52 protein-coding genes (2 of these 52 only partly in view) are annotated in these 54,782 nt (G+C 72.5%); 20 read left to right on the forward strand and 32 right to left on the reverse strand.

Annotation, left to right across the window (positions count from 1 at the left end; all coding sequences use genetic code 11):
- On the reverse strand, positions 1–1,350 hold the 5' portion of the coding sequence (locus tag ACE101_RS02725; RefSeq protein ID WP_379126002.1) for a sensor histidine kinase. It extends 612 nt beyond the left edge of the window; 1,350 of the gene's 1,962 nt are visible here — the first part of the coding sequence; the start codon lies at positions 1,348–1,350; the stop codon falls past the left edge of the window.
- 553 nt (positions 1,351–1,903) lie between these two features.
- Between ACE101_RS02725 and ACE101_RS02730 the strand changes: the two genes are divergently transcribed.
- From ACE101_RS02730 to ACE101_RS02745, 4 genes are all read left to right on the forward strand, one after another.
- Positions 1,904–2,965, forward strand: a complete 1,062-nt coding sequence (locus ACE101_RS02730; protein WP_379126003.1) for an ABC transporter permease — start codon at positions 1,904–1,906, stop codon at positions 2,963–2,965.
- Positions 2,965–3,909 carry an ABC transporter permease gene (locus ACE101_RS02735; RefSeq protein WP_379126004.1) on the forward strand — a complete coding sequence of 315 codons (945 nt, stop codon included), beginning with the start codon at positions 2,965–2,967 and terminating at the stop codon, positions 3,907–3,909. The genes ACE101_RS02730 and ACE101_RS02735 overlap by 1 nt, the downstream gene beginning before the upstream one ends.
- A 6-nt stretch (positions 3,910–3,915) precedes the next feature.
- The gene (locus ACE101_RS02740) at positions 3,916–5,226 is read left to right on the forward strand and encodes an amidohydrolase family protein (RefSeq protein WP_379126005.1); all 1,311 of its coding nucleotides are present in this window, start codon (positions 3,916–3,918) and stop codon (positions 5,224–5,226) included.
- Positions 5,227–5,780: 554 nt separating this feature from the next.
- A complete protein-coding gene (locus ACE101_RS02745) occupies positions 5,781–6,758 on the forward strand; it encodes an acyltransferase family protein (protein ID WP_379126006.1) in 978 nt (325 codons plus the stop codon).
- A 308-nt stretch (positions 6,759–7,066) separates the two neighbouring features.
- Here the strand turns inward: ACE101_RS02745 and ACE101_RS02750 are convergent, their stop codons facing one another.
- The 5 genes from ACE101_RS02750 to ACE101_RS02770 form a co-directional block, all read right to left on the reverse strand.
- Positions 7,067–8,017, reverse strand: a complete 951-nt coding sequence (locus tag ACE101_RS02750) for a hypothetical protein (protein ID WP_379126007.1) — start codon at positions 8,015–8,017, stop codon at positions 7,067–7,069.
- Entirely contained in the window at positions 7,987–8,424 is a 438-nt protein-coding gene (locus ACE101_RS02755; RefSeq protein ID WP_379126008.1) for a PRC-barrel domain-containing protein, read from the reverse strand. Before ACE101_RS02755 ends, ACE101_RS02750 begins: the two co-directional genes overlap by 31 nt.
- A gap of 138 nt (positions 8,425–8,562) precedes the next feature.
- Positions 8,563–9,036, reverse strand: a complete 474-nt coding sequence (locus ACE101_RS02760) for a DUF2721 domain-containing protein (protein WP_379126009.1) — start codon at positions 9,034–9,036, stop codon at positions 8,563–8,565.
- A 51-nt stretch (positions 9,037–9,087) separates the two neighbouring features.
- Complete coding sequence (locus ACE101_RS02765; RefSeq protein WP_379126010.1) at positions 9,088–10,209, reverse strand: MFS transporter; 1,122 nt, start codon at positions 10,207–10,209, stop codon at positions 9,088–9,090.
- A 51-nt stretch (positions 10,210–10,260) separates the two neighbouring features.
- Positions 10,261–10,386: a hypothetical protein gene (locus ACE101_RS02770; RefSeq protein WP_379126011.1), complete on the reverse strand. Its 126-nt coding sequence runs from the start codon at positions 10,384–10,386 to the stop codon at positions 10,261–10,263.
- 139 nt (positions 10,387–10,525) lie between these two features.
- Between ACE101_RS02770 and ACE101_RS02775 the strand changes: the two genes are divergently transcribed.
- Both ACE101_RS02775 and ACE101_RS02780 read left to right on the forward strand, forming a co-directional pair.
- Positions 10,526–11,539 (forward strand): aldo/keto reductase, encoded by a 1,014-nt coding sequence (locus tag ACE101_RS02775; RefSeq protein WP_379126012.1) that lies wholly within the window; start codon positions 10,526–10,528, stop codon positions 11,537–11,539.
- A 168-nt stretch (positions 11,540–11,707) separates the two neighbouring features.
- Entirely contained in the window at positions 11,708–12,055 is a 348-nt protein-coding gene (locus ACE101_RS02780) for an SWIB/MDM2 domain-containing protein (RefSeq protein ID WP_379126013.1), read from the forward strand.
- Between the two features lie 387 nt (positions 12,056–12,442).
- Here the strand turns inward: ACE101_RS02780 and ACE101_RS02785 are convergent, their stop codons facing one another.
- The 4 genes from ACE101_RS02785 to ACE101_RS02800 all read right to left on the reverse strand — a co-directional run bounded on the left by ACE101_RS02785 (position 12,443) and on the right by ACE101_RS02800 (position 18,338).
- Entirely contained in the window at positions 12,443–14,014 is a 1,572-nt protein-coding gene (locus ACE101_RS02785) for a porin (RefSeq protein ID WP_379126014.1), read from the reverse strand.
- A gap of 813 nt (positions 14,015–14,827) precedes the next feature.
- The gene (locus ACE101_RS02790; protein ID WP_379126015.1) at positions 14,828–15,625 is read right to left on the reverse strand and encodes an SDR family NAD(P)-dependent oxidoreductase; all 798 of its coding nucleotides are present in this window, start codon (positions 15,623–15,625) and stop codon (positions 14,828–14,830) included.
- Between the two features lie 181 nt (positions 15,626–15,806).
- Complete coding sequence (locus ACE101_RS02795) at positions 15,807–17,174, reverse strand: MFS transporter (protein ID WP_379126016.1); 1,368 nt, start codon at positions 17,172–17,174, stop codon at positions 15,807–15,809.
- 30 nt (positions 17,175–17,204) lie between these two features.
- Positions 17,205–18,338, reverse strand: coding sequence for a D-alanine--D-alanine ligase family protein (locus ACE101_RS02800; protein WP_379126017.1), 1,134 nt, complete (start codon positions 18,336–18,338; stop codon positions 17,205–17,207).
- 357 nt (positions 18,339–18,695) lie between these two features.
- Here ACE101_RS02800 and ACE101_RS02805 point away from each other — a divergent pair, with 357 nt between their 5' ends.
- Together ACE101_RS02805 and ACE101_RS02810 are read left to right on the forward strand one after the other, a co-directional pair.
- Positions 18,696–19,307, forward strand: a complete 612-nt coding sequence (locus ACE101_RS02805) for an adenylate/guanylate cyclase domain-containing protein (RefSeq protein WP_379126018.1) — start codon at positions 18,696–18,698, stop codon at positions 19,305–19,307.
- A gap of 67 nt (positions 19,308–19,374) precedes the next feature.
- Entirely contained in the window at positions 19,375–20,421 is a 1,047-nt protein-coding gene (locus ACE101_RS02810) for an HD-GYP domain-containing protein (RefSeq protein WP_379126019.1), read from the forward strand.
- A gap of 680 nt (positions 20,422–21,101) precedes the next feature.
- Here the strand turns inward: ACE101_RS02810 and ACE101_RS02815 are convergent.
- A complete protein-coding gene (locus tag ACE101_RS02815; RefSeq protein WP_379126020.1) occupies positions 21,102–21,383 on the reverse strand; it encodes a hypothetical protein in 282 nt (93 codons plus the stop codon).
- Between the two features lie 309 nt (positions 21,384–21,692).
- Between ACE101_RS02815 and ACE101_RS02820 the strand changes: the two genes are divergently transcribed.
- On the forward strand, positions 21,693–23,132 hold the full coding sequence (locus ACE101_RS02820; protein WP_379126021.1) for a phospholipase D-like domain-containing protein: 1,440 nt from the start codon (positions 21,693–21,695) through the stop codon (positions 23,130–23,132).
- 125 nt (positions 23,133–23,257) lie between these two features.
- Complete coding sequence (locus tag ACE101_RS02825; RefSeq protein WP_379126022.1) at positions 23,258–23,983, forward strand: class I SAM-dependent methyltransferase; 726 nt, start codon at positions 23,258–23,260, stop codon at positions 23,981–23,983.
- Here the strand turns inward: ACE101_RS02825 and ACE101_RS02830 are convergent.
- Together ACE101_RS02830 and ACE101_RS02835 are read right to left on the reverse strand one after the other, a co-directional pair.
- Entirely contained in the window at positions 23,955–24,953 is a 999-nt protein-coding gene (locus ACE101_RS02830; protein WP_379126023.1) for a lysylphosphatidylglycerol synthase domain-containing protein, read from the reverse strand. The two genes, ACE101_RS02825 and ACE101_RS02830, sit on opposite strands and share 29 nt — an antisense overlap.
- Positions 24,953–25,729 (reverse strand): endonuclease/exonuclease/phosphatase family protein, encoded by a 777-nt coding sequence (locus ACE101_RS02835; protein ID WP_379126024.1) that lies wholly within the window; start codon positions 25,727–25,729, stop codon positions 24,953–24,955. Before ACE101_RS02835 ends, ACE101_RS02830 begins: the two co-directional genes overlap by 1 nt.
- A 112-nt stretch (positions 25,730–25,841) precedes the next feature.
- Between ACE101_RS02835 and ACE101_RS02840 the strand changes: the two genes are divergently transcribed.
- The 4 genes from ACE101_RS02840 (at position 25,842) to ACE101_RS02855 (ending at position 27,850) form a co-directional block, all read left to right on the forward strand.
- Positions 25,842–26,603, forward strand: coding sequence for an SDR family NAD(P)-dependent oxidoreductase (locus ACE101_RS02840; protein ID WP_379126025.1), 762 nt, complete (start codon positions 25,842–25,844; stop codon positions 26,601–26,603).
- A 12-nt stretch (positions 26,604–26,615) separates the two neighbouring features.
- Entirely contained in the window at positions 26,616–27,134 is a 519-nt protein-coding gene (locus tag ACE101_RS02845) for a metallophosphoesterase family protein (RefSeq protein ID WP_379126027.1), read from the forward strand.
- Between the two features lie 158 nt (positions 27,135–27,292).
- On the forward strand, positions 27,293–27,619 hold the full coding sequence (locus ACE101_RS02850) for a hypothetical protein (RefSeq protein WP_379126028.1): 327 nt from the start codon (positions 27,293–27,295) through the stop codon (positions 27,617–27,619).
- Between the two features lie 84 nt (positions 27,620–27,703).
- Positions 27,704–27,850 carry a hypothetical protein gene (locus ACE101_RS02855; protein ID WP_379126029.1) on the forward strand — a complete coding sequence of 49 codons (147 nt, stop codon included), beginning with the start codon at positions 27,704–27,706 and terminating at the stop codon, positions 27,848–27,850.
- A gap of 38 nt (positions 27,851–27,888) precedes the next feature.
- On the opposite strand, the gene ACE101_RS02860 is transcribed toward ACE101_RS02855, so the two are convergent.
- Positions 27,889–28,167, reverse strand: coding sequence for a hypothetical protein (locus ACE101_RS02860; RefSeq protein WP_379126030.1), 279 nt, complete (start codon positions 28,165–28,167; stop codon positions 27,889–27,891).
- A 133-nt stretch (positions 28,168–28,300) separates the two neighbouring features.
- On the opposite strand from ACE101_RS02860, the gene flaF reads away from it, so the two are divergent.
- Entirely contained in the window at positions 28,301–28,666 is a 366-nt protein-coding gene (gene flaF / locus ACE101_RS02865; RefSeq protein WP_379126031.1) for a flagellar biosynthesis regulator FlaF, read from the forward strand.
- 15 nt (positions 28,667–28,681) lie between these two features.
- Here flaF and ACE101_RS02870 read toward each other — a convergent pair whose 3' ends face one another.
- Positions 28,682–29,332 (reverse strand): biliverdin-producing heme oxygenase, encoded by a 651-nt coding sequence (locus ACE101_RS02870; protein WP_379126032.1) that lies wholly within the window; start codon positions 29,330–29,332, stop codon positions 28,682–28,684.
- 128 nt (positions 29,333–29,460) lie between these two features.
- Between ACE101_RS02870 and ACE101_RS02875 the strand changes: the two genes are divergently transcribed.
- On the forward strand, positions 29,461–29,811 hold the full coding sequence (locus ACE101_RS02875; RefSeq protein WP_379126033.1) for a hypothetical protein: 351 nt from the start codon (positions 29,461–29,463) through the stop codon (positions 29,809–29,811).
- A 94-nt stretch (positions 29,812–29,905) separates the two neighbouring features.
- On the opposite strand, the gene ACE101_RS02880 is transcribed toward ACE101_RS02875, so the two are convergent.
- The gene (locus ACE101_RS02880; RefSeq protein ID WP_379126034.1) at positions 29,906–31,681 is read right to left on the reverse strand and encodes a patatin; all 1,776 of its coding nucleotides are present in this window, start codon (positions 31,679–31,681) and stop codon (positions 29,906–29,908) included.
- 231 nt (positions 31,682–31,912) lie between these two features.
- On the opposite strand from ACE101_RS02880, the gene ACE101_RS02885 reads away from it, so the two are divergent.
- Complete coding sequence (locus tag ACE101_RS02885) at positions 31,913–32,932, forward strand: PAS domain-containing protein (protein WP_379126035.1); 1,020 nt, start codon at positions 31,913–31,915, stop codon at positions 32,930–32,932.
- Positions 32,933–32,955: 23 nt separating this feature from the next.
- Here ACE101_RS02885 and ACE101_RS02890 read toward each other — a convergent pair whose 3' ends face one another.
- The 6 genes from ACE101_RS02890 to ACE101_RS02915 form a co-directional block, all read right to left on the reverse strand.
- Complete coding sequence (locus tag ACE101_RS02890) at positions 32,956–34,800, reverse strand: ABC transporter ATP-binding protein (RefSeq protein WP_379126036.1); 1,845 nt, start codon at positions 34,798–34,800, stop codon at positions 32,956–32,958.
- Positions 34,801–34,823: 23 nt separating this feature from the next.
- Positions 34,824–35,153, reverse strand: a complete 330-nt coding sequence (locus ACE101_RS02895) for a helix-turn-helix domain-containing protein (protein ID WP_379126037.1) — start codon at positions 35,151–35,153, stop codon at positions 34,824–34,826.
- Entirely contained in the window at positions 35,150–35,479 is a 330-nt protein-coding gene (locus tag ACE101_RS02900; protein ID WP_379126038.1) for a type II toxin-antitoxin system RelE/ParE family toxin, read from the reverse strand. Before ACE101_RS02900 ends, ACE101_RS02895 begins: the two co-directional genes overlap by 4 nt.
- Before the next feature lie 71 nt (positions 35,480–35,550).
- Positions 35,551–36,474: an ABC transporter permease gene (locus ACE101_RS02905; protein ID WP_379126039.1), complete on the reverse strand. Its 924-nt coding sequence runs from the start codon at positions 36,472–36,474 to the stop codon at positions 35,551–35,553.
- The gene (locus tag ACE101_RS02910) at positions 36,440–37,399 is read right to left on the reverse strand and encodes an ABC transporter permease (RefSeq protein WP_379126040.1); all 960 of its coding nucleotides are present in this window, start codon (positions 37,397–37,399) and stop codon (positions 36,440–36,442) included. The genes ACE101_RS02905 and ACE101_RS02910 overlap by 35 nt, the downstream gene beginning before the upstream one ends.
- A 26-nt stretch (positions 37,400–37,425) precedes the next feature.
- A complete protein-coding gene (locus ACE101_RS02915; RefSeq protein ID WP_379138443.1) occupies positions 37,426–39,216 on the reverse strand; it encodes a peptide ABC transporter substrate-binding protein in 1,791 nt (596 codons plus the stop codon).
- Positions 39,217–39,432: 216 nt separating this feature from the next.
- On the opposite strand from ACE101_RS02915, the gene ACE101_RS02920 reads away from it, so the two are divergent.
- Positions 39,433–40,848 (forward strand): amidohydrolase, encoded by a 1,416-nt coding sequence (locus tag ACE101_RS02920; protein WP_379126041.1) that lies wholly within the window; start codon positions 39,433–39,435, stop codon positions 40,846–40,848.
- A 17-nt stretch (positions 40,849–40,865) separates the two neighbouring features.
- Here ACE101_RS02920 and ACE101_RS02925 read toward each other — a convergent pair whose 3' ends face one another.
- From ACE101_RS02925 to proC, 5 genes are all read right to left on the reverse strand, one after another.
- Positions 40,866–41,627: a trypsin-like peptidase domain-containing protein gene (locus ACE101_RS02925; RefSeq protein WP_379138446.1), complete on the reverse strand. Its 762-nt coding sequence runs from the start codon at positions 41,625–41,627 to the stop codon at positions 40,866–40,868.
- Between the two features lie 154 nt (positions 41,628–41,781).
- A complete protein-coding gene (locus ACE101_RS02930) occupies positions 41,782–43,248 on the reverse strand; it encodes an MDR family MFS transporter (protein WP_379126042.1) in 1,467 nt (488 codons plus the stop codon).
- 209 nt (positions 43,249–43,457) lie between these two features.
- A complete protein-coding gene (locus ACE101_RS02935) occupies positions 43,458–44,912 on the reverse strand; it encodes an MmgE/PrpD family protein (protein ID WP_379126044.1) in 1,455 nt (484 codons plus the stop codon).
- Positions 44,913–44,974: 62 nt separating this feature from the next.
- Positions 44,975–45,703: a TetR/AcrR family transcriptional regulator gene (locus ACE101_RS02940; RefSeq protein ID WP_379126045.1), complete on the reverse strand. Its 729-nt coding sequence runs from the start codon at positions 45,701–45,703 to the stop codon at positions 44,975–44,977.
- Positions 45,704–45,798: 95 nt separating this feature from the next.
- Entirely contained in the window at positions 45,799–46,617 is an 819-nt protein-coding gene (proC, locus tag ACE101_RS02945; protein WP_379126046.1) for a pyrroline-5-carboxylate reductase, read from the reverse strand.
- A gap of 113 nt (positions 46,618–46,730) precedes the next feature.
- Here proC and ACE101_RS02950 point away from each other — a divergent pair, with 113 nt between their 5' ends.
- On the forward strand, positions 46,731–47,102 hold the full coding sequence (locus ACE101_RS02950; protein ID WP_379126047.1) for a hypothetical protein: 372 nt from the start codon (positions 46,731–46,733) through the stop codon (positions 47,100–47,102).
- Positions 47,103–47,215: 113 nt separating this feature from the next.
- Here ACE101_RS02950 and ACE101_RS02955 read toward each other — a convergent pair whose 3' ends face one another.
- The 4 genes from ACE101_RS02955 to oxlT form a co-directional block, all read right to left on the reverse strand.
- Positions 47,216–48,412, reverse strand: coding sequence for an RNA polymerase sigma factor (locus tag ACE101_RS02955; protein ID WP_379138448.1), 1,197 nt, complete (start codon positions 48,410–48,412; stop codon positions 47,216–47,218).
- 50 nt (positions 48,413–48,462) lie between these two features.
- On the reverse strand, positions 48,463–48,834 hold the full coding sequence (locus tag ACE101_RS02960) for a YciI family protein (RefSeq protein WP_379126048.1): 372 nt from the start codon (positions 48,832–48,834) through the stop codon (positions 48,463–48,465).
- 178 nt (positions 48,835–49,012) lie between these two features.
- Positions 49,013–49,948: an alpha/beta fold hydrolase gene (locus ACE101_RS02965; protein WP_379126049.1), complete on the reverse strand. Its 936-nt coding sequence runs from the start codon at positions 49,946–49,948 to the stop codon at positions 49,013–49,015.
- Between the two features lie 197 nt (positions 49,949–50,145).
- Positions 50,146–51,429: an oxalate/formate MFS antiporter gene (gene oxlT, locus ACE101_RS02970; protein ID WP_379126050.1), complete on the reverse strand. Its 1,284-nt coding sequence runs from the start codon at positions 51,427–51,429 to the stop codon at positions 50,146–50,148.
- A 505-nt stretch (positions 51,430–51,934) separates the two neighbouring features.
- On the opposite strand from oxlT, the gene ACE101_RS02975 reads away from it, so the two are divergent.
- Entirely contained in the window at positions 51,935–53,395 is a 1,461-nt protein-coding gene (locus ACE101_RS02975) for a methyl-accepting chemotaxis protein (RefSeq protein WP_379126051.1), read from the forward strand.
- Positions 53,396–53,414: 19 nt separating this feature from the next.
- On the opposite strand, the gene ACE101_RS02980 is transcribed toward ACE101_RS02975, so the two are convergent.
- Positions 53,415–54,782, reverse strand: partial view of an MBL fold metallo-hydrolase gene (locus tag ACE101_RS02980; RefSeq protein ID WP_379126052.1) — the 3' portion only. The gene runs 435 nt beyond the window's last position; only the last 1,368 of its 1,803 coding nucleotides appear in the window; the start codon falls outside the window, past its right edge — the gene reads right to left on this strand; it ends in the stop codon at positions 53,415–53,417.

Raw genomic sequence — 54,782 nt, forward strand, 5'->3', positions numbered from 1 at the left:
GAGGAGCTGCGAGCGCTTCAGCTGCCCGCCGGCGAGGTCGCTGCTGATCGCGGCGCAGCGCTGGCTCAGGGACGAGGCCACCGTGAGGCTGATGCCGACCGGGTTGTTGACCTCGTGCGCCACCCCGGCGACGAGGCCGCCCAGCGCCGCGAGCTTCTCGGCCTCGATCAGGCTGGCCTGGGTCTCGCGCAGCTCGCAGAGCGCCGCCTCGGCCTGCTCCTTGGCCCGGCGCAGCTCCTCCTCGGCGCGCAGGCGCGCCACCGCGTTCTCGCGGAACACCGCGACGGCCGCCGCCATGTCGCCGATCTCGTCGCGGGCCTCCGCGCCGGGCACGGTCCGCGCGTAGTCGCCCGCCGCGATCGCCTGCATGGCGCCGCTCAGGCCCCGCAGGGGATCGCTGATGCTCCGCGCCACCAGCGTGCCGACCGCCGCCACCAGGGCCACGAAGGCGAGCGCGACGCCGCCGAGCTTGAGCGCGGCGCTCTCGAGGGTGCGGTCGAAGCGGGCCTGCGCGGCCTGCTCGACCCAGCGCACATCCGCGCCCATCGCCTCGATGGCGGCCGACATCGCGTCGGCATTGCCGTCGATCTCCTCCTTCAGGAGCCGGGCCTGGGTGGCGAACTCGACCGAGAGGGCGTCGACGCCCCGCTCCACCGCGACCGCCCGCACCTCCAGGGCGTCGAGGGCTTGGCGCTGGACGTCGTCCTCGGTGAGGCCGCGCATCACCGGCACCGTGCGGCGGATCGCGCCGGCATGGCGGCGCACCTCCCCCGCCGAGGCCGAGGAGGCGGCGAGCGAGACGGCGTTCGCCGCCAGCACCATGGCGTGGAAGGATTCCCGCGAGCGCGACAGGGGCGGCGCGATCGGCATCGGCCGGGTGGAATCGTCGCCCTCGATGAGGGCGTAGAGGCTCGACATCTCCCGGGCGGGGGCGGCGATGCCGGTCTCGTAGATCTGCGCGATGCTGGCGCGGGTGTCGCGCAGGGCGGCGAAGCCGGCGATGAAGCGCTCCGTCACCTCCCGGAGCCGCTCGGAGGGCGCGGCGATCAGCGGATCGAGCCGGGCCTGGACCCGCAGGCGCCCGATCAGCGTGTCGCGCAGGTCGCCGATGCGCCCGAGCACGTCCGCATCCGCCTGGCTGATGTAGCGGTGGATCAGGCTCTGGAGGCGCTCGGTGTCGCGGTCGAGCTGGTCGAGGAAGCGCTCGGACTGGCGCACCTGGCGCAGATCCGCCCAGGCCCGCGCGAGCACGGCGGCGCCGTCCCAGATCAGCAGGATCAGGACGAGGGCGAGCGCGGAATTGAGCCCGGCGATCGCCAGGATGCGCCAGCGGATGGGCCATGCCCGCACGAATCGCTGCCAGCCGCGCCGCCTCATCCCCTCGGTCTCGGGTCACGCCGTCCCGGCGAGAGTTGTCCCGGGACCAGCCGATCTTGTCAAAGGCGGCGGGCCGGACGTCCGTCATGCGCGGGCACGGGACCCGCGGCTGGGACGCCGAGCCGAGCGGGGCTCGACCGGCTTGACCATTTTCGGGGGCGGCCTCCGACCGGTCGTGTCGAAAAGCTCGGAGCCGATGCCTGCTGCCTCGTCCCGTGCCTCGCCGTGAGGAAGATCGTTCTGTTCCTGATGCCCGACATTGCGTTCTGAGCCGGCCTGGGCGAGCCAGCACGGAAGACTGTTCTCCGAGCGGGCTGGCGGCGGGCACCGCTTCCGCTGCATCCCGAGTCTCTCGACACAATCCCCCATGGCGGTCTCTGATGCGGTGCCGCCGATGGGGTTCAGCCCTCGGGGAAGACAGCCAGGAAGTCCGAATGTGGGAATCCCCGGCACGCATCGTGCTCCGGGGCGCGGAGTCCGGCTATGCTTGGCCGCCCGCCACCGTCCCGTGAGGAGTTCCCGCCCCGTGATCCGCCTGCAGCCGCGCAGCGAGACGCCGCGTCTCCTGGCCCTCGCGGTCCCGGTCGCCGCCGCGATCGCGGCCCTCGCCCTCGCGGCGATCCCGATCACCGCCGCGGGCGCGCCGCTGGGCCGGGCCTATGCCAGCCTGTTCGAGGGAGCGCTCGGCTCCCGCTTCGCGCTGGCCGAGGTGCTCACCCGGGCGACGCCCCTCGTCCTCACCGGGCTCGCCGCCGCGGTGGCGTTCCGGGCCCGGCTCTACAACATCGGGGCGGAGGGGCAGCTCTATGGCGGGGCGCTCGCCGCCGTCGCGGTGGGGGCGGGGGCGGTCGAGGGGCCGCCCGCCCTGATGATCCCCCTCGTGCTCGGCGCCGGGGCGCTGGCCGGCGCCCTGATGATGCTCGGGCCGGCGCTTGCCCGCGTGACGCTCGGCGCCGACGAGGTCGTCACCACGCTCCTCCTCAACTTCGTCGTGCTCCTCCTCGTGCAGATGATGATCGAGGGGCCGATGAAGGACCCGATGAGCCTCGGCTGGCCGCAATCCGAGCCGCTGATCGACGCCGCGCAGCTCCCCAGGCTGGTCGAGCGCACGCGCCTCCATGCGGGCCTCGCCGTGGCGCTGGCGGCGGCCCTCGGTCTCCACGTCCTGATCACCCGCACGGTCGCCGGCTACGCGATCCGCGCGGTCGGCGGCGGCCCGGCGGCGGCGCGCTTCGCCGGGCTGCCGGTGCGCGGCACGCTCCTCGGCGTCGGGATGCTCTCGGGGGCGCTCGCGGGGCTCGCCGGGGCCGGGGAGGTGGCGGGCGTGAAGGGCTTCCTCGCCGCCGACCTCTCGCCGGGCTACGGCTACGCGGGCATCGTCGTCGCCATGCTGGCGGGGCTCTCGCCGCTGGGCACCGTGGCGGCGGCCGTCTTCGTCGCGGCGGTGTTCGTGGGGGCGGATTCGATGAGCCGGGCCGTCGCGGTATCGAGCTACATCGCCAACCTCATCGTCGCCATGGCGCTGATCGCCGTGCTGGTGGCGGGCCTCCTCACCCGCTACCGGGTGCGGATCGGGCGGAGCGTCTGATGCAGGCCAGCCTCGACATCCTGCTCACCGTCTCGTTCTGGGCCGCGTCCCTGCGCATCGCCACGCCGCTGATCTTCGGGGTCGCGGGGGCGGTGCTCTGCGAGCGGGCGGGCGTCCTCAACCTCGGCATCGAGGGCATCATGACGGCGGGTGCCATGACGGGCTGGCTCGCCGTCCATCTCGGCGCCGGCCTGTGGGGCGGGGTGCTCGTCGCCGCCCTCACGGGGGCGCTGCTCGGGCTCCTGCTCGCCGGCCTCACCGTGAAGCTCGGCCTGTCCCAGCACGTGAGCGGGCTCGCGGTGACGCTGCTCGCCACCAGCGCGGCCTATTTCGGCTACCGCCTCGCGCTGCCCGGGGCCGCGACCCCGCCGCGGATCGTGCCCTTCGCGCCCCTCGACTGGCCGCTCCTCTCGGACCTGCCGGTGATCGGGCCGATCCTGTTCCGGCAGACCGCCCTGACCCTGCTGGCGCTCGCGGTGATCGCGGGCCTCGCGTGGTTCCTCGCCCGCACGCCGCTCGGCCTCGCGGTGCGGGCGGTGGGCGAGAATCCGGCCGCCGTGGAGGCGCAGGGCATCGACGTCCACCGCCTGCGCATCGGCGCGGTGGTGGCGGGCTCGGCCCTGATGGGGATGGGCGGCGCCTTCCTGACCCTCTCGGCCTTCAACGCCTTCTTCTTCGAGATGGTGGCCGGGCGCGGCTGGATCTGCATCGCGCTCACCGTCTTCGCGGGCTGGCGGCCCGGCAAGGCGCTGCTCGGCGCGGTGCTGTTCGGCGCCTTCGACGCCTTCCAGGTCCGGCTCCAGCAGGCCGCGGGCGGCGTGGTGCCGGGGCAGGTCTTCCTGATGCTGCCCTATCTCCTGTCGATCGCCGCCCTCTTGATCGGGGCCCGCAACGCCCGCGCGCCGAAGGCCCTGATGGTTCCCTACATCCGCGGAGAGCGCTGAACCGCCATGGATATCGACCTCATCCTCCGCAACGCGACCCTGCCCGACGGACGCGCGGGCCTCGACATCGCGGTGGCGGGCGGGCGCATCGTCGGGATCGAGCGGGGCATCCCGGGGCCGGCCGGAACGGAGATCGACGCCGCCGGCCACCTCGTGGCGCCGCCCTTCGTCGATTGCCACTTCCACATGGACGCGACCCTCTCCCTCGGGCGCCCGCGGCTCAACGAATCCGGCACGCTCCTCGAAGGCATCGCCCTCTGGGGCGAGCTGAAGCCGCTGCTGACGCCCGAGGCGGTGATCGAGCGGGCCCTGCGCTACTGCGACCTCGCGGTGGCGCAGGGGCTGCTCGCGGTGCGCAGCCACGTCGACATCTGCGACGACCGCCTGCTCGCGGTGGACGCGCTGCTCGCGGTGAAGCGGGAGGTCGCGCCCTATCTCGACCTCCAGCTCGTCGCCTTCCCGCAGGACGGCTATCTCCGCTCCCCGACCGCCGCGCACAACCTGGAGCGGGCGCTCGACCGCGGCGTCGAGGTGGTGGGCGGCATCCCGCATTTCGAGCGCACCATGGCGGAGGGGGCGGAATCCCTGCGCCGCCTCTGCGCCATCGCGGCCGATCGCGGCCTGCGGGTCGACATCCACTGCGACGAGACCGACGATCCGCTCTCGCGCCACGTGGAGACGCTCGCCGCCGAGACCGTGCGGCACGGGCTCCAGGGGCGGGTGGCGGGCTCGCACCTCACCTCCATGCACTCGATGGACAACTACTACGTCTCGAAGCTCCTCGCCCTGATGGCGGAGGCGGACCTGCACGTGGTGGCCAACCCGCTGATCAACATCGTGCTCCAGGGCCGGCACGACACCTATCCGAAGCGCCGCGGCCTCACCCGGGTGCCGGAGGAGATGGCGGCGGGGCTCACCGTCGCCTTCGGCCAGGATTGCTGCATGGACCCCTGGTACAGCCTGGGGAGCGCCGACATGCTCGACGTCGCCCATATGGGCCTGCACGTGGCGCAGATGACCGGGCGGGCGGCGATGCGGACCTGTTTCGAGGCCGTGACCACCCACGCCGCCGCGGTGATGGGGCTTCAGGATTACGGCCTGCGGGTGGGGGCGTACGGCGACTTCGTGCTGGTGCAGGCCCGCGATCCGATCGAGGCGATCCGCCTGCGGGCGACGCGCCTCGCCGTGGTGCGCCGCGGCCGGGTGATCGCGCGGACGCCGCCGCGCGTGGCGGATCTCGCCCTCGCCGGCCGGCCTGGGCGGGTCGATCCGGCGGCTTACGCGCCGGTGGCTGGCGAGGCGCCGGACGCCCGATGATCGGCCCCGTCGGTCCGCGGCCGCCCCTGTCCGGGGTCGGAGATCACGCCGCCCGGGCGGCGGCACCGCCGCGATAGGCGTCCGCACGCGGACCGAGGATCGTCCGCAGCGCGGTGCGCTCCGCTTGGGCGAGATCCGCCCGCTGCCCCTTCGCGACGAGGGCCGGCAGGAATACGGGGCATCCTCGGCGGCGTAGTCCGTGGTGACGCGGTAGCCCCCGGACTTGTCCCTTGCCTCTGCCTGCGATCCGCACCTTGCGGGCGCCCCCGCTGCCGGGGATCGGGTCCCCCGCGAGCGGATCGGCCGCCATGGTCGCTGCGATCGCCTCCAACTCGTCATCCGCGATGCCGGCTGCCGTCGCATCGGAGAGGATAAGCCGGCGTCGGGATGATGGTCTGCATCCCGGAGATCCACGGGCAACCCGTAGCATCGGCAGCAGACGATTCGGCCGGGCCCGCCCTCTTCGGGCCGCCCTGCGCGCGCCGTCGCTTCCGCCCGACACCCGTCCTTAACCCGCTCGCCCCCACGGTCTTCCGGCCGAGGGGGCGGCCAGCATGGCAGGGACGAGCGACCGCATCGAGGGGCTCGACGGTCTGCGGGCCATCGCGGCGATCCTCGTCTTCCTCGAACACCGCGTCCCCGGCTCGGCCCTTCACCTCGGCGGCTACGGGGTGCGCCTGTTCTTCGTGCTGAGCGGCTACCTCATCGTCGGCGGCTTGGCGCGGGAGATGGCATCCGCGCCGCCGGGCCGGGCGGGCGCCCTGCGGGTGCTGCGCGGCTTCGCCGTCCGGCGGATGCTGCGGATCCTCCCGCTCTCCTTCGCGGTTCTCGGCGGGGCGGCCTGCCTCGCGGCGAGCGGATCGATCGGTCCGGCGGCCGCGGCCGAACTGCCCTGGCACGCTCTCTTCCTGACCAACGTCTATGCCGGCCGGGTGATCGGGGACTGGCCGCCGCTCCTCGGGCATTTCTGGTCGCTGGCGGTGGAGGAGCAGTTCTACCTGCTGGCGGCGCCGGCCATCGTCCTCGTCGCCCCCGGGCGCGCCGCCATGGTCTGCGCGGCGCTGATCCTCGCGGCGGCGCTCCAGTTCCTGCGCCTCGCGATGCAGGGCGCCGGCCCGATCCTGCTGATCACGGATTCGCTGGTCAATTTCGGCATGATCGCCCTCGGCGGCCTGATGGCGACGACCCGGCCGCGCTGGGAGGCCGGCGCCCGGCGCATCGGCCCCTCCACGCTGCTGATCGTCTATCTCGCCACGCCCCTGCTGCTCGCGGTCCTCCGGGCGGGCCTCGTCGCGGAGCAGCTGTCGGTCCTGCTCGCGGCAGCCCTGATCGCCGCGGTCGTCGCCGGCCGGACGGCCCCCGGGCGGGCTGCCTTCAGGCACCCTCCCTGGCGGATCTCGGGCGCATCAGCTACGGATTCTACATCCTGCACGACCTCGTCACGGCCAAGAGCGTCGCCCGCCTCACGGGCGGCCTCGTCGATCTCGACGCCTACCCGGCTCCGGCCCGGATCTGGATCCTGTTCGCCCTGACCTGCGCCGCCGCGAAGCTCTCCTGGCTGCTGATCGAGCGGCCGATGCTGGGCCTGAAGGACGGGCCCGCCGCGCCCGCACGGGGACGGGCCGCCGTGTCCGGCTAGAGCGTTGTCCGACGAAGTGGATCCCGGTTCGGCGCAGACAATGCGGCAACGTCAAAGACCGAGTGCCGCGCGATCGGGCGCTGCCCTCGGCGGTCCTCATACGGTTTCCGGATGATCGCTTCGCGATGCGGAAACCGGCCTCGCTCAGGCGCCGCGCGAGCTCGTGATACGGTTTCCGAAAGTGATCTTCCGGAAACCGTATCACTCGGTCACCCGCTCCCCGGCCTCCTCCCGCTGCGCCCGCGTCGCCCGGGCGCGCTCGGTCTCGCGCAGGCGGCGGCGCCGAGTCTCGAGGCCGTCCCGGGTCGGCGGCCACCAGCCGCGGCGCACGTCGTCCGGCCGCGCGGCGGGCGTGACCTCCGCCAATTCGCGGAAGTCCGGCATCCGCCACCAGCCCCACACCATCGTCCGGCCCGGGGTGACGGGCGCCACCGCCTGCGGCAGGTCCTCCGGGGCGACCGGCGCGGTGTCGAGGGCCTCGAACACCACCACGCCGAATCCTGCGGTCTCGACCGGTGCGCCGAGGGGCGGCAGATCGTCCGCCGGGACGGGGTAGCGGCGCCGCCGCCGCTCGCCCGCGGCCTCCCGGTCCCCGGGCGCCGCGCGGCGGGCGCGCTTGGCCTCCGGCGCATTGCGGATGGCGGCGGCCTCGATCACCGGCCAGACCGCCTTCAGCGCCTCGTAGGAGCGCCAGGGCACCCGCCACGCCCGGATTCCCGGATCCCAATGGGCGGAGGCCAAGCCCCGCAGCGTCTCCACCACGGTGCGCGAATAGGGCGTGCGGATGATCAGGCTCTCGGGGGCGGGGTCGAGATAGGGACTCGTCAGCGGCTCGAACGCGTAGGCGTCGCGGCCCTTGGCGTCGCCATGCGCGTCGAGGGCCGAGAGTTCCTGCCCGATCCAGGCATCGACCCGCCGCTCGGCGGTGGTGCCCGGCACGAACCAGCGCCGCGAGGCCCGCCGGAACTTCGCGGTCGGGAAGCTCTCGCGGAACCGCGCGATCCGCGTGCGGTCGAAGGGCATCGCCACCAGCACGCCCGGCCGCTTGCCCGTGCCGGGCGCGACGGCGAACCCCGCCCCGCGGGGCACCTCGCCCTCGGGCGCGCCCGCCTCCATGACCGTCAGGCCGCCGGCACGCGGCGCGAGCCCCAATGCGCGTCCACCTGCTCCCCGAAGGCCGGGTCCGCGAAGGGATCCTCGTCCGCTCCCTGCCGCGGCGCGCCCGCGAGGCTGTCCGCATCGATGTCGATCACGTAGCCGCCGAGGGCGACGTCGTAGGTGAGCGCCCGCCAGGGCACCGGATGGTAGCTCTCGCCCAGGCCGAGGAAGCCCCCGAAGGACAGGACCGCGTAGGCGACCTGCCCCGAGACCTTGTCGACCATGAAGTTGTAGATCGTGCCGAGGCTCTCGCCCTGCCGGTCGTAGACGGCGGTGCCCTCCACCTTGTTGGAGGCGATCAGGCGGCGCGTCTCGTCGAGGGCGACGCCCTCGGCGGTGGGATCGAGTTCCATCGAGCCCGGCGCGCGGATGCTGCGTTCGGTCGGCAGTTCGGTCGGCATGGCGGTCTCCCGAGCAGGTTCCGGACAGGGGCGTCGCGGCGGCCCGGCGAGGCGCCGGCCTGCCGGCGCGAGAGCCCCCGCGCGCGCGCCCCGTGTCCGAGGGGAACCGGACCGCGCGGATCGGGTTCCGGGCCGCCCTCAGCGCGCCTCCGTGCGCGTCTCGGCGCGCGTCTCCGCATCCGCCGCCTGGGTCGAGGCCGCGAGCCGCACGTCCCGGCTCGCCAGCGTCATCTCGACGGCGAACACGCTGAGGGCGAGGAGCGTGAACACGATCGCGGCGCCGAACAGGAAGAACAGCACGCTCGCCACCCCGGTGTCGCGCAGCGCCCCCACGAACAGGGTCAGCACCGCGCCGCAGGTCGCCACCCCGCCGAGCGCCGCCAGCACCACCGCCGCGTCGAGGGCGAGGCTGCGCCGCCGCAGGTCCGTGAGCCGCGCGAGCTCGTCCGGCTTGCCCGAGACCTTCTCGACCTGATCGGCGATGCGCGCGTGCCGCGTCGAGAACACGTTGAGCAGGGTCGCAAGGCCGCTGAGCAGGAAGACCGGCGTCAGCGCGAGCTGGATGATGTGGACGGTGGAATCGAGGGCGGTGAGGTCGGTGGGGATGGGCATGGAGCGGGTCCGCGCGGCAGGACAGGCCCATCCCCTCCGCGCGGGCCGGGGTCAAGCCCGCCGCTGCCGCAGGGTTCCGGCGAGCGGCACGGCGAGGGCGGCGAGCAGCGCCATCGCCCAGAAGGCCCGCGGCCCCGCCCAGCCGTAGAGCGGGCCGGAGGCCAGCGTCGCCAGCGTGGTGGCGAGCCCGAGGCCGAGCGTGCCGTAGAGCGTCTGCGCGGTGGCCGCGAGCGTCGGCGGCACGCTCGCGAGCAGCACCCGCATGCAGGCGAGGTGCAGGAGCGCGAAGGTGAGCCCGTGCAGCGCCTGGATCGCCGCCAGGGCCTGGAGCGCCGTCGTCTCGGCCTCGACCGCCCAGCGGAAGGAGGCCGCCGCCGCCGCGAGCATCAGCGCCCGGGCCGGCCCGAGCCGGTCGAGGAGGGGCGGGCCGGCCAGGGTGAAGACCAGCACCTCGGCGGCCACGGACTCGGCCCAGAGCAGGCTGATCGTGCCGGGGCCGATCCCGGCCGCCTGCCAGCGGATCACCGCGAAGGCGTCGTGCATCGCGTGGCTGCCGATCACCAGGGCGGCGACGAGGACGAGGCGCCGGAACACGGGCGAGCGCAGGATCAGGCCGGGCGGTGCGGAGGGCCCCGCCCGCGTCGCGCCGGCGGGAAGGCGCAGGGCGCCGAGCGCCATCAGCCCGAAGAAGGCGCCGCCGACGACGAGGAGGGCGGGCCGGCCGAACCCGGCCATGAGCGCGCCCGCGAGCAGCGTGCCGCCGATGAAGGCCGCCGAGCCCGTTCCCCGCACGAGGCCGTAGGAGAAGCGCCCCGCCGCGGCGGCCGGGAGCGCCAGCGCGTCGGTGAGGGGCGCGAGCGGCGCGGTCGCCGCCGCATGCGCCACCCCGGCGAGGAGGAGCGCCGCGAAGCCGTGGCCGAGACAATAGGCGAGCGCCGTGGCGGCGGAGAGGAGGGCGCAAAGGGCGAGGACCCCGCGCGCGGCCCCGAGCCGGTCGGCGAGCCGCCCGGCCAGCGGCCCGGCCGCGAGGCGGATGCCCTGGCCGGCCGCGAGGACGAGCGCGATCGCGTCGGGCGCGAGGCCGCGCTCGGCGAGGAAGGCGGGGAGGTAGGGCGTCGTGACGCCGTACCCGGCATAGAGCGCCGCGGCGACGAGGAGGAACCGCGTCAGCATCGCGGGGGCGGGATCACGACCCAGGGGCGGCGCCCCTGGGATCCCTGCCGGTCAGAGGAAGCCCGGCTCGTGCGGGCCCTCCCCGGCGGCGGGGGCTTCGGACGAGACCGCGGCCCCGAGGCCGAGGACGAGGGCGCCGGCGGCGCCGAAGGCGAGGGTGATGGCGGCGAGGAACATGGCCGGAGCTTCGCGGCGGCGTGCTTAACGGGGGATTGCCGAACAGGGTGAATGAGGGGAAAACCCCGGCATCCACACTGCGACGGGATGCGCCCCCGGGCGCGTCACGGATCCGCCACCATCGGAGGACAGCCACGCGATGGAGTACCGCACGCTCGGCCGATCCGGTCTCAAGGTCTCCCCCCTCTGCCTCGGCACCATGATGTTCGGCGGCCAGACCGAGGAGGCGGAGGCCGCCCGCATCATCGCGGATGCCCGCGACAGGGGCCTCAACTTCATCGACACGGCCGACGTCTACAACGACGGGCGCTCCGAGGAGGTGGTGGGCCGCGCCATCGCGGCCGAGCGCGGCGCCTGGGTGCTCGCCACCAAGGTGGCGAACCCGACCGGGCCGGGACCGAACGACCGCGGCCTCTCGCGCGCCCACGTCATCCGCGCCTGCGAGGCGAGCCTGAAGCGCCTCGGCACGGACCACATCGACCTCTACTACCTGCACCGCGAGGACCACGGCACCCCCCTGGAGGAGACCGTGCGGGCGATGGGCGACCTGATCCGGGCCGGCAAGGTGCGCTACTTCGCGGTGTCGAACCACCGGGCGTGGCGCGTCGCCGAGATCTGCCGGATCTGCGACGATCTCGGCCTCGACCGGCCGGCGGCGAGCCAGCCCTACTACAACGCCCTCAACCGCATGCCCGAGGTGGAGCACCTGCCGGCCTGCGCGCATTTCGGCCTCGGCGTCGTGCCCTATTCCCCGCTCGCCCGCGGCGTGCTGACGGCGAAGTACGATCCCGACGCCCCGCCCCCCGAGGGCAGCCGCGCCGGCCGCGGCGACAGCCGCATGATGCAGACCGAGTGGCGGCCCGAGAGCCTGCGCATCGCCCGCGAGATCCGGGCCCATGCGGAGCGCGGCGGCGCCTCGCCGGTCGATTTCGCGGTGGCCTGGGTGCTCAACAACCGCGCGGTGACCTCCGTGATCGCCGGCCCCCGCACCTTCGCCCAGTGGGAATCCTACGCGGGCGCGCTCGCCTACCGCTTCACGCCCGCGGACGAGGCCCTGGTGGACCGCCTCGTGCCGGCCGGGCATCCTTCCACACCCGGCTACACCGACCCGGCCTATCCCCTCGAAGGGCGCACGACCTGGATCGGGGCGTGACGGCGGTCCTCTTGAGCTTTCGTTTACGCGTTCGGGTGTGGATGATCTGGCCGGACCCACGATTTTCCACTTGGAACGTGGTCGGCACGGCTTAGTTGTTGACGCTATGTGCCCGGCAGGGCCGAATGTTCGGCTTCATGGGCCCTGAGGGAAGACCGGAGGAGACCGATGGCAACCAAGACGACGAAGAAAGAGGCTCCGAAGGCCGAGGCGGCCGAGGCCGAGAAGCCCGCAGCCAAGGGCAAGAAGGTGGCGGCGCCCAAGAGCGGCGACAAGCCGAACGCCCTGCAGAAGCCCCTCCAGCCGTCGCCGGAACTCGGCGCGATCGTCGGCACCAAGCCGATCCCGCGCGGCGAGGTGGTGAGCAAGGTGTGGGAGTACATCCGCAGCAACTCGCTCCAGAACCCCGAGAACAAGCGCGAGATCCTCGCCGATGAGAAGCTGAAGAAGGTCTTCGGCAAGGACAAGGCGACGATGTTCGAGATGAACAAGTACCTCGCCCAGCACCTCAAGTAGGGTCTGCCGGGAGCGCCGCTGCGCTCCCTCGACGGCGCCGGAGCCGGTCCGGCCCGGGGCTGCCTCTGCGCCGCGATTCGGCGCGTGCGGCCGCGGGACCGGCGCGCCCGAAGACCCGTCCTCGCCGAGAGGCATCGGCGACGCGCGGCGGGCCCGATGCCCGCGCGGTCCCGGCCGGCGGCCGGATCCGGCCCGGTCGTCGGTTGCGGATGCGCGGCCATCCGCGGATGGGCGGAACCCGTGCCCCTCCGCGCGGCGCCCGCCGCAGGAGGGATCCCGTCCTCCGGCCGAGGAGCCGGCCATCGTAGCCAGACCAAAAGGAAAGGGCCCCGATGGGATCGGGGCCCTCCGTCGAGGCTCGTTCGGCCTCGGCTCTCGTTCGACGACTTAGAAGTCGCGCTGCACGCGCATGCGGACCTGGAACGTGTCGGTGGCGTTCACGGTCGGCAGCGTCGCCAGCGTCGCCGCGGAGGCCGTCGACAGGTTCACGCCCTGGACCTTGTTCGGGTCGAGCACGCGGCCGCTGTTGAGCGCCTGCCGGGTGTAGAGACCCTCGACACCGATATCGAGGTCCCGCACCGGCGACCAGATCAGGCTCGCGCCCGCAACGATCTGGTTGGTGTCGCGCAGCACCGGGCTCAGCGCGAAGGCCGCGAGGCCCGCCGTCGCCGTCACCGGGTTGACGAGACCGCCCACGTTCAGGAGCGCGCTGTTGGTGCGGGCGGTCTTGTTGAAGCTGCTCTCGCCGTAGCTGCCGAAGAAGGCCGACCGCCATTCCGGAGCCCAGTAGTGCAGGTAGGCGGCGGTGACCGTGAAGCTCTTCGAGAGTTCGAGCTTGCCGGAGACCGGGTTGAGGATCGCGTCCGAGTACCAGCCCGTGATGGTGCCGCTGATCGGGCTCCCGGACTGCGACCAGCTGCCGTTGTACGAGGAGGCACCGGTGTAGAGGTTGGTGCCCTCGCCGTAGGCGCCCTGGAGGTAGAGGGCGTCGCCGGCCGCGATGAAGGGCAGGTTGACCTTCACGCCGCCCTGCACGGCCCAGCCGTACTCGCTCGGCGGACGGGCGACGGTGAGGGTGTTGGTGGCGAAGGCGCCGACGTTCAGCTCGTGGACGGCGGCCGAGATCTGGGCCGAGCCCCAGGCGGCGTCGTAGCGCAGAGCGCCGACGAAGTCGGGCAGGCGCGAACGCTGGATCACGTCGACGTTGGCGAAGCCGTTGCCGACGAGGACCGGCGCGAGGTTGGTCGGGGCGATGTAGCCCGCGGACGCCGTGGTGGTGCCGCCGTTGCCGAAGATCGGGGTCTTGCGGAAGATCGGATCTTCCATCGAGATCGTGGCCGAGAAGCCCTGGCCGAACGTCGCCGTGTAGGCGAGCAGGTTCGTGGACGCGACGTCCGAGCCCGTGGTCAGGCCCATCATCTCGAAGTCGTGGGCGTAGAAGTCGAAGAACGAGGCCGCGCGACCGGCGGTGAGGCCGGCGAACTGGATGAAGGCCTTGTCGACGTTCACGTATTGCTGGGCGCGGCCCGCCGTGTCGATGCCGGTCGCCGCGAAGGCGTTGGCGGCGCGCTGCTGGGTGCCCGAGGTCATGAAGCCGCCGGTACGGCTGGCAAGCTCGAAGCGGACGAAGGCGCGCAGGGTGCCGTAGCCGGTCGACGTGCGGGCGTCGAGGTTGAGACGGCCGAGGCCGCGATAGCCGGTCAGATCGCCCGACGAGCGCAGCATCGGCTGCGTGTAGGTCGCCTCGAAGCGGGCGCGGCCGCCGACGCGCAGGCAGGTATCGGTGCCCGGGATGTAGAAGAAGCCGGCGCCGTGGGTTGAGCAGATGCGAACGTATTCGACCGGCACTGCCTTCTTGACCGGCAGATCGGCCGCCTGCGCCCCAGCCACGACCGTCAGACCGGCCGCAGACCCGAGGAGCACGCGCTTGACGCCCTGACGGGCGCGTGACGAAGCCATGCCGAACCGTGAATCATCGTCTTTCAGGAACCAGCGCACATTCCCCTCCGGAAGCAGTTGGCTCAACCACAAGTCGAGCAAAATTAACCCTGCGTCATCTGATTAGAATGGAACCGGAAAGCTGTATAGACGTTACGCCACGTTGCTCAGAGTAAAGACGGCGGTGTGTCTTTCGCGCACCATATGGAACCAGCTAGGCCATAGGAATTAGGCCCGGTCTCGGGAGGTCGGGATCTGTGCTGCCGAATGCCTGCGGCGGGGAGAGCGCATCTCCGGAACGGAGGGTCGTCCCGGCGGATGCGAGAGACCGGCCGCCGGATCGGCGATCATGTAACGGACTGCTGGTAACGGGCTGCTGGTGACGTCCGGCGCGACAGGGAGAGCACGGAATGCGCTTCAATCCACAGAGGGCGCCGGCCAAAAAAAGATCCGCCCCGCAGGGCGGATCGAAGTCACTTTGGAGTGACGCTGAGTTAACGACCAAACCTTACGGCAGGAAACTCCTCCGAACGGGATAACCCGAACGGGCGATGCCGGAGGAGGGTTCATGAGACCCGGGCGCGAAGCGCTCGAAGCACAACCTCTCGAAGCACAACCTCTCGGGCCTGCCTTGTGCCACAGGGTACAAGGAAGGGTCGCTCCGCCAAGCCGCGCACAGGCCTCCTCATACGGCTTCCGGTTGATCGCTTGGCGATTGCTGCGCCATCGCGCCGCGATGCGGAAACCGGCTTCGCCCAAGCGTGCGCGGAACCGTGCTCCGCGCCGCGCGGGCTGCTGATTGGGGGTTCCGGACGTGATCGTCCGAAAACCGCATCACACGATCGCGCGGACCACCCCGCCATCGACCCGCAGCGCCGCGCCGCTCGTGGCGCTCGCCGCCGGAGTGCACAGATAGGCGACGAGGTTCGCGACCTCCTCGGGGGTGGCGAGCCGCCCGAGGAGCGAGGTCGGCCGGTGCTCCTTGATGAAGGCGCGGCCCATGGCGTCGAGGTCGGGATCGGCGACGCCCTCCGCCATCTGCTGCATGAAGGCGGCGACGCCCTCCGAGAGGGTCGGGCCGGGCAGGACCGAATTCACGGTCACGCCGGTGCCCGCGACGGTCTCGGCGAGGCCCCGGGCGACGGCGAGCTGGGCGGTCTTGGTCATCCCGTAATGGACCATCTCCACCGGGATCTGCAGGCCCGATTCGCTGGAGATGAACACCACCCGGCCCCAGCCCCGCGCCGTCATCCCGGGCGTGTAGAGCCGCGACAGGCGCACGCCGCTGAGCACGTTCACCTCGAAGAAGCGCCGCCAATCCTCGTCCGGGATCTCGAAGAAGGGCTTCGGCTCGAAGATCCCGGTGTTGTTGACCAGGATGTCGACCTCCGGCAGGGCGGCCCGGAGCGCCTCGGCCCCCTCCGCCGTCGCCACGTCGCCGGGCGCGGCCACGAACCGGCCCTTGGGTGCCGCGTGGGCGAGGGCGGTGACGGCCGCCTCCACCCGCTCCGCCGTGCGGCCGTTGACCGCCACGGTGGCGCCGAGATCGCCGAGCGCCTTGGCGATGGCGTAGCCGATGCCCGCGGTCGAGCCCGTGACGAGGGCGCGCCGGCCCGTCAGATCGATGTCCATGCTGGCCTCCATCGATGGTGTCCGGCGCCTGAGATGGGCACGGACGGGCGGACGTCCAGGGCGGGGCCGCGACACCGGTCGCGCGCCATCATCCCGGGAGGGCGGGCCGGCCGCAGCCCTCGGCTCCCGATGTGACGCGCTTCCTTTTGCCGAACCGGGATCCACTCCGGCGGGAGGCGCACTACCGCCGCAGCGCGCTCGTCACCGCGCCGGTCAGCGAGAGGCCGGCGGCGAGCCACAGCACCGTCACGGTGCCGGTGGTGTGCAGGAGGCCGAAGATCACCGCGACCATCGCGGCCCCGAGGGACTGCCCGACGAGCCGTGCCGTCGATTGCATGCCGCTCGCCCCGCCGCTGCGCTCCCGCGGCGCGCTGGTGATGATCACCCGGTTGTTGGGCGACTGGAACAGCCCGAAGCCGAGCCCGCACAGGGTGAGCCGCCAGACGATGTCCAGCGTCCCCGGATTCGCCGGCAGGCTCGCCACCAGGGCGAGGCCGGCCGCCAGCCCCAGCATGCCGAGCCCGCCGAGGCGGCCCGGCGCGAGCCGGTCCGAGAGCCGCCCGGCCACGGGGGCGATCACCGCGATGGCGATCGGCCAGGGGGTCATCAGCAGCCCGGTCTCGCTGCTCGTGCGGTGCATCACGTCCTGGAAGTAGAAGGGCAGGGCCACGTAGGCCATCATCTGAGCCGAGAAGGCGCAGACCGAACTCGCCATCGACAGGGCGAAGACCGGGATGCGCAGGAGGTCGACCGGCAGGAGCGGCGCGGGCAGCTTCACCTGGTACCAGACGAAGGCCGTGCCCACGACGAGGGCGCCCGCGAGCAGCAGCAGCGCCCACCCGGTTCCCGCGGGATCGCCGAGCCCGTCCACCCCGGTGATCAGGAGGCCGAAGAACAGCGCGTTGAGGAGTGCGCTCAGGGCGTCGAAGTGCCCGCCGCTGCGCGGCGTCGCCGGCAGGGTGCGCAGGGCCACGGCGAGCGCGAGGAGCCCGAGCGGGATGTTGACGAGGAACAGCCAGGGCCAGCGCGCCACCGACAGGACCGCGCCCGCCACGGTCGGCCCCGCCGCGGAGGCGACCGCGACCACCAGGGCCACGGTGCCGACGCCCCGCCCGATCAGCTTCGCCGGATAGATGAAGCGCACGAGCGCGATGTTGACGCTCATGATCCCGGCCGCACCCAGCCCCTGGACGACGCGCGCCGCGATCAGCAGGGGCAGCGTCGGCGCCAGCGCGCAGCCGAGCGAGGCGAGCGTGAACAGGGCGAGCCCGAAGGCGTAGACCCGCTTGTAGCCGAGGATGTCGCCGAGGGAGGCCAGCGGCAGCAGGGCCGCCGTCACGGCGAGCTGGTAGGCGTTCGTCACGAAGATCGCGGCGCCGGGGCTCACCGCGAGGTCGCGGGCCATCACCGGCAGCGCCACGTTCACGATGGCCCCGTCCAGCACCGCCATGGTCATGGCGATGCCGATCGCCGCCATGGCCCAGAGCCGCTCGATCACCGGAAGGCCGTCCGCCGCCTCCGCGGGCGCCGGCCCGGCCGCTCCCGTCATCCGCTTCGCTCCCGATCCACCGGGAGCCCCCTACCGCATCGGCGCGCCGGCCGCATCCGGCCCGGAACGCGGGGCTGCCCGGCCCGTGGCGACCGCCCGCGCATGGCGGGCGAGCGCGTGGGCGACGAGCGCGTCGAGCAGCGCCCGCGGCCCGAGCCCGGCCGCGTCCCACAGCTTCGGGTACATGCTGATCGCCGTGAAGCCCGGCAGGGTGTTGACCTCGTTGACGAAGATCCCCTCCGGATCGGCGGGGTCGAGGAACAGGTCGACCCGTGCGAGCCCCGCACAGGCGAGCGCCGCGAAGGCGCGGGCGGCGAGATCCGCCATCCTCTCGGCCAGGGCGGGTTCGAGGGCGGCCGGGATCAGCAGGGCCGCTCCGTCCGGATCCACGTACTTGGCGTCGTAGCCGTAGAAGCCGTGCGCGGCGGCGGGGGCGATCTCGCCCGGCGGCGAGACCCGGACCTCGCCCTCGGGCGTCTCCAGCACGGCGTACTCGATCTCGCGGGCCCGCGGCACCGCCCGCTCGATCAGGATCTTCGCGTCGTAGCCGAAGGCGTGGGCCAGGGCCTGGTCGAACTGCGCCGCGTCGGTCACCCGCGACACGCCCACCGACGAGCCCATGTTGGCGGGCTTCACGAACAGGACCGGGCTCTCCAGCGTCGCGGCCGCCTCCGCGTAGGAGACCGGCCGCCCGGCGGTCGCGGCGACGAAGGGCACGATCGGCAGGCCGGCATCGCGCATCAGGCGCTTGGCCACGTCCTTGTCCATGGCGGTGGCCGAGCCGATGACGCCCGAGCCCACATAGGGCACGCCCGCGAGGTCGAGGGCGCCCTGCACGGTCCCGTCCTCGCCGTTGGGGCCGTGCAGCACCGGCACCACCACGTCGAAGGGCTCCGAGACGGCGGGCGGGTCCGACAGGATGGCGAGCCGGCCGCCGCCGCCCGGCAGGAAGGCGACGAGGGGCCCCTCCGCCGTCATCGCCGGGGCCTCGCCCGCCGCGAGCGGCGGGCACAGCCGCCACGTCCCGGTCTCCTTGTCGATGGCGATCGGCGTCACCGCATAGCGGTCCGGGTCGAGGGCCCGGGCGACGTTGCCGGCCGAGAGGATCGAGACCTCGTGCTCCGCCGAGCGCCCCCCGAACAGCAGCGCCACTCTCTTTCGCATCGCCCGCATCCTCGTGCTTCGATCGTGGCCCAGCATAGGTCCGGTGCCGCCGCCCACCAACCGCGGGCTTCGGAATGCCTCGGGTGTGCCGGCGCACCGCCTGCGGGCCCCGGGGTGTTCTTGGGCTTCCGGCCTGCGCGAAGCTTGCATCGACGGGAGCACTGGCACCATCCTGCCGCGCAGTGCGTCGAGGATCGCTCCTCCAGATGAGCACGACCGAACCCTGCCTGATCGGCGTCCTGTTCTGCGACGTTGCCGGGAGCACGCGGCTCGACCGCGACCCTGGGGACGACGCGGCCCTGCGCATCGTGGAGGCCCGCCTCGGCATCGCCGCCGAAGACGATCGGCGACGAGTTCATGGCCGTGTTCCCGGAGGTCTGCGCCATGTGCGACGCCGCCGCGGCGGCGTCGCGGCGCTTCGAGGACGAGGCCATCGGCCGGATCCGGGGGCGGCTGCAACTGCGGATCGGCTTCCATTTCGGGCCGGCGGTGCAGGCCAACGACGATTGCTTCGGCACCACCGTCAACATGGCCGCCCGGATGGTGGCGCTGGCCAAGGGCGGCCAGATCATCACCACCGGCATCCTGGCGGACGGCCTGCCGCCCGCGCGGCGGGCCGCGACCCGGGTGCTCGTCGACGTCTATGCGAAGGGGGCGGACGACGACACGCGGGTGGCGGAGCTGCTCCGGCACCTCGCCGAGAACCAGACGGCGGTCTTCTCCTTCCTGTCCGTGGCGGAGCTGAACCGGCTGCCGGCAGCGACCTGCGCATCCCATCGCGCTGCGCGTCGAGCCTCGAGAGGCCGGCCGGGCAGGTGTCCCCGAGCGCGCGGGGGGCCTGACGCAAGGCCCAGCCCCCGTCGGGGCCGGCGCGCATCGCTCTCAACCGCTGGCCGCGAACGGATCAACTGCGCGAGATGCCCCGGGTCGTGCGGGGAAGACTACCGGCGGACTTGGCGGGTCGCGTAAGCGATTCCTTCGGAACTCGCCGTGTATCTGACCCCACGCAACCGCAAACCCGTCAGGAGCGCCGTCGATGGGGGGGACCATCGTGCTCGTCACCGACCGGCCCGACCGCAGCGCGGCGCTCGCCGCGGCCCTGCGGGAGGTCGGCCCGTGCGAGGTGGTGGGCACCGAAGAGAGCTGGACGAGCGGCGGCTTCCTGCTCGGGGTGGTCTCCGACCTCACCCTGACGCGCCCCGAGGCCGCCGGCTGCCTGCGCCGGCTGGAGCGGCGCTATCGCGGCCAGGCCCTGCCGGTCATCGGGCTGCTGCGGCGGGCGAGCACCGAGTCCCTGCGCCTCGCCAAGACCCTCGGCGCCACCGTGTGCCTGCCGGCCTACGTGCCCCCCGAGACGGTGGCGACCGCCCTCGTCAACCAGATCGAGAACACCGTGCCGGTGGGGGAGCGGGCGGTGGTGCACGGCGTCGCCCGGGCCGGCGAGGCGCTGGCCTCCCTGCTCGACGAGGCGCGCGCCGGCAGCCAGATCCGCATGGAGACCGTGGAGGCGGGGCTCGCCCCGATCCTGACGGCCGTGCAGGAGGGCGGCCTCGCGCGCTGGCTCGACACCGTCTGGTCGCACGACGACGCCACCTACCAGCACTGCTTGCTGGTGGCCGGCCTCGCGGCCCAGTTCGCCCTGCACCTGCGCTTCCGGTGGGACGACCAGCAGCGCTTCGTGCGCGCGGCCCTGGTCCACGACGTCGGCAAGGCCCGCATCCCGCTGCCGATCCTCAACAAGCCCGGCCGCCTCGATCCCGACGAGACCGCGGTGATGCGCACCCACGCGGCGCTCGGCTACGAGATCCTGCGGGCGGGCGGCGAGTGCGATGCCTTCACCCTCGACGTGGTGCGCCACCATCACGAGATGATCGACGGCTCGGGCTATCCCGATGGCCTGTCGGGGGATGCCGTGAGCGATCCGGTCCGCCTCCTCACCATCTGCGACATCTACGCGGCCCTCACCGAGCGCCGGGCCTACAAGACGCCGATGCGGATGGCCGACGCCATGGCGGTCCTGCAGGGCATGGACGGGAAGCTCGAAGCCGGTCTGGTCCAGTCCTTCGGCCGCGCCCTCGCCTGAGCCTGCCGCTTCGTGCCGAGGGCAGAGATTCCGCGCAGGGAACAGTGCGGCCGGGAATCGGGCGGACGAATCGCCGATCCGCGCGGGCAGATCGCGTACGGCCCGAGACGTTGCGCCATGCCGGCGGGACATCCCGGGACTTTCCGTTGATGACGCCCTGCGATGGGCTTGAGGGCGATGATTTTCCGAGAGGAGGTCTGTGATCTTGCAGCAACGGGCCGGTCCGGCGTGGCGTATCCGCCGGTGCAGCAATGGACGGCACTCGGGCTGAACCTCGCTTCGACACCACCCAGCTCGCGCGCAACGACAACGATTCGACCGGCAGCGTCGCGCTGGCCGTCGCGGGCAACGTCTTCGGCACCCCCTATTCCGACCTCGGCCGCGAACCTCGTCGGCGTCGGCTACGGCGAGACGTACAAGGATGCGGGGCACCCGCTCGCCGTCGCCAACCGCCGCGTCACGACGGTGAACATCTCGGGCGCGAAGTCGGCCTCGCGCTCCTGACCGGGCCGGTCGCGGTTTTGGCACGCGTGACGAAAGATCAAAGACTGAGCAGTGCCTCTTCGGGGTGCCGCCTGGCCGCCGCGGGCGTGGGGTCATGCTGATGGCCTGCCGGTCGGGCCCGCGCGCGACGGCCGGGGGCCATCCCCGGCCGTGCAGCTTTCCGGTCGTCTCCGAGGTCAGCGGCCGGGAGTCGGATCGGTGGGCTTCGGTGCCGTGCGCGGATCGCCGCCCGGCATGGTGCCGGCTCCCGTGCCGGTCACGGTGCCGGTCGCGGCCGGGCCCGCTCCGGTCGGGGCGACGGCGTCGCGCTCCGGCATGCCCTTCTCGGCGTTGCTCTTGACGCTGCCCGGATTGTTCATGTTGCGCTCGGCGCTGCCCGGGGCCGTGGTCTGGGCCACGGCCGCGCCGCCCAGGGCCACCATCATCGCGCCCGCGAGCATCATCGGCTTCGTCCGCATGGTCGATCCTTTCAAGTCGCTTCGGGACATTCCAACGTCGTGCGCGCCACAAGGTTCGGGCGTATTGGAATTTTCTGCGATGACCGTCGGGTTTGTTCTTGAACAGGCGGGCGCGGCCGCGGCAGATGTGTCGGATCGACTGAAGCTTTGCAGGGAAAGGCGAAGCCGGTCGTGTGGCGCGGATCCCGCCGCCGGCGCCTGCAACGCTCCGGCCGCTCACGGGTTCTCGATGGGGATGCGGCGCCGGCGGCGAGACGGCCGCGGGCACCCCTGGTCGGGTCAAGGAGATCGGCGGTCGTTCGGATGAGGATGGATCTTGCGCTCGCGGAGGCCGCACCGGCCGCTCTGACATCGACCCCGGCCGAACACGCCCTGTTCGAACCCGGCCGCAATTGCTGGCGGGTCGCGCGGGCGCACCGCGCCGCCCTGCTCGTGGACGCAGCGGCCTATTTCGCGGCCCTCGACAAGGCGCTGCGGGAGGCGCGGCGCAGCATCACCATCATCGGATGGGATTTCGACGGGCGCATCCGCCTGCGGGAGGACGATCCCGCCGCGCCGCCGCTCGGTCCCTTCCTGCGCGACCTCGTGGAGGCGCGGCCCGGGCTGGAGCTGCGCATCCTGATCTGGAGCGTCGGCACGCTGCACGGTCCGGGCGCGGCGCTGCCGCTGCTGTTCGGGGCGGAGTGGCAGCGCCATCCCCGCATCCGGGTGAAGCTCGACACGCGCCATCCCCTCTACGCCGCCCACCACCAGAAGATCGTCTGCATCGACGACGCAATCGCCTTCGTGGGCGGCATCGATCTCACGATCCAGCGCTGGGACACGCCCGGGCACCCGGCCGAGGATCCGCGCCGGGTCGATGCGGACGGCGCGCCCTACGGGCCGGTGCACGACACCCATATGGCCGTGGACGGGGAGGCGGCCCGCGCGGTGGGGGACCTCGTGCGGGGGCGCTGGCGCGACGCGACCGGCGAGGCGTGGGAGGCAGCGGCCGGAGAGCCGATCTGGCCCGGGGATCTCGCGCCGGACTTCACCGACGTGCCGGTCGCCATCGCCCGCACCATGCCGGTCCTGGAGGGCCGGCCTTCCGTCGAGGAGGCCGCGGCGCTCACCGCCGACATGCTGCGGAGCGCGCGCCGCCACATCTACATCGAGGCGCAGTACCTCACCGCCCGCTTCGTGGAGGAGGCGCTCGCCGCGCAGCTCGACCCGCCGGACGGCCCCGACATCGTCGTGGTGCTCACCCGGCGCTCGCACAGCCTCACCGAGCGCGTCGCCATGGGCGCGCCGCGCGACCGCATCATCCGGCGCCTGCGGGCGGCGGACCGGCACGGCCGCTTCTTCGTCGCCTACCCGGTCGTGCCGGGGCCGGACGGCGAGTGCCAGGTGCTCGTCCACTCGAAGCTCGTGGTGGTGGACGACACCGCCCTGCGGGTCGGCTCGTCGAATCTCAACAACCGCTCGGTGGCGCTCGACACCGAGTGCGACCTCGCCATCGAGGGCCGCGACCCGCAGACCCGCCGCACCATCGCGGCCCTGCGCGACCGGCTCCTCGCCGAGCATCTGGGCGCCGCCCCGGAGGCGGTGACCGCGGCGATCCGGGAGGAGGGCTCGCTGGTGCGGGCGGTGGCGCGGCTCAACGGCGGCCCGCGCGGCCTGCGGGTCTTCGACGTCCCGCCCGAGGACGGCCTCATCGACCCGCTGCTGGGCGGGGATCTGCTCGACCCGGAGCGGCCGTTCGGGAGCTGAGGCGGGGACGATGCGTTCCGCTCGCCTCACCTCCGGCCTCGCGGCCGGGGAGAGGATGGACCGGACGGGCATCGCCCTCTATCCAGGCCGCCCTCTGCCTGCCGCCCTCTGCCCGGAGCTCCCGCATGACATCCTCCGCCCCGAACGGCTGGGACGGCTCGGCCGCGGCGTGGCTCGCCGAGCAGGGCGAGGCGGGCGATTTCGGCCGCCGCTGCGTGCTCGACGGCCCGATGCTGGCGCGCCTGCGCGGGCGAGGCTTCCGCGCCGCCCTCGACATCGGCTGCGGCGAGGGCCGCTTCTGCCGGCTGATGCGGGCGGAGGGCATCCGGGCGGTGGGCATCGATCCGACCGAGACGCTGCTCGCGGAGGCGCGCCGGCGGGATCCCGGCGGCGATTACCGGATCGGCCGCGCCGAGGATCTCGACGTCCCGGCCGGATCCTTCGACCTCGTCGTGAGCTACCTGACGCTGATCGACATCGCCGATCTGGCGGGAGCCATCGCGGCGATGGTGGCGGCCCTGCGGCCGGGCGGCACGCTGCTGATCGCCAACCTGACGAGCTTCAACACGGCGGGCCAGCCGGACGGCTGGGTGCCGGACGGCGACGGTGTACCCCGCTTCCGCATCGATCACTATCAGGAGGAGCGCAGCTACTGGGCGGAATGGCGCGGGATCCGCATCGTGAACTGGCACCGGCCGCTCGGCACCTATCTGGGGCTGCTGCTCGGCCACGGCCTGATCCTGCGCCACTTCTCCGAGCCGGTGCCGGAGGCGGGCGATCCGCGGCGGATCGCGCTGCATCGCCGCGTGCCCTTCTTCCACGTCATGGAGTGGGAGAAGCCGCCGGGCTGACCGTCCGCGGCCCGCCGCGCGCATCCTCGCGGCGAAACACCACCTCCGCCCCGGCGAAGACCAGGAGCCCCAGGGCCAGCGGCACCAGGAAGTAGACGAAGCGGAAGGCGAGCAGCGGACCGATCACGTCGGTCTTCGGCAGCAGGTGCACCACCACGCTCTCGATCACGCCCACGCCCCCCGGCACGTTGGTGACGAGCACCGCGGCATTCGCGATCACGAAGACCGAGGCGACGCCGAGATAGGCCACGTCCGCCACCGCCGCCAGCACCTGATGCAGGCAGGCCGAGACGAGGGCGAAGTTGACCGAGCCCACCGCCACCTGGGCGAGGGCGAGGGGCCAGGGCGGCAGCGCGATCGACCAGCGCCGGAAGCGCAGCGGCCGGCGCCGGACGGCCGAGGCCGCGAGATAGAGCCCGACCCCCGCGAGGCAGGAGAGCGCCACCGCGATCACCGCGCCGCGCCCGAGGCCCGTGATGTCCTGGGCGAGGCGGGGTTGCAGCAGGAGGGCGCCCGCTCCCAGCGCCATCAGCCCGAGCGCCACCGTGAGGCCGCAGAACACGACCATCTTGGCGCTCTCGGCCAGGCTCAGGCCGTGGCGGGAGTAGAAGCGGTAGCGGATCGCGCCGCTGCTCAGGCCCGACAGGCCGATGCTGTGGCCGACCCCGAGCGCCACGAAGGCGGCGACGACCACGGTGCGGTAGGGTAGGGGGCGCCCGATGGCGCGCAGAGCCAGCCAGTCGCCCAGCGTGAGGCAGAGGTAGCTGCCGGCCGCGAAGGCGCCCGCCACGAGGAGGCGGGTGTTCGGGATCGCCTCCACCGCGGCGGCGAGGTCCGCATAGCTGTAGCCGCTCAACGTGCGGTAGAGCAGGTAGGCGCCGAGCGCGACGCTGAGCACCGTGGTCGCGAGGGTCCAGACGCGGCGGCGCTCCGCGCGCTCCGCCGGGGCGGCCGATGCGCTCGCCGCCATCACGCCGCTCCCGCCGTTTCGCCGCGATGCGCCGCGCCCCGCGCATCCGCGACCTCCAGCTCGACGAGGAGCGGCAGGTGGTCGGAGGCGACGCGCGCGAGGGGGCTGCGCACCACCTCCACCCGGCGCACCGCGACCCCCTCGCTGACGAAGACGTGGTCCAGCCGCAGCAGCGGCCAGCCGGAGGGGAAGGTGCGCTGGCGGCGCGGCATGCCGGGGGCCTTCTGCACGTCCCTGAGGCGCCGGGCGAGGTGCCGGTAGGCGGCGGAATGCGGCACGGCGTTGAGGTCGCCCACCAGCACCACGGGGGCGCGGCAGGCGGGATCGTCGAGGAAGCGGGGGCCGAGCAGGGCCTCCGCCTGCCGGGCGCGCTCGCGGCGGCGCAGGCCGAGATGGGTGGCGATCACCTGAAACTCCGTGTCCCCCGCCGTGACCGCGGCCCAGAGCGCGCCGCGCGGTTCCAGATGCGGGCGCCCGGCCAGGCCCGGCAGCGCCTCCGCCCGCACGAGGCGCGAGGGCAGGGCCGTCAGGATGGCGTTGCCGTATTCCTCCTCCATCACCCGTAGGGCCGCGTGGAAATGCGCCCGCATGCCGAGATGCTGCGCGATGGCGTGGGCCTGATCGATCATGCCGGAGCGCAGCCGGCCGACGTCGAGTTCCTGCAGGGCGACCACGTCGGGCCGGCAGGCGGCGAGCACCTCGGCGATGCGGGCGGGCGAGAGCCGCCCGTCGGTGCCGAGGCAGCGGCGCACATTGTAGGTGATGAGGCGAAGCACCCGTTCGGAATCCCGGAATTCGAGCCTTCTCAACGGCGAAGCCGCGGCCATGGTTCACGGGCCGCCGCCTCCTCTGCTAAGCCGGCGGGAGAACAGAGACAGGGAGGCCGGCGTGAAGGTTCAGGGCATCGCGGCGATCGTCACCGGGGGCGGATCGGGCCTGGGCGCGGCGACGGGCCGCGCGCTCGCCGCGGCGGGCGCGAAGGTCGCGCTCCTCGACCTCAACGAGGAGGCCGCCCGCGCGGTGGCGCAGGAGACGGGCGGGCTCGGCCTCGCCTGCGACGTGGCGGATGCGCGCAGCGCCGAGGCCGCCATCGCGCGCGCCGCCGCGGCGCACGGCCCCGCCCGGATCCTCGTCAACTGCGCCGGGATCGTGAGCGGCGCACGCATCGTCGGCCGCTCCGGCCCGGCCGACCTCGACGCCTTCGCCAAGGTGATCCAGGTCAACCTGATCGGCAGCTTCAACCTGATGCGGCTCGTGGCGGCGGGCGCGCTCGGCCTCGACCCGCTGGAGGGGGGCGAGCGCGGCGTCGTCGTCTCGACGGCCTCGGTCGCGGCCTACGAGGGCCAGATCGGGCAGGCGGCCTACGCCTCCTCGAAGGCCGGGATCGTCGGCCTGACCCTGCCGGCCGCGCGCGAATTCGCCCCCGCCGGCATCCGGGTCTGCGCCATCGCCCCGGGCCTGTTCGAGACGCCGATGATGCAGGGCCTGCCCCGGGAGGTGCAGGACAGCCTGGGCGCCGCCGTCCCCTTCCCCCCGCGGCTCGGCCGGCCGGAGGAATACGCCCGGCTCGTCCTGGCGATCATCGACAACCCGATGCTGAACGGCGAGGTGATCCGGCTCGACGGCGCCCTGCGCATGCAGGCCCGCTGACGTCCGCGCCGCATGACGGTGTTCTTCACCAGCGACACGCATTTCGGCGATCCGCGGGTGCTGCGGATCGACCGGCGTCCCTTCGCGAGCCTGCCGGAGCACGACGCCGCCCTCGTCGCCCGCTGGAACGAGACCGTCGCGCCCGCCGACACCGTCTGGCACCTCGGCGATTTCGCCCTGGGGCCGCCACCGGAGCGCGTCGCGGCGCTGCTGGCGGAGCTGCACGGGGAGAAGCACCTCATCGTCGGCAACAATGACGGGCCGGCGACCCTGCGGGCGCCGGGCTGGGCCTCGGTGGCGCATTACGCCGAGATCGACGAGGGCGGGCACCGCCTCGTCCTGTGCCACTACGCCTTCCGGACCTGGAACCGCATGGGCCGCGGGGTCATCGACCTGCACGGCCACTCGCACGGCAAGCTGAAGCCGATGACGCGGCAGTTCGACGTCGGGGTCGATGCCTTCGACTACCGGCCCGTCACCCTCGAGACCATCCTCGGCTCCCGCCGCAGACGGGCGGCGCCGTCGCGCTGATCGCGATCGGAGCCGCGAATCGCGGAAAACGAGGCCAGGAATCGCGGAACCGTCGCCGGACGCCGCCGTTTCCCGCTTGCCTCTCCGGGCCGCACCGCAAGCCTCCTACCCTGAGGCCGATTGCCGCGGAACGGCCCCGTTCCCGATCGAGTTTCGCGATGACGCCACTGCTCCGCCCTGCCTTTCCGACGCTCGCAGCCGCGCTGCTGATCGCCCTGGCCGCGGCCCCCGCCCTCGCCCAGCCGGCCACCTGCGCCCCCGCCCAACGCAAGATGCAGGAGGCCGCGGCCCTGCGCTTCCAGGCCCGCCAGGAGGCCCGCCTCGGCGACCGCGACCGGGTCTGCGACACGCTCGGCGATGTCGAAGACCGCTACGAGGACGCCCGGGACCGCTTCGAGGATTGCGGCGCCGGCCTCGCGGCCATCGACCTGCGCGGCGCCCTGCGCTCCGTGCGCCTGGAGAAGCGCGCCTTCCGCTGCGACTGACCGCGTGCGCCGCCGCACGGACGACTTGGCCGTCCCGGCGGCATTCCACCCCCATCCACAATCTCGGCCTTTCAGGAGAGTCCCATGAACGCCGACCCGTTCCGCACCGATGCCGCCTCCCGCGTCGACGCCGCCGTTCCCGGCGCCCATTCCTTCGCGGCGGCCCTGTGCGGCTTCCTCGGCACGACGGCGGCCACCACCGTGGTGATGGTCCTGCTCAGCACCCTCTGAGGCGCTCGCATGCACGCGCGGGACGTCTCCCGGCCGCGTCAGTGCGGCGCCACCGACCAGAACCGGCGCCGGGCGAACAGCATCTCGGGCTGCCCCACGGGCGCCATGCCGGCAAGGCCCTGCGGTGTCGGGGCGGGCGGGCAGACGGGCTCCGTCCGGCGCAGCTGAACCACCGGCGCCTCGGGCCGCACCAGCCCCATCCGGACCTGGACATCCGGATTCCGGACCGCCGCAATCGTCGCGACGACGGCCATCAGAGCGCCCGCGACGGCGCCGAGCACGAAGTTCAGCATGGTGGCCGGTGCATGATCCGACATCGTAGCGCTTTCAGGGCAGGCCCTGCCCCGGCGGCATCCCCTCTGCGCCGACGATCCTGCACAACTCAAGCTTAACGCTCTCATGCGATCGATTCGCGTCCGCTTCGACCCGGTCCGCGAGGAGCCGCACCCGATGAGCTATGGAGCCAACGCCTACGCCAAGGTCTCGCAGGTGGCGCTGACGCCCCGTGAGGCGGAGGCGGCGGTCCTCATCAAGGCGGCGGCGCGTCTCCAGGCGATCCAGGACAATTGGACCGAGCAGCAGGCGGCGCTGAACGACGCGCTCACCTTCAACCAGAAGGTCTGGACGCTGCTCTCGACCGCGGCCACCGAGCCCGACGCGCCCTTGCCGACGGATCTCAAGGACGCGATGGCCCGGCTCGGCGCCTTCGTGTTCACCCGCACCTTCGACGCGATGATCGAGCCGCATGCCGAGAAGCTGACGGCGCTCATCCGCATCAACCGCGAGCTCGCGAGCGGGCTGCGCGGCAATCCCTGACCGCTGCCCGATTCCTCACGCCGCTTCGTTGCGGGCCCCGCGGTGTCGCGCGAAGGCCGCCGCGAAGGCCGCGAAGGCGTCGTGGGCCCCGCGGATCACCGCCGCGCCCGCACGCGGGTCCCGGTCGCCGAACCGGTCGAGCGCCGTGCGCAGCGCCCCCCAGAGGCGGCCGGTGTCGCTGCCGCGGCCGTCGAAGAACCGGGTCGCCTCGCCGAGGTCGAGATCCGGGCGGCGGCGCAAGGCGGCGAGGATGAGCCGGCCGCCGAGCGCCGAGCCTTCGAGGACGTAGAGCCGGCCCAGCGCCTCGGCGAAGGAGCCGCTCGGGCCGACCGGCACGGCGGGCACCGCCTCCGCCCCGACCTGCAGCTCCATGAGGTCCTGCTCCAGGAGCGGGCCGCGTGCGCGGCCGGCCGGCTCCAGCCCGAGTGCCTCCCAGTCCGGCCAGCGCCGGAGATCGCGCTCGATCGGCCCCCAGACGCCGAGCATCGCCGCGAGGCAGGTGGCGTAGTCGGCCCGGTCGCGGATCGAGTCCGGCAGGCCGCTCAGGGCCTCGACCCGCTCGTGGGCCTCCCGGGTCGCGTCCCGCAGCCGCAGCGACAGCCGCTCGGGCTCCGCCGTCGCGCCGGGGCCGGGTCCGTCCCGGTCGTCACGCAAGGGGTTCGTCAACACATCACTCCCACCTGGGCGATCCGGGGAAGCCGGGCCGTTCGCGGAGAACGCATCAGGGGCCCGTTCGTTCTGTCGCGGTCATCACACCCTTGTCCCGCCGCGTCGAATGGGAGAAGTCGTGGCGCATGAGCGAGGCATCCGCGTCCCCGATCCGCCGCGACTGGCCCACCCTGTTCCTGCGCGCGGTGGTGTCCCTCTTCCTCGGCCTGCCAATCGGCGGGGTTCTCTACGCCCTCGGTGGCGTGGCGACGGCCTGGTACGCGCAGGATCCGATCCTGCAGCATCCCTGGCTCCTGACCTTCCGCAGCCTCGGCGCCGCCGTGAGCTACGTCTTCCTCGGCGGCTTCGCGTGGTCGCCCGAGACCGGCTACGAGAGCCTGCACGCGTGGTACGCGGCGGGGGTCCTCCTGGCCTTCCTGCTCCTGAGCCGGCCCTGGCGCCGCCCCGCCGCCGAGCCCTGGCCGCGGACCTCGTGAGCCGGCCGGCGCACCGGGCCGGCGCCGCGGCGCTGGCGCTTGCCTGCCTCGCCGGAGCCGCGCCCGCCGCGGCGCGGGGGCTGCGGCGAGACGCTCAGGTGCGCGGGAACGCGGTGCGCAACTCGTTCAGACCCTGCCGGATCGCCTTCAGGGCGAGTTCCCGGCCCAGCATCGCGACGTAGTGCTGGGCGGGGTAGCTCGACAGCCGGCCGACCAGGCCGAGATCGATGATCTCCGGCAGATCGTGGCGCAGCAGCACCCCGGCCACCGCGGAGAGCCGGTCCCGCAGCCGCTGGCCGACCGCGTCGAGGTCGACCGCCTCCGGCCGCGGCCGGTCCGGTGCGGCGATCTCGATCGGCGTCTGCATGCGCGGGGTGAGCGGCACGATCGGGAAGGCCCGCTCCTTCTCCTCCCCGTCGACCGTCTTGAACACCAGGACGTCCGCGGCGCCCGCATCCGCGCCGGGCGCGATGCTGCCGGGGACGTCCGGCACCGCCTTGACGGTCCATTTCGCCGCCTGCTCTCCGCGCCGGCTCAGGAACGCCGCGAAGAGCGGGTTGCTCTCGCCCAGAACGAAGTTCCAGCGCAGGAAGGCCTGGGCGTTGCGGCGGCCGAGCAGGTAATCGTGCCGCCGGAACGACTCGTGCAGGAAGCCGCCGAAGCCGCCGAGGATGCCGCAGGCGATCGGGTGCTTGGGGGTGGGGTCGGCGGGGGTCGGGCGGCTCGGCACGATGGCGAAGCGCGAGAACACGCGGTCGTTCTGCGCCAGCGCCAGTTCCTCCGGCTTGAAGCGCGCCTGATCGACCAGGGTGCCGAGGAAATGCGGCGTCACGCTGGTCAGGCGCAGATCCCCCTGCCCGGGCCCGTCCGGCAGGCGCGCGTGGTTCGGGAAGGGATCGACCAGCACCATCGCCTTGCGGGCGTGACTCGCGTCGCGGGCGTTCTGGCCGGTCCCCCCGGCGAGGTAGCGCCGCGCGATCTCGAAGGGCTCGTTGTCGATCACGCCGCCATCCACGGCGACGAAATCGTAGGCGCCGAGGGGGCCCTCGACGTGGGGCGGCAGGCTGCGGCGGCGTCCCTCCTCGTCCCGGTACTCGACCGGCGAATTCACCGTGTAGTCGCGGAACGGCCGCGTCAGCAGCCGGGCCTGGAGACCGATCGGGAAGGCGCCGGTCGCCAGGGCGGCCTGCTTGAGCGCGAACCACGGATCCGCCGGCCCGGGCGCCCCGCGCAGCGGCAGCGCGTCGGTGTCGAGCGACAGGAACCCGTCCCTCTGCCGCGGCTCGCTGCCGACCATGAACCGCATGGCATCGCCGTGGTTCAGCATGCCGTAGAACTCGTCCTTGTCCTCCCCGAACAGCTTGAAGGCGTAGGGGACGCCCCGGAGGTTCGCCGCCGTCATGATCAGGGCCACGTCGTCGTCGTCGCCGCGCCCGAGCCAGGACCGGCTCCGGCGCTGCCGCTCGGCCCGCAGGGTCGCCTCCACGATCCGGTCGAGCACGGCGCAGTTGAGGACCGAGAGCACGCCGTCGTCGAGGCCGCCCGGATCGAGGAGCGGGGCGAGGTCGATCTCCCGGACCCAGCTCGCGTAGAGGCGGTTCGCCTCGGGCCCGGGCGGCTCCCCCGGGCCGACATGCGTGAGGTCGGTGAACCAGCACAGGCTGGTGATCGCCGCCGTCATGCCGCCCGCCGAGGCGCCCGCGATCACCGGCACCCGCACGCGATGCGTGGGCCCGTCCCAGTCCGGCCGCGTCCGCGCCTCCTCGTAGGCGTCGATCGCCTCGGTGATGAAATCCATCACGCCGGCCGAGTAGGCGCCGGCCGAGATCGCGCCGGCCATGACGAAACCGATCTCGAAATCCGGCTCCATCCTACGCCCCCTCAATCTCGAAACGGCTCGTGCGCGGTGAAGTTACCAGATCATCATGAGAGCAATGACTGGATTTTCTGGATTAGTCCGGTCGACGTCATGCGGATCCTGCGCCGGGCGGCCCCGCGACATTCGCGGGTCCACGGGATTCTGATCCAGGATGGTCCTGCCCGGACGGGCGTTTCGGTGTATGCAGGTGGGCCGACGATCCTCTCGCTGATCCACTGATTCATGTACGCGACAGATCTGGCCTTCGCCTCCGATGAGTTCCTGAGGTTGATCGAGAGCCAGGGGCTGACGGGAAGCTGGATGTGGGAGTTCTCCACGCAGGTGCAGGCGTGGTCTCCGGGCTTCTATCGCCTGCTCGGGCTGAAGCCCGGTGCGGTGCGGCCGAATTACGGCCTGTTCTACAGCCTCGTTCATCCGGAGGACCGGGCCGGGCTGGCGGAGCCGGTCGAGGTGCCGCGCGGGGCGATGCCGCCCGAGAGCGTCGTGCGGGTGATCCGGCCCGATGGAACGCTGCGCACCCTGTCCACCCGCAGCGAGGTCATCGTCGCGGCCGATGGCCGGCCCGCGGCGGCCTCGGGCATCGTCCTCGACGTGACGGAGGTGGACGGGCTGGTCCGGGCGCGCCAGGCCGATCAGAGGCGGCGCAGCGCCCTGTACCTGCAGACCGGCACCCTGCTCGTCCCGGTGACCCTGGACCTGCGGTTCGATTTCCCGCCGGAATTCTCCATGATCACCGGGCAGCCGCTGGAGGAGCTGAACGCGGCGCCCTATTCGGTCATCGTGCCGGAGGAGCGGGACCGGTTCTACCAGAAGATCCTGGAGCATCTGGATAACGGCCAGATCTTCCAGCAGACGCCGCGCGTCCGCTACGTGGGCGGCGATTGCGGACAGCGGCGGGTCCTGTCGGTGCCGGTGCGCGACCATCGCGGCGCGATCGTCGAGTGGAGCGGCCTCATCTATCCGATGGGCGCGCCGAGCCCGGTGGCGATGGGGGCGATCCGCGCAGGCCTGGAACAGGCGGTCCAGGGCCACCACCTGCGCGCCGCCCGCGCCCTGCTCGACTGGTCGATGTCGGTGCTGGCCGAGGCGAGCGGCCTGTCGCTGTCCACGGTGCGGCGCTTGGAGGAGGGGGCCGTGCCCCATGCCGACCGCTCGCGCCACAAGGCCGTTGCGGCCCTGCGCCGGGCCGGCATCCGCTTCATCGTGCTCGACGACGGCAACCTCGCCGTCACCCGGATCTGAGGCGCCGCCGCACCTCGCGGGCGTCACGCCGCCGCCGGAACCCCGGTCTCCTCCCATTCCGGCCCCCATTCCTGGACCACGTGGCCCGGCGAGACCTCCCGGTAGCGGCGCGCCGGCGGGACGTAGTCCACGGGGCGGATCGGGCTGCGGATCTCGTCGGCGCGCACGCCGTGGCGGCTGCGGCGGCGGGCGGGATCGGGCACCGGCACCGCGGCGAGGAGGCGCTTGGTGTAGGGGTGCTGGGGGGCGCCGAAGATCGCCGCGCGCGGGCCGATCTCCACGATCTCGCCGAGATACATCACGGCGACCCGGTGGCTCACCCGCTCCACCACCGCCATGTCGTGCGAGATGAACAGGTAGGCGAGCCCCAGGGAGGCCTGCAGGTCGAGGAGCAGGTTGACCACCTGCGCCTTCACCGAGACGTCGAGGGCGGAGACGGATTCGTCGGCCACGATCAGGCGCGGTTCGAGGGTGAGCGCCCGGGCGATGCAGATGCGCTGGCGCTGCCCGCCGGAGAATTCGTGCGGGAAGCGGCTCGCCATCTCGGGCTTGAGGCCCACGCGGGCGAGGAGGTCCGCCGCTTTGGCCTCCGCCTCCCTGCGGGAGGCGAGGCGGTTGATCAGGAGCGGCTCGGCGACGGCCGCGCCGACGGTCATGCGCGGATCGAGGCTCGCGAAGGGATCCTGGAAGATCATCTGCATGCGCCGCCGCCGCTCGCGCAGGGGGGCGGGGCCGAGCTGCATGAGGTCCTCGCCGTCGAGGAGCACCGCGCCGGCGGTGGGCTCGATCAGCCGCAGCACCGAGCGGCCGGTGGTGGACTTGCCGCAGCCCGATTCGCCGACGAGGGCGAGCGTCTCGCCGGCGCGCAGGTCGAAGGAGACGTTCTCGACCGCGTGCACCCGCCCGCGCAGGCGTCCGAACAGGCCGCCGCGGATGTCGAAGCGCGTGGTCAGCCCCGTCACCTCCAGCACCGGCCGCGCCGCCGTCTCGACGGTGTCGGTGCCTTCCGGCGCCTCCGCGGCGATGCCCGTGGCGCGATCGACGACGGGGAAGCGCGTCGGCCGTGCCCGCTCCCGCATGGCGCCGAGCGCCGGGACCGCGGCGAGGAGCGCCCGGCTGTAGGGATGGGTCGGGCGGCGGAAGATCGCCTCGGTCGGCCCGCTCTCCACCGCCCGCCCGTCGAGCATCACCACCGTGCGGTCGGCGATCTCTGCCACCACGCCCATGTCGTGGGTGATGAACAGGACCGACATGCCCTCCTCGTCCTGGAGAAGCTTGATCAGGTCGAGGATCTGGGCCTGGATGGTGACGTCGAGCGCCGTGGTCGGCTCGTCGGCGATCAGCAGCTTCGGCCGGCAGGCGAGCGCCATCGCGATCATCACCCGCTGGCGCATGCCGCCGGAGAAACGGTGCGGATGGTCGTGCACCCGCGACTTCGCGGCCGGGATCCGGACCTTGTCGAACAGGCGCACCGTCTCGGCCTCGGCCTGGGCGCGCGACAGGCCGCGATGCGCCATCAGGGCCTCGGCGATCTGGAAGCCGACCGTGAGCACCGGGTTGAGGCTGGTCATCGGCTCCTGGAAGATCATCGCGACGTCGCCGCCGCGGACCTTGCGCATCTCGGCTTCCGGCAGGGTGAGGAGGTCGCGGCCCTGGAGGATCGCCTGGCCGGTGATGCGGCTCGAATCCCGCGGGGTGAGCCGCATCAGCGAGAGCGCGGTGACGCTCTTGCCCGAGCCGGATTCGCCGACCACCGCGACGGTCTCCCGCGGGCCGATGTCGAAGGAGACGCCATGCACCACCGGGCGCCAGCGCCCCTCCACCCGAAAGGCGGTGGCGAGGTTCCGGACGGAGAGGATCGGGGTCATGCGGGCTCCGGGGGGATGATCGGTCAGGATGCCAGAGCGCGGCGCACGGCGTCCGGCTCCTTCTCGATGATGCGCAGCAGCGCCTGCATGGCGGCATCGGGACGGCGGCGGCCCTGCTCGTAGGCCTCCATCGTCCGCGCCGAGATGCGGAACTGGCGCTCGAACTCCTTGGTCGAGCGTGCAACCTGCCGCCGGATCGCCTGCACGCGCTGCGGCGTCAGGACGTCGTCGGGCAGATCGTAGCTCTCGACCGCGGCCTCTCCACGCAAATACGCGGCCATCTCCTGAAAGGCCTCGACGAGATCGTTGCCTACCCGCGAGCCCGCGGTGGTGTTGCTGGTGCGGATTGTCATCGGTCGGTATCCTTGATGCTGGCGATCACATCGAGGATCGCCTTGCGCTGATCCGGCGACAGATCGTCCCGCTCGTTCTTCGGATAGGCGGCCATCATGAACAGCACTCCCGGAGCCATCGCCGCGTAGTAGAACGTGCGACCCCCGCCGCGCTTGCCTCGCCCGGGCAGCGCGAAGCGCGCTCTCCGGGCGCCCCTCAGGCCCTGGACCATCGGGTGCGTCTCCGGAGCCCGGGCGATGTCCGTCTCGATCCGGACGAGATCCTGCTCCGTCAGCCCCATCTCCTTCATTGCCCGAAGATAGGGTTTCAGCCGCAGAATCCTCATGCCGTGATACTACATCAACGGGCTACGTCATCGTAGGGGTTCACAGCGGGATCCCGCGTCGACGCGGGCCCTCACAGCACCCGCCGCGGGTCGAGGGCGTCGCGCAGGCCGTCGCCGATGAAGTTGATCGACAGGACTGTCAGGAAGATCGCCGCGCCGGGAAACAGCGCCCAGTGCGGCGCGACGTCGAGGTGGTCCTTGGCGTCGAACAGGAGCCGGCCCCAGGTCGGGATGTCGGGCGGGAAGCCGAGGCCGAGGAACGAGAGGGTCGATTCGGCGATGATCGCCGCCGAGACCTCGATCGTCGCCGCCACGATCACCGGCCCGATGGCGTTCGGCAGGATGTGGCGCGTGACCTGATGCCAGGGCCCGGCCCCCTGCGCGCGGGCCGCCTCCACGAACTCCTTCTCGCGCAGCGACAGGAACTGCGCCCGCACCAGCCGGGCGACGGGCATCCAGCGCAGGCCCCCGATCACCGCGACGATCATCACGAAGACGCCGCCCTCGATGCCGAACACCTCCTTCAGCCGGTCGCGGAACAGGTAGATGACGAGGAGCAGCAGCGGCAGCTGCGGCAGCGACAGGAACAGGTCGGTCACCCACATCAGCGCCGGATCGAGGAAGCGGCGCGACATGCCGGCCACCGCCCCCACCACCACGCCGACGAGGGTCGCCACCAGCATCGCCGCGAAGCCGACCGCGAGCGAGATGCGCCCGCCATAGATCATGCGGGCGAGGAGGTCCTGGCCGAGATCGTCGGTGCCGAAGGGATGCTGCGGGGAGGGGCCCTGGAGCATCGCCGCGAAGTCGATGTCGTCGATGGCGACGGGCCAGAGGAGCCCGCCGAACACCACCCCCAGCACCAGCACGGCGAGGATCACGCTCGACGCCACCGCCAGCCGGTGGCGGCGGAAGCGCCGCCACGTGTCCCGGCCCGATGCGGCGGGCGCGGGCGCCGCCTCAGCGGAAGGAGATGCGAGGGTCGAGCCAGCCATACAGGAGGTCCGCGACGAGGTTGAACAGGACGACGAGGCAGGCGAAGACGAAGGTCACCGCCATCACGACCGGGGTGTCGTTGGCGAGCATCGCGGTGATGAGGAGCGAGCCGATCCCCGGCACCCGGAAGATCTGCTCGGTGACGATGGCGCCGCCGAACACCGCCGGGATCTGGAGCGCCACGAGGGTCACCACCGGGATCAGCGCGTTGCGGGCGATGTGGCGCAAGGTCACCACGGATTCGCTCAGGCCCTTGGCCCGGGCGGTGGTGACGTAGTCGAGGCGGGCCACGTCGAGCACGGCCGCGCGCACGTAGCGGGTGTAGGAGGCGGCCTGGAACAGCCCCAGCACCGAGATCGGCATGATCGCCTGCCGGAGGTGCTCCCAGTACCAGCGCCAGCCCGTCGCCGCCACGTCCGCGTTGTAGACGAACGGCAGCCAGTCGAGCTTGAGGCTGAACAGCAGGATGAAGAGCAGGCCGGTGAAGAAGGTCGGCAGCGAGAAGCCCACGAAGGCGAGCGTGTTCGCCACCTGATCGAGGAGCGAGTAGGGCCTGAGCGCCGCCAGGATCCCCACCGGCACCGCGACGAGCAGCGCCAGCAGCTGCGAGGAGCCGACCACGAACAGGGTGGCGGGCAGGCGCTGGAGGATCAGGTCGTCGACGTTGACCCGGCTCGCGAAGGAGAAGCCCCAGTCGCCCTGCAGCATCGCGACGAGCCAGTGCAGGTAGCGCATCAGGATCGGGTCATCGAGGCCGTACTTGACGCGCAGGGCCGCCCGGACCTCGGGCGGCACGTTGGGGTTGGTGGCGAGTTCGCCGAACGGGTCGCCCGGCGCGAGCGCCAGGACCGTGAACAGGATCAGGCTGATCCCGAGCAGGCTCGGGATCGCGATCAGCAGGCGGCGGAGGAGATAGGCGCCCATCGGCGATCCTCAGAACGGCCCCGCGCTCACGCCTCCTTCCACCACTCGGCCAGATAGGCGAGCGAGTTGTCCCAGCCGCTGTCGACGGTCCGCAGCTTGCCGTTGACGGCCGAGACCTGGGCGCGGTGGAGGAGGGGCAGCACGTTCTCCGAGACGACGATGTCGTTCATCTTGATGAACAGGGCGGCGCGCTTGACCGGGTCGAGCTCCTCCTGCGCGGCACGGTAGCAGGCATCGGCCTCGGCGTTGCGGATGCGGCTGATGTTGCGGCCCTGCCACTTGTTCGCCTTGGTCGCCGCCTCCCAGGACACGTATTGCAGCATGAACACGCCCGGATCGGCCTGTGTCATGTTCCAGGTATACATCTCCATGTCGGCGTAGAAATGCGGATAGGTGTCCGGGTTCGCTACGTCCGAGGAGAAGAACACCGAGCCGGGGACCGACTTCAGTTCCATGTCGATGCCGGCCTTCTGGGCAGCCTGCTTGATGATGGCCTGAGTCTTCTGGCGCGGCGCGTTGATCGAGGTCTGGAAGACGAATTTGAGCTTCTTGCCGTCCTTGGCCCGGATGCCGTCGCCGCCCTTCTTCCAGCCGGCCTCGTCCAGGATCTGGGCGGCCTTGTCGACGTCGAAGGAAAACGAGGTGTTCTTCGAGCGGAACATCTCCGGGCCGTTGAGGACGTTGGCGGTCGCCCGCCCGGTGCGGCCGTAGATGAATTGCTGCACCGCCGCCCGGTTGACGATGAGGTTCATGGCCTTGCGCACCGCCGGGTCCGAGAAGGCCGGGTGCTGGGTCTTCAGCGAGGAGCGCTCGCCGTCGACCTCGGTCCAGGGATCGGTGGCGTTGAGCAGGATGAATTCGAGATTGCCGCCATAGGACATCTCGACCCGGCCCTTGCCCTCGCCCTCCAGCCGCTTGAGGATCTCGTCCTCGACCTGCATGTTCCAGGCGTAGTCGTACTCGGCGGTCTGGAGCACGGCACGGGCGGCCGAGACGGCGTCGCCGCCGCCCTTCATCTCGATCGTGTCGAAATAGGGCCGGTTGGGCACGTGGTAATCGGGGTTGCGGGTGCCCCGCACGATGTCGCCGGGGCGGAACTCCACGAACTTGTAGGGGCCGGTGCCCACCGGCGCGAGGTTGGCGGGCGCATCGCGCGACTTGTCGCCCGTATAGGCCTCGAAATGGTGCTTGGGGATGATCATCCCGACCGTGGACACGAAGGCGTCGGCCCAGAACGGCGTCGGCTTGTCGAACAGGACCTTGACCGTGTGGTCGTCGATCTTCTCGACCTTGATGTCCTTGTAGCTGCCCGCGGTGGTGGCCGCGGTGGCCGGGTTGGCGGCGTATTGCCAGGTGAAGACGACGTCGTCGGCGGTGAGGGGCTTGCCGTCGTGCCACTTCACGCCGGGCTTGAGCTTCCAGGTCACGGAGCGGCCGTCCGCCGCGACGCCGCCGTTCTGGCGGTTCGGGATCTCGGCGGCGAGGATCGGGAACAGGTTGCCCTGCGCATCCCAGGCGGCGAGGGGCTCGTAGAAGATGCGCGAGGCTTCCTGGTCCTTGGTGCCGATCGCGAAATGCGGGTTGATCAGCGTCGCGGCCTGCCAGAACAGCAGCTTGAGCGGCCCGCCGCCGCCGGCCTTGGCGGGCTTGTAGGCGGCGCGCAGGTCCGCGTTCTGGGCGAGACCCTCGTGCGCGAGCATCATCCCGGCCATCGGGGCGGTGAGGCCGAGGGCGACCATCCGCTGCACGAAGTTCCGGCGCGAGAGCCGGCCGTCCTTCACGCCGGCGATCAGGTTACGCAGGTCCTGCTCGTTCATCGTGGTCGCCACTCCGCTCGAAATACCATCAGCCAGCATGCGCATCTCGCGAACCCGCCCGCAAGGTGGGTCCGCAGCGACGGCCCGCATTACAAGTCTCGCGCCACATCGCAGGCACAGCTCTGCGCGGGGCGCCGGCCTCGCGTCCGGAGGCGCGCCTGGGCAAGCCGGCCCCCGGCCGGCATACCGGGGCCGACGGGCCGAACGGAGGATCCCATGGACAACCGCAACGCCGTGTGGCGGCAGGTCGACGCCCACAAGGACCGGCTGATCGCGCTCAGCGACGCGGTCTGGGGCACCCCGGAGGTCTGCTACACCGAGACGCGCTCGGCCGCCGCCCACGCGGCGGAGCTGCGCCACCAGGGCTTCCGGGTCACGGAGGGCGTCGCCGGGATCCCCACGGCGCTCATCGCCGAGGCGGGGGAGGCCGGGCCGGTGATCGCCTTCCTCGGCGAGTACGACGCGCTGCCGGGCCTGAGCCAGGAGGCGGGCGTGGCCGAGCCCCGGCCGGTCGCTCCGGGCGGGCACGGCCACGGCTGTGGGCACAACCTGCTCGGATCGGCGGCGTTGCTTGCCGCCACCGCGCTCAAGGACTGGCTGGCCGAGACGGGGCAGCCGGGCCGCGTGCGCTATTACGGCTGCCCGGCCGAGGAGGGCGGGGCCGCCAAGGCCTTCATGGTGCGCGCCGGCGCCTTCGCGGATGCGGACGCCGCCATCACCTGGCACCCGTCGAGCTTCTGGGAGGTCGCGCCGCCGCTCGCGCTCGCCAACACCCGGGCCGATTTCGTGTTCACCGGCCGGGCGAGCCACGCGGCCGCCGCTCCCCATCTCGGGCGCAGCGCGCTCGATGCCGTCGAGCTGATGAATGTCGGCGTGAACTACATGCGCGAGCACATGCCGAGCGACGCGCGGGTGCATTACGCGCTCCTCGATACCGGCGGCATCGCCCCGAACGTGGTGCAGGCCCATGCCCGGGTGCGCTACTCGATCCGCGCCCGCGACCTGCCGGGCATGCTGGAGCTGGTCGGGCGCGTGCGCCGGATCGCCGAGGGCGCGGCGCTGATGACCGAGACCGCGATGGAGATGCGCATCGTCAGCGCGGTCTCGGACCTCGTCGGCAACACGCCCCTGGAGGAGACCCTGCACGGGGTGATGGAGGATCTCGGCCCCCCGCCCTTCGACGAGGAGGACCGCGCCTTCGCCCGCGCCATCCAGGGCACGCTCTCGGACGGGGATGTCGCGGCGGTCTACCGGACCATCGGCCTGAAACCGAGCGGGGCGCCCCTCGCCGACTTCCTCGTGCCGCGCGACGCCAAGCGCAACCCGGCGATCGGCTCGACGGATGTGGGCGACGTGAGCTGGGTGGTGCCGACCGTGCAGGCCCACGCGCCGACGGTGGCGATCGGCACCCCCTTCCACACCTGGCAGGTGGTGGCGCAGGGCAAGAGCCCGGCGGCCCACAAGGCGATGGTGCAGGTGGCCAAGGCGATGGCGGCGACGGGTGCGGCCCTGGTCGCGAAGCCGGACCTGCTGGCGGCGGCCAAGGCCGACCTGAGGGAGCGGACGGGCGCGGGCTACGTCTCGCCGCTGCCGCCGGAGGTGGAGCCGCCGCTGCGCATGTCGGTGGAATAGGCGCCGGGGCTCGCGCCTCAGCGGCTCTCGCGCAGCACGGCGGCGCGGAGGGCGCCCTCGAAGAGCAGGGCGGAGCCGTAGTGGAACTCGACGTCGAAGGCGCGCCGGGAATTCATCGACAGCGAGGCGCTCTGCATCGCGATCAGGCGGCCCTCGGCGTCGAACAGCCCTGAGCCCGATCCGCCATAGCCGTTGTTGCAATCGTGCCGGGCGATGCGGATGCCGTCCTCGCCCGGCGGATCGATCTGCCGGATGGTGCAGGCCTCCAGGCTGGTCGGCCGGTCGTAGTTCTCGTGGCCGGCGGGCGAGACCATCGTCACGGGCAGGGGCACGCTGCCGGTGGGGAGGGTTGCACCGTCGGAGAGGGGGAGGGGGGCCGCGCCGGTCACCGGCTCGCTCAGGCGCAACAGGGCCCAGTCGTCGGTGATGTGGAGGGCGTCCGCTCCCGGCAGGACGCCGAGCCGGAGGCTGTCGGGCTCGAAATCGTAGTTGCGGCCGGCGATCTGGAAGAAGCAATCCGCGACCGCCCGGGTGGCTTCGAGCCGGCGGCTGCGGAAATTGTGGGCGTTCAGCATCACGAGGCGCGGCCCGCCGATCAGCCAGGCGGCCGCCGCCCGCACCGGGAGGCCGGCAGCGTTGCGGCAGTACAGGATTCCGGCGCCCGGGTAGCGCGCGTAATCCGGCCCGGCCATCGGGCGGCGCCCGTCCTGCGGGTAGAGCGCGGCGAGCCGCGCGTCTCCGGCGCGCGCCGTCCCGCAGGCCGCCATGAAGGTCGCCATGAAGACCGCGACGAGGGCGGCCATCGCGGCAACGCGCAGGCGCTTTCCGCCGGCCATGTCCCATGCCCCCTGCACGATCCGGCTCAGGGTCCGGACACGGCAAATCTCAGGGGCATCCGTCCGCACCGTCAAGCGGGCTCGCGCCGGCGCTCTCCTACTCCGCGGGCGTCGTCTCCCGCGACCGGCCCAGCGGCACGTGCGGCACCAGCCAGGCGAGGACCACGCCGGCCGCCGCGATCACGAACATCGCCCAGAAGGTCAGGTGCAGGGCCTGCTGGAGCGCGGTGCGGATTCCGTCCAGGCCCGGCGCGGCGGTGCCGGTGGCGAGCAGGCGCTGCAGCTCGTCGGCATTCACCCCGGCGCCCCCGTTCCGCAGGCCGTGGTTGAGAACGGCGCCGAACACCGTCGCCCCGAGCGTGCTGCCGAGGTTGCGGGAGAACACGTTCGAGGCGGTGGCGCTGCCGCGCTGCGACCACGGCACGATCTCTTGGATCAGCACCAGGGCGGCCGTGCTGAGCAGCCCCATGCCGAAGCCCATCACCAGGGAGGCGAAGCCGGCCGTGAACGGGGCGGAACCGGGGCCGAGCGTCAGCAGCAGGCTCGCGCCGGCCGGCAGCAGTAGGCTGCCGGTGAGCAGGATCGGGCGCAGGCCGAACCGCTTGAGGGTGCGGGCGGCCAGCGTCGCGCCGATCGGCCAGCCGAGCACCATGACGGTGAGCGCGAGCCCCGCCACGAGGGGCGTGCGGCCGAGCACGCCCTGCACGTACATCGGCAGGAAGGTGGTGAGCCCGATCAGCGCCATGCCGGCCAGGAGCGAGCTGCCGTTCGAGGCCGCGATCGGCCGGCGGCTCCAGACCGAGAAGGCGATCACCGGCTCGGGGGCGTGCCGCTCCTGCAGCACGAACAGCACGGCCCCGACCACCGCCACCCCGGCCGCGATCAGGGCGCCGCGCTCGTCCGAATTGCCCGCCTCGGTGAGGGCGACCATCAGGGCGCCGATCGTCACCGTGAACAGGGCGGCGCCGGCCGCGTCGATGCGGCGGCGCTCCCGCAGGACCCCCTCGTGCAGGAAGAGGACGAAGCCTCCCGCGGCGAGGAGCCCGACCGGGAGGTTCAGCCAGAAGATCCAGGACCAGGAGGCGTGCTCGATGATGAATCCGCCCGCGAGCGGCCCCATCACCGCCGAGACCGCCCAAACGCTCGCCAGGAAGCCCTGGATGCGCCCGCGCTCCTCGGCGCTGTAGAGGTCGCCCACGATGGTGAGGGCGATGGGCTGGATCGCCCCCGCGCCGATGCCCTGGAGCAGGCGGAAGGCGATCATGGCCGGCATCGACCGGGCGAAGCCGCACAGGAGCGAGGCCGCCAGGAACACGCCGATGCCGACGAGCATCACGGGCTTGCGCCCGTAGACGTCCGAGAGCTTGCCGAACACCACCGTCGCGGCGGTCTGGGTGAGCAGGAAGGAGGAGAACACCCAGCTGTAGAGGGACAATCCGCCGAGCTGGCCGACGATCTGCGGCATCGCGGTCGACACGATGGTGGCCTCGATGGCGACCATGAACATCGAGGCCATCACCGCCGCGATCACGAAGGGGCGGTGGGTCGTCGGAAGTGCGGACATGATCCGTCCAGTCGGGGAGAGGGAGGCCGCGCGGGATGGCCGCCGACACCGTGCGGCGATCAGCTAAACCCATGGCTCCCGTCCGCAAGATCCGTTGTGATCCCGGGGCGTCCCGGCAGGGCAGGTCTGCACGTGCTGCATACGGTGGGACAGTATTCGCCCTCGTGTCACGCGACGGTCCGGGTCCTCATCCCGACGAGCCTTGGACCTCAGGCCTGCACGCCCGCCCGCGCCACCTCGCCCGCATCCTTGAGGCGGCCGATATCCCAGCACAGGGCCATCACCCGGCGGATCTGCGCGTCGGGCAGGATGCCCTCGGCGAGGTCCACGAATTTCCGCTCGAGATCGGCGTCGCTCATCGGGTTCTCGACGCTGCCCACCGCGTGCTCGATGTGCCGCGTGAGCGTGCGCCCGTCCGCGAGGGTGATGGTCATGTCGACCTGCTCGGGCTTCACCCCGGGCGTGACGGTGGGGACCACCTTGCCCCGCAACTCCGTGATCACGGGATCGCGCACCGCCCGGTCGCTGAACTGCTTCTCGCCGCCCGCCCCCTCGACGAGCGCCACCGCCACCGCGTGGTAGATGCTGAACTTGCCCTCCAGCCCCGAGCGCGGCGCGGTCTTGCCGGTGAGTTCGAGCACGAGGGGATGCACCGCCAGGTCGACGCGCCGGATCTGGTCGGGGGTGAGGCGGTTCTCGTTGCGCAGCCGCACGGCGGCGTCGATCGCCGGATGCATGACGATGCCGCAGGCGAAGGGCTTGTAGGTGTTGAGCGCTGCTTCGTAGCGCGAGCCGAGGCCCTCGGTGATCTCGCGGTAATCCTGCTTGGTCGAGATGGTGTTGGCCCAGCCGCGCTTGGCCTCGATCATCCCGTCCGAACTCGTGTAGTTCTTCGCGGCCAGGATCGCCGCGAACAGGCCGTTGGCGGCGGCGCGGCCCGGGTTGAAGCTCTTGTTCATCGAGCCGAAGGATTCCCGCAGGCCCACCGGCTGCGAGGCGGCGAGACCGAGCGCCCAGACCATCTGCTGCTCGGAGAGCCCCATCAGCCTGCCGGCCGCCGCGGCGGCCCCGAATACGCCGGCCGTGCCGGTGATGTGCCAGCCGACATCGTAGTGGTTGGGATAGACCGCGTTGCCGATCCGGCACTCGGTCTCGACGCCGAGCACCAGCGCGGTGAGGAAGTCGGGGCCGGAGACCGGCTGCATCTCGGCGAGCGCCAGGATCGCCGAGGCGACCGGGCCGGCCGGATGGATCACCGTCTTCAGGTGAGTGTCGTCGTAGTCGAAGATGTGGCTCGACACGCCGTTCAGGAAGGCGGCGTTCATGATGTCGAAGCGCTCCGGGCGCCCGAACAGCCCGGCCTGGGGCGGCCCCGAGAAGGGCTTGAGCGCCGCGACGGCGACATCGAGGGTCTCGTGGTGCGAGCCGCCGATGGCGACGCCGACCCAGTTGAGGAAGGTGCGGGTGCCCTCGCGCCGCACCGCCTCGGGCAGGTCCTCGCCGCGGGCCTGCACCACGTAGCGGGCGAGCGTCCGGGTGACGTCGCGGGGCGGGGCGGCGGGCGTCGGCGGTGCGGTCGCCGGCTCCGCCGCGGCCTGGGCGCCGCCGGCCGCGAGCGCGAGGCCGGCGGCCCCGATGAGCGTGCGGCGATCGATGCGGGTCATGGACGTCCTCCCGGGGCGATGGCGCTGGTGGACATAACGCCATCGGGCGGGAGGAGGATGCCTCAGACCGCGATCGGATCCCCATCCAGGCGGTCGTCGTCGGCCTCGTCGCGGGCGGGGCGCCGGGCGCGGCGGCTGCCGCGCTCCAGGAGCGAGCGGCCGAGCGCCCGCAGCGGCGCGGTCAGGCGGCGCAGGTCCTCGGCGCGCTCCATCAGGCGCTCGCCGTTGCGGATCTCGCGGTCGAGGCGGGCCATGGTGCGGGCGAGCGCCGGGTCGTCGTCCTCGAACCACGTCTCCATGGTGCGCGCGAAGGCGATGACGACGCCCTGGAGCTTGAGCCGCCCGAGCGGCCCCTCGGTGTCGATGCCCGCTGCCGCCAGCATGAAGCGCTGCGAGTTGAGGGCGACGCCGTTGAGGGCGGCGAGCGAGAGCGGATCGGTGCGCAGGGCGAACACGATCCGGCGCAGGGCCGTCTTGTAGGGGGTCATCGCGTCGAGGCGGCGCATCAGCACGTCGAACAGCCGCTCGCGGGAGGGCTCCTCCGCGAGATCGTCGGTGGTGCCCGCCAGCACCGCCTTGTCGATCATCCGGGAGAAGCCGCCGAGCACCGCGCCCTTCGACGGGAAGAGGTCCCGGAACTCGCTGAGGCTCACCCCCGCCTCCCGGGCGATGTCGGTGATCTCGATGTCGCTCCAGGGCTGCTCGGCGGCGAGCCGCATCAGGGCCTCGACGACCGCCTCGCGCGGGTTGCCGGAGGCGGGCGCCTCGGCGGTTCTGGGCTTGTGGGCCATGCGCTGCTCCGGTGGAGAATGCGTCCTGGATGTAGGGAGTTGTGGGCGGATCGGCAGGGGCGGGGTGCTGCGGCGGGCTGTCGTACGGGGCGGCGTCAGCCCGACAGTTCCGCCGAGCGGGTCTTGGCCGCCGCCACCGCCTCGCGGAGACGATCGGGCAGGCCGCCCTCGGCCATCAGCACGCCGAGCGCCGCCGCGGTCGTGCCTCCCGGCGAGGTCACGTTCTGGCGCAGCACGCCGGGGTCGAGGGGGCTCTCGGCGAGGAGCGCGCCCGCCCCGGCCACGGTCTGGCGGGCGAGGCGGGCGGCGATGTCGGGCGGCAGGCCCGCCTCGGCCCCCGCCGCGGCCAGCGCCTCGGCGAGCAGGAACACGTAGGCCGGGCCGGAGCCCGACACGGCGGTCACCGCGTCGATCAGGCTCTCGTCGGCGAGCCATTCCACGAGGCCGATGCCGGAGAGGAGCGCGTCGGCCATGCGGCGCTGGCGCTCGCTCGCCTCGGGGCTCGCCGCAGCCCCGGTGGCGCCCCGGCCGATGCTCGCCGGCAGGTTCGGCATCGCCCGCACCACGGCGCGGGCCCGGGGCAGGCGGGCCTTGAGGTTCGCCACCGTCTTGCCCGCCAGCACCGAGATCACGAGGGTGTCGGGCCCTGCGAGCGGCGCCAGCGCGGGGGCGGCCGCCTCCAGGCCCTGGGGCTTGATCGCCAGCACCAGCGCCTCGGGCGGCGCCGGATCCGCTGGGTTGAGGGCGATGCCGCGGGCCGCGCAGAGGGCGGTCATGTCGGGCGAGGCGCCCGGATCCACCACCGCGATGCGGGACCCGTCGAGCCCCCCCGCGAGCCAGCCTTCCAGCATGGCGCCGCCCATCTTGCCGGCGCCGACGAGGACGAGGGAGGCGGGAAGGTCGGAGGCGGTCATGCGGCGGCCCTGGGCGGGAGGGGTGTGGGGTTTGCCTAGAGCATTTTTCGGGGATCGGGAAACCGCTTCGGCGCGCGGGGGCCGCTCACATCAGGTCGATGTCGGCGCGGAGGATGTCGACCGTTTCCGACAAGCCGTTCGCGCCCATGTCGAGAAGAGGCGCATCCGCCGTCGTCTCAGGCTTCCTGAGCCTGATACGGTTTCCGGACAATCACTTTCGGAAACCGTATCACGAGCCCGCGCGGCGCCTGAGCGAGGCCGGTTTCCGCATCGCGAAGCGATCATCCGGAAACCGTATGAGGCGCATGGTCCGAATGGCCGCGACGGCCCTGGCAGGATCGAGAGCGATCGTGGCGGCGATGAAGCCGTTCGGCCGCAGCCGTCTCGTCTGCCCGAGGAAGGCGGCCGCCCAGGGGCTCGGCGAAAGCCGGCATGGTCATGGGTCGCCTCCATTCGACGATGTTCGCACCGTCCATTCGCAATAGACGCAGCGAGCGCAGCAGACGCAATCCGCCGGTCACCGGGAGTTCCGGTCAGCGGACGGCGTCGTGACCGTTGCTCGCGAGCCGACGAGCCGTGCGGCGGTCGCGAGGGGTGATCACTCCGCCGCCTGCGCCTCCAGCCGGTCGAGGTGCTGGCGGATATGCGCGGCCTCCGCGGGGGTGCGGGCGAGCGCGATCGCCCGGTCGAAGGCGATGCGCGCCTCGTCCCGCCGGCCGAGCCGCAGCAGCAGCGCTCCCCGCACGCCGAAGAAGTGGAAGTAGCCGGACAGGCGCTCGCCCAGGGGCTCGATCAGCGCGAGCGCCGCCTCCGGTCCGCGGAGCTTCGCCACCGCCACCGCCCGGTTGAGGGTCACGACCGGGGAGGCGAGCATGATCTCCAGGGTGGCGTAGAGCCGGTCGATCTGCGCCCAGTCGGTCTCCGCCGCCGTCCGGCTGCGGGCATGCAGGGCCGCGATGGCGGCCTGGACCTGATAGGGGCCGGGCCGGGCGTGCCGCATCGCCTTGTCGAGGAGGGCGAGGCCCTCCGCGATCAGGCGCGGATCCCAGGCGCTCCGGTCTTGGTCCTCCAGGAGCACGATCTCGCCCGTGGCCGAGAAGCGCGCTGCCGTGCGGGCGTGCTGGAGCAGCATCAGGGCGAGCAGGCCCATGATCTCGGGCTCGGCCGGGAACAGCCGCAGCAGCAGGCGCGCGAGGCGGACCGCCTCGTCGCAGAGGGGCGCGCGGGCCGGGCTCGTCGCGTGGTCGGCCGAGTAGCCCTCGTTGAAGACGAGGTAGAGCATGGCGGCCACCGCCGCGAGGCGTTCGGCCCGCTCGGCGGGGCCCGGTGCCTCGAAGGGCACCCGGTTGCGGGCGACCCGGGCCTTGGCCCGGGTGATGCGCTGCTCCATGGCGCCCTCGCCGACGAGGAAGGCGCGGGCGATCTGCGCGACGCCGAGCCCCGAGACCACGCGCAACGCCAGCGCGATCTGCTGGGTCGCCGGCAGCTCCGGATGGCAGCAGATGAACAGGAGGCGCAGGATGTCGTCGCGGTAATGCGCGTCGTCGAGCCGCTCGGCCAGGGCCGCCTCGGCATCCTCCCGGTCGGAGAGGTCGTCCTCGTCGGGCAGCGGCTCCTCGCGCCGGCGGTGGCGCGCGGCGTCGAGGGCGGCGTTGCGCCCGACCAGGATCAGCCACGCCGCCGGGTCCCGCGGCGGGCCCTGGCGCGGCCAGTGGCCGAGCGCCTTCAGGCTGGCCTCCTGGAACGCCTCCTCGGCGGTGTCGAGGTCGCGGAAGTAGCGCAGCAGCGCGCCCATCGCCCGCGGCCGGGCGGCGGCGAGCGCCCCGTGCAGCCAGTCGAGGTCGGTCACGACGCGCCGCCGCCGGGCTGGAAATAGGCGATCGGCCGGATCTCGTAGGCGCCGCCCGGATTGGCGCGCCCGAGTTCCCGCGCGGTGTCGAGGGCGTGGTCCAGGCTCTCGCAATCGATCACGTAGAAGCCGAGGAGCTGCTCCTTGGTCTCGGCGAAGGGGCCGTCGAGGACGAGGCCGGGCTCGCGATCCTTGCGCAGGGTGGTGGCCGCCGTGGTGGGCAGGAGCCGGGCGACGGGCCCGAGCCGGCCCTCGCGGGCGAGCTTCTCTTGGACGACGGCGAGCTTCTGCATCACCGCGGCGTCCTCCTCGCGGCTCCAGGCGCCGACGACCTCCTCGGAATGGTAGCACAGGATGGCATAGAGCATGCGCGTCTCCTCCTCCCGGACACGACGTCCGGCCCGGCCCGCCGCCGACAGGCGGGGGCGACATCTTTTCTAAACAGAACGGCACAGAGCAATTCTGCTTGGATTCCTGATTTCGCATCGGTTTTCGCCGCCGGACCGGTGGCTGCTTCGGCACCCGCCGCGGCCGGCGGAATGATGCTCAGGCGATGGGAGGAGAGTGCGACGGAGCCCGTCGGCCGATCGCCGCCCGGATCGCCGCCCGCACCCGCTCGGGGGCCTCGAAGGGCAGGAAGTGCGTGGTGCCGGGCACCGTCTCGACGGTGACATGCGGCGGGCGGTCCCGCGCGAGCGCGCAGGTGCTGCCGGCCGCGGCGCGCAGGATCAGCGCCGGGCGGGCGAGGCGGCGCAGCGCCCCCCAGGTGTCGTGGCCCTGGGCGAGGTAGTTCGCGGCCTCCCAGGCCGGCGCGCAGGCGAGTTCCACCGTCCCGTCCGGCCGGTCGCGGAAGCCGTCCGCCACGTAGTCGGCGAGGGCGGCGTCGGGCCAGGTGCGGAAGGCCCCGCGCCCCCGATAGGCCGCGAGCGCCGCCGCGCGCGAGGGAAAGTTCGCCCGGCGCCGGATCGCCTGATCCGCCAGGGGCGAGTGCCGCCGGAACAGGGCTTGGGCCAGGACGGGCACCCGCGCGACGAGGGCGTCGCGCCGCCGCAGGATCACCGGATCGAGCAGGACGAGGTTGCGCACCCGCTCGGGCCGGCGCGCAGCGGCGAGCAGGGAGACGATGCCCCCCATCGAATGGCCGACGAGGGTGACGGGCGGGCCGTCGAGCCGGTCGAGCAGCGCGACGAGATCCGCCGCGAGGTCGTTCCAGTTGCGCCGGCCGCGCGGCCTTGCGGACAGCGTCGTGGCGCCGTGGCCGCGCTGGTCGTAGGCGAGGAGGCGGGCCTCGCCCGCGAGCGGCAGGAGCAGGCTGCGGTAGGTGCGCGCCGTGAAGCCGTTCGCGTGCAGCACCACGGCGTCGAAGGGGCGGCCCGGCGGCCCGAAGGCGAGCGCCGCGAGCCGCCCCCCGGCGGGATCGCCGATGGCGAGCGCCTCGCGCGTCGTGACCGTATCGTCCAGCCCGGAGGCTTCGGCCGGCATCGCGGCTCCCCTGTCGACAGACCGGCCGGAAGCTAGCGTGATGGCCGAGAACCACGAAGTCCGCGCGATGTCGGGGCGACATGCGCGGACGTCATGGGCGGTGCGTCATGGGCGGTGCGTCATGGGCAGTGCGTCATGGGCAGTGCGCCATGGGCCGTGCGTCATGGACGGGGCGTCGCATGACGCGTGGCGGGCGCTCAGGCGAGCTGGACCGCCCGCGCCGTCTCGTCCGCCGGCTCGGCGGCCGAGAGGTAGCGCATCCGCAGGGGCCGCAGCACGAACAGGGCGAGCGCCGCCGCCGCGAGGTTGAGCCCGATGATCAGGGCGAAGACCGCCGACCAGCCGTAGGCGGCCGCGACCATGCTGGCGAAGGGCACCAGGAAGGCCGCCGAGCCCTTGGCCGTGTAGAGCAGGCCCGCGTTGCTCGCCGCGTATTTCGAGCCGAACGTGTCGCCGCAGGTGGCCGGGAACAGGGAGTAGATCTCGCCGAACACGCCGAAATAGACCGCGGTGGCGAGCACGAACACGATCGGGTTGCGGCCGAACAGCAGGAGGACGATGACCGCCGCCGCGGCGGTGCCGAAGGCGATGAACATGGTCGGCTCGCGGCCGATCGTGTCGGAGACCCAGCCGAAGAAGGGCCGGCCGAAGCCGTCGAGGATGCGGTCGAGGGAGATCGCCAGCGTCAGGGCCACCATCTGCAGGCCGAAGAGGCTGACCGGCACATCCGCCACCTTGAAGTCGTGGGCGATCGGCGCGATCTGCGCCGCCGTCATCAGGCCGCCCGACGCGACCATGACGAACATCGCGTACATCACCCAGAACACCGGGGTGCGCACCGCCTCGCTCGGCGTGCGGTCCACCCGGGCCTGCGGCAGGTGCAGGCTCTTGCGCGTCACCGGCACGGCCGTGCGCGGCTTGCGCAGCAGGAAGGACAGCCCGATCACGACGGCGCCCTGGATCAGCCCGAAGGTGAGGAAGGCGGTCTGGTAGCCGCTGGTGGCGATCATCTTAGCGATGGGCACCACAGTCAGCGCCGCGCCGGCCCCGAATCCGGCCGCGGTCGCGCCCGCCGCGAGGCCGCGCCGGTGCGGGAACCACTTCAGCGCATTCCCCACGCAGGTGCCGTAGACCGCTCCCGCCCCGATGCCGGCGACCACGGCGCCGAGATAGAGCACCGGCAGCGATTCTGCGTAGGCGTCGATCACCCAGGCCAGCGCGATCATCACGCCGCCGAAGAAGACTACGACCTGCGGCCCGTAGCGATCCACGAACCACGCCTCCACGGGCACCAGCCACGTCTCGGTGGCGACGAAGAGCGTGAAGGCGAACTGGATGGCGGTTCGGCCCCAGTGGAAGCGCGCGTCGATCGGATCGACGAACAGCGTCCAGCCGTACTGGAGGTTGGCGATCATCGCCATGCACACGATGCCGAACGCGAGCTGCCACCACTTCGCGGACGGGGAGTCCTGACGTTCCATCCCTGTTTCCCCTTATGGTCGGGCGGGCCGCCCGAAGGCCGACAATGCACTAAAATGCCTGGTATGCAACATACCAAACCGGGAATCGGCGAGGCTGGCGCTATCGTGCCAGCCATCCCTCCCGTTCCGAAAGCCGACCTGGGTGCCGGGGCTGCCCCTGGGCCCGGGCGGGTGACGCCGAGCATCATTCGCCGAAGCGGTCACCGGTTTGGTGGCGAACATGATGCGACAACAAGGGCCTCAGCGGAATTGACCGATGCAGTTCTGCTGAGGTGCATCCTGGCCGGTGCAAAGCCGGCTTCGCCCCGCCCGGCTCCCTGGCGCAAAGCCCGTGTCCTCCCGTCCCTAGAGTACCGGTCTTGAAATTCAAGTTGGGGACTTTGCATCGCAGTCGAGGCACGCTTCTGGATTGATCATCTCGCGGCGGAGAATTGCAAAAATCTGTGATTAAACTTTTTTAAAGACTTTACTCCTAAGGCATGCCATAACGTGGTGGAGGGGTCGTATGTTTCGGAGCAACAAGTTGAATGTCGCCGAGGCGACCTTGAAGGCTCTGGATCGCTCGCTCGCAGTCATCGAATTCGACATGGATGGCACGATACTGCACGCCAACCAAAACTTCCTCGATGTGGTCGGCTACGAACTCGCTGAGATCAAGGGCAACCACCACCGCATCTTCATGGACGAGAAGTCCGCTGGCGAGCCCGAATACGCGGCGTTCTGGCAGAAGCTCCGGGCCGGGGAGTTCTCGGCGGGCGAATACATGCGGTTCGGCAAGCATGGCCGGCGCGTCTGGCTGGAGGCGACCTACAATCCGGTGTTCGACCAGGGCGGCAAGCCGTTCAAGGTGGTGAAGCTCGCCGCCGACATCACGACGAAGAAGACCGAGATGAGCCGTCTTCTGACCATGGTCGAGGGCATGCCGGTCGCCGTGATGACCGCGGATCCGAGGAACGATTTCCGCATCGATTACCTCAACACCGCCTCCAAGGAGACGCTGCGCCGGCTCGAACCCCACCTGCCGATCAAGGCCGATCAGCTGCTCGGCGCGTCGATCGACGTGTTTCACAAGAATCCGGGCCACCAGCGGCGCATGCTGGCGGATGCGAGCCGCCTGCCGCACCGGACGAAGATCCGGCTCGGCCCGGAGGTGCTCGACCTCCAGGTGTCGGCGATCATGGGGCCGGACGGGAGCTACATGGGCCCGATGCTGACGTGGTCGGTCGCCACCGCCCAGGTCGCCATCGCCGAGGACGTGTCGCGCGTCGTCGCGGCCGTCGCCTCGGCCGTGGACGAGATGCAGCATTCCGCCGAGGGTCTCACCCGCTCGGCCGACCAGGCGAGCCAGCGCGCCGCCACGGTGGCGGCCGGGTCGGAGGAGATGACCGCCTCCATCCACGAGATCTCCGGGCAGGTCGGCCGCGTCTCCGAGCGCGCCCAGCAGATCGCCGCCCAGGCCGAGGCCACCGACGCCACCGTGCGCCTGCTCTCGGCCAAGGCCCGCGAGGTCGATTCGGTGGTCGGCATGATCTCGACCATCGCCGGCCAGACCAACCTGCTCGCGCTCAACGCGACGATCGAGGCGGCCCGGGCCGGGACGGCGGGGCGCGGCTTCGCCGTGGTGGCGAGCGAGGTGAAGGCGCTGGCCTCCCAGACCGAGAAAGCGACCGGCGAGATCAGCCAGCGGATCAACGACATCCAGGGGGCGACCGGGGATGCGGTCTCGGCCATGCAGACGATCAGCGCGGCGGTGGCCGAATTGTCGACGCTGACCCTCGCGATGGCGAGCGCGGTGGACGAGCAGGCGGCCTCGACCCAGGAGGTGTCGAGCAACATCGCGGCCGTGTCGACGGCCGCGACCGAGACCGGTCGGCTCGCCGAGAAGGTGCGGACGGTGGCGGGCAATCTCGCCGGGCATTCGGACGGGCTGAAGGGCAGCGTCGACAAGTTCCTCGCCGCGGGCTGAGGGCCCGCGGCGCGGTCCGTCAGGCGCGCGGTGCGGGCGCGATCTCGGCGAGCGCGAGGTCGGCGAGCCAGCGCAGGCGCCGCTCCTCCTCCGGATCGAGGAGGCGCGGGCGGGTGTCGGCGACGCAGAGGGTGCCGATGCAATGGCCCTCCGCCAGGATCAGCGGCTGGCCGGCGTAGAAGCGGATGTAGGGCGGCCCGGTCACGGCCGGGTTGTCGGCGAAGCGGGCGTCGAGGAGGGTGTCGGGCACGACGAGCGGGGCGTGCGAGCGGCACCCGTCCGAGGCCGCGACCACGTGGGCGCAGAGCGAGGCGTCCCGCGGCGTCTCGCCGAGGGGCAGCCCGTGATTGGCCTTGAACCATTGCCGGTCGCTGTCGACGAGGCTCAGCGCCGCGAAGGGCGCCGCGATGCTCCGGGCGGCGAGCGCCACGATCCGGTCGAAGCGCTCCTCGGCCGGCGTGTCGAGGAGGCGCAGCGTCCGCAGGGCCGCGATCCGCTCCGCCTCGCCCGGCGGCTTGGCGGCGCGGGTCCAGCGGCAGGCGGTGCGCATCAGCCACGCGCGCAGGCGGGTGCGGGCGTAGCTCGCCGTGAAGGGCCGCACGAGCCGGTCGCTGAGGCCGAGGGCCTCGTCGCCGCGCCGGTCGTCCGACGGGCTCACCAGCACGATCGGCAGGTCCTGCCCCATCGGGCCGAGCGCCCGGATGGCCGCGCAGAGCGCCCCGACCCGCTCCGGGGTCTCCGACCGAGGCTCCAGCACCGCGAGGGCCGGCTGGTGGCGCAGGACCGCCTCCGCGACGGCGCCGGGCTCCGGCGCGGCCGCGTGCACGCCGATGCCGTCCCCGCGCAGGATCGCCGCGAGGCTCTCCGCCGCGGCGGGGTCGTCGGCGGCGAGGAGCACCGATTGCGCTGCCAGCGCCGAGCCGACCGCCTCCCGGGCCGAGCGCACCGGGGAGCCGGCGGGCGCGGTCCGGGCGGCCGAGAGGTCGATCGTCTGCCCCTCGGCGGCGGCGAAGAGGTCGAGATCGCCGGTGCGGTAGCGGGCGACGAGGGCGTCGAGGGCGTCGTCGTCGCGGTCGGGGTCGTGGTGCATCAGGGCGAGCCGCGCCGCCCCCGCCTCCCGCGCGACGCGGCAGGCATACTCGATGGTGCTGTGGCCCCAGCCGATCTTCGCCGGGTATTCCGCCGCCACGTACTGGGCGTCGTGGATCGCGAGGTCCGCGCCGCGCAGGAAGCCGGCATGCCGGCGGTCCTCGCCCTCCAGCGCCCCGGTGCCCTCGGCGGCCCCGGCGCAGAAGGGCTCGTGGTCGAGGGCGTAGACCACGGTGGCCCCGTCCGCGGTCAGCCGGTAGCCGAGGGTGAGGGCCGGGTGGTTGAGGTAATGGGTCTC

This window comes from Methylobacterium carpenticola, from assembly GCF_042748905.1.
In the GTDB taxonomy this organism is placed as follows: Bacteria; Pseudomonadota; Alphaproteobacteria; order Rhizobiales; family Beijerinckiaceae; genus Methylobacterium; species Methylobacterium carpenticola.

What these genes read in the sequence shown, in the direction of transcription:
- ACE101_RS02790 (WP_379126015.1), bottom strand. Translation starts at nt 15,625, where the DNA reads ATGGACATCGATCTGACGGGCCGGCGCGCCCTCGTCACGGGCTCGACC.
- ACE101_RS02825 (WP_379126022.1), top strand. Translation starts at nt 23,258, where the DNA reads ATGACATCCTCCGCCCCGAACGGCTGGGACGGCTCGGCCGCGGCGTGG.
- ACE101_RS02880 (WP_379126034.1), bottom strand. Translation starts at nt 31,681, where the DNA reads ATGGAGCCGGATTTCGAGATCGGTTTCGTCATGGCCGGCGCGATCTCG.
- ACE101_RS02795 (WP_379126016.1), bottom strand. Translation starts at nt 17,174, where the DNA reads ATGACGGGAGCGGCCGGGCCGGCGCCCGCGGAGGCGGCGGACGGCCTT.
- ACE101_RS02810 (WP_379126019.1), top strand. Translation starts at nt 19,375, where the DNA reads ATGGGGGGGACCATCGTGCTCGTCACCGACCGGCCCGACCGCAGCGCG.
- ACE101_RS02850 (WP_379126028.1), top strand. Translation starts at nt 27,293, where the DNA reads ATGACGCCACTGCTCCGCCCTGCCTTTCCGACGCTCGCAGCCGCGCTG.
- flaF (WP_379126031.1), top strand. Translation starts at nt 28,301, where the DNA reads ATGAGCTATGGAGCCAACGCCTACGCCAAGGTCTCGCAGGTGGCGCTG.
- ACE101_RS02940 (WP_379126045.1), bottom strand. Translation starts at nt 45,703, where the DNA reads ATGGCCCACAAGCCCAGAACCGCCGAGGCGCCCGCCTCCGGCAACCCG.
- ACE101_RS02900 (WP_379126038.1), bottom strand. Translation starts at nt 35,479, where the DNA reads ATGAGGATTCTGCGGCTGAAACCCTATCTTCGGGCAATGAAGGAGATG.
- ACE101_RS02885 (WP_379126035.1), top strand. Translation starts at nt 31,913, where the DNA reads ATGTACGCGACAGATCTGGCCTTCGCCTCCGATGAGTTCCTGAGGTTG.
- ACE101_RS02890 (WP_379126036.1), bottom strand. Translation starts at nt 34,800, where the DNA reads ATGACCCCGATCCTCTCCGTCCGGAACCTCGCCACCGCCTTTCGGGTG.
- oxlT (WP_379126050.1), bottom strand. Translation starts at nt 51,429, where the DNA reads ATGGAACGTCAGGACTCCCCGTCCGCGAAGTGGTGGCAGCTCGCGTTC.
- ACE101_RS02915 (WP_379138443.1), bottom strand. Translation starts at nt 39,216, where the DNA reads ATGAACGAGCAGGACCTGCGTAACCTGATCGCCGGCGTGAAGGACGGC.
- ACE101_RS02860 (WP_379126030.1), bottom strand. Translation starts at nt 28,167, where the DNA reads ATGTCGGATCATGCACCGGCCACCATGCTGAACTTCGTGCTCGGCGCC.
- ACE101_RS02910 (WP_379126040.1), bottom strand. Translation starts at nt 37,399, where the DNA reads ATGGGCGCCTATCTCCTCCGCCGCCTGCTGATCGCGATCCCGAGCCTG.
- ACE101_RS02925 (WP_379138446.1), bottom strand. Translation starts at nt 41,627, where the DNA reads ATGGCGACCTTCATGGCGGCCTGCGGGACGGCGCGCGCCGGAGACGCG.
- ACE101_RS02930 (WP_379126042.1), bottom strand. Translation starts at nt 43,248, where the DNA reads ATGTCCGCACTTCCGACGACCCACCGCCCCTTCGTGATCGCGGCGGTG.
- ACE101_RS02895 (WP_379126037.1), bottom strand. Translation starts at nt 35,153, where the DNA reads ATGACAATCCGCACCAGCAACACCACCGCGGGCTCGCGGGTAGGCAAC.
- ACE101_RS02815 (WP_379126020.1), bottom strand. Translation starts at nt 21,383, where the DNA reads ATGCGGACGAAGCCGATGATGCTCGCGGGCGCGATGATGGTGGCCCTG.
- ACE101_RS02920 (WP_379126041.1), top strand. Translation starts at nt 39,433, where the DNA reads ATGGACAACCGCAACGCCGTGTGGCGGCAGGTCGACGCCCACAAGGAC.
- proC (WP_379126046.1), bottom strand. Translation starts at nt 46,617, where the DNA reads ATGACCGCCTCCGACCTTCCCGCCTCCCTCGTCCTCGTCGGCGCCGGC.
- ACE101_RS02830 (WP_379126023.1), bottom strand. Translation starts at nt 24,953, where the DNA reads ATGGCGGCGAGCGCATCGGCCGCCCCGGCGGAGCGCGCGGAGCGCCGC.
- ACE101_RS02950 (WP_379126047.1), top strand. Translation starts at nt 46,731, where the DNA reads ATGTCGACCGTTTCCGACAAGCCGTTCGCGCCCATGTCGAGAAGAGGC.
- ACE101_RS02800 (WP_379126017.1), bottom strand. Translation starts at nt 18,338, where the DNA reads ATGCGAAAGAGAGTGGCGCTGCTGTTCGGGGGGCGCTCGGCGGAGCAC.
- ACE101_RS02855 (WP_379126029.1), top strand. Translation starts at nt 27,704, where the DNA reads ATGAACGCCGACCCGTTCCGCACCGATGCCGCCTCCCGCGTCGACGCC.
- ACE101_RS02820 (WP_379126021.1), top strand. Translation starts at nt 21,693, where the DNA reads ATGGATCTTGCGCTCGCGGAGGCCGCACCGGCCGCTCTGACATCGACC.
- ACE101_RS02935 (WP_379126044.1), bottom strand. Translation starts at nt 44,912, where the DNA reads ATGACCCGCATCGATCGCCGCACGCTCATCGGGGCCGCCGGCCTCGCG.
- ACE101_RS02955 (WP_379138448.1), bottom strand. Translation starts at nt 48,412, where the DNA reads ATGGGCGCGCTGCTGCGCTACTTCCGCGACCTCGACACCGCCGAGGAG.
- ACE101_RS02785 (WP_379126014.1), bottom strand. Translation starts at nt 14,014, where the DNA reads ATGGCTTCGTCACGCGCCCGTCAGGGCGTCAAGCGCGTGCTCCTCGGG.
- ACE101_RS02975 (WP_379126051.1), top strand. Translation starts at nt 51,935, where the DNA reads ATGTTTCGGAGCAACAAGTTGAATGTCGCCGAGGCGACCTTGAAGGCT.
- ACE101_RS02805 (WP_379126018.1), top strand. Translation starts at nt 18,696, where the DNA reads ATGGCCGTGTTCCCGGAGGTCTGCGCCATGTGCGACGCCGCCGCGGCG.
- ACE101_RS02875 (WP_379126033.1), top strand. Translation starts at nt 29,461, where the DNA reads ATGAGCGAGGCATCCGCGTCCCCGATCCGCCGCGACTGGCCCACCCTG.
- ACE101_RS02745 (WP_379126006.1), top strand. Translation starts at nt 5,781, where the DNA reads ATGGCAGGGACGAGCGACCGCATCGAGGGGCTCGACGGTCTGCGGGCC.
- ACE101_RS02760 (WP_379126009.1), bottom strand. Translation starts at nt 9,036, where the DNA reads ATGCCCATCCCCACCGACCTCACCGCCCTCGATTCCACCGTCCACATC.
- ACE101_RS02960 (WP_379126048.1), bottom strand. Translation starts at nt 48,834, where the DNA reads ATGCTCTATGCCATCCTGTGCTACCATTCCGAGGAGGTCGTCGGCGCC.
- ACE101_RS02965 (WP_379126049.1), bottom strand. Translation starts at nt 49,948, where the DNA reads ATGCCGGCCGAAGCCTCCGGGCTGGACGATACGGTCACGACGCGCGAG.
- ACE101_RS02775 (WP_379126012.1), top strand. Translation starts at nt 10,526, where the DNA reads ATGGAGTACCGCACGCTCGGCCGATCCGGTCTCAAGGTCTCCCCCCTC.
- ACE101_RS02740 (WP_379126005.1), top strand. Translation starts at nt 3,916, where the DNA reads ATGGATATCGACCTCATCCTCCGCAACGCGACCCTGCCCGACGGACGC.
- ACE101_RS02780 (WP_379126013.1), top strand. Translation starts at nt 11,708, where the DNA reads ATGGCAACCAAGACGACGAAGAAAGAGGCTCCGAAGGCCGAGGCGGCC.
- ACE101_RS02755 (WP_379126008.1), bottom strand. Translation starts at nt 8,424, where the DNA reads ATGCCGACCGAACTGCCGACCGAACGCAGCATCCGCGCGCCGGGCTCG.
- ACE101_RS02905 (WP_379126039.1), bottom strand. Translation starts at nt 36,474, where the DNA reads ATGGCTGGCTCGACCCTCGCATCTCCTTCCGCTGAGGCGGCGCCCGCG.
- ACE101_RS02770 (WP_379126011.1), bottom strand. Translation starts at nt 10,386, where the DNA reads ATGTTCCTCGCCGCCATCACCCTCGCCTTCGGCGCCGCCGGCGCCCTC.
- ACE101_RS02735 (WP_379126004.1), top strand. Translation starts at nt 2,965, where the DNA reads ATGCAGGCCAGCCTCGACATCCTGCTCACCGTCTCGTTCTGGGCCGCG.
- ACE101_RS02765 (WP_379126010.1), bottom strand. Translation starts at nt 10,209, where the DNA reads ATGCTGACGCGGTTCCTCCTCGTCGCCGCGGCGCTCTATGCCGGGTAC.
- ACE101_RS02845 (WP_379126027.1), top strand. Translation starts at nt 26,616, where the DNA reads ATGACGGTGTTCTTCACCAGCGACACGCATTTCGGCGATCCGCGGGTG.